Here is a 57,671-nt window from a genome sequence, read left to right as displayed (position 1 = left end):
AGTGCATGCCCCATTGCCACGATCGCGGAGGCGATCGCCCTGTCCTCCTGTTTGTGTGGCAAAGAATCGACGAAACTCTTATCGATTTTCAAAACATCGAGCGGAAACCGCTTGAGGTAGGATAAGGAGGAATAGCCCGTGCCAAAGTCGTCAATGGCGACGCGCATGCCAACGGTCCGCATGCGATTGAGGATGTCGAGCACGTCCTCCTCGCGCTCCATGAACGCGCTTTCAGTCAACTCCAATTCCAGGCTGGTGGGCGGAAATCCGCTCAAGCGAAGTGCCGTCGTGATCATATTTTCGACGTTACTGTGTAAAAATTGTTTGGGCGAGAGATTAACCGCCAGAGTGAGAGGCGGCAGCCCAGCCTCAATCCAGGATTGTCCTTGAAGACAGGTTTGCATCATTACCCAGGCACCGATATCGGTGATCAGGCCACTCGCCTCGGCGATGGGAATGAAGCGCACCGGTGACATTAATCCCTCTAACGGGTCCTGCCAGCGCACCAGCGCCTCCGCGCCGACAATGCGCCCGCTTGCGATGTCAACCTGCGGCTGGTAGAAGACGCGCAATTCGTTGTTCTCGACCGCATGGTGCAGGCGTGATTCAAGGCTGATGCGCTCACGCGCCGCATGCGTGAGATTTTCCGAGAAAAAGCGGAAGCAACCACGCCCTTCGTTCTTGGCTTTATTCAGCGCGCTATCTGCGTGTTGCAGCAATTCGTTGGCGTTTGTGCCGTGCTCCGGGAACAGGCTGAGGCCGACGCTGACGCCGACATGGACTTGAACGTCATCCGACAGAAGCCACGGTTGATCCATCAGTGTGATGATCTCATTTGCAACGTTGGCCACGCCTTCTGGACCATTGATATTTTCGAGCATCAGCACAAATTCATCTCCACCCAGGCGAGCAACAGTATCCATGTCGCGCAATCGACATCGCAGGCGCTCGGCGGCTTGTTGCAGCAATTCGTCGCCGACGGCGTGACCATAGCTGTCGTTCACATCCTTGAACTGATCCAGGTCGACCATTAATAGTGCGAGTTGCTTATCTTCACGATGCGCTATCTTGATGCCATGATCGAGCAGCGACATGAACAGCAAGCGGTTCGGGAACTTGGTGAGCGGGTCGTGATGGACCACGAAATCGAGTTCCGCCTCGGACGCCTTGGACATGGAGATGTCGACGAACACACCCACATAGTTGCAAAGATTGTCGGCGCGATCCTTGATCGCACTGATCGTCAGCAATTCCGGATAAATTTCGCCGCTCTTGCGGCGATTCCATATCTCTCCCCGCCATTGTCCGTCCCGCGCAATGGTTTGCCACATGGCAGCGTAAAATGTCGCGTCGTGGCGCCCTGACTGCAGCAGAGCTGGCGTATTGCCAATTGCATCAGATGATGAATAGCCGCTAATGTCGGTGAATGCCTGGTTGACCAGCGTAATACGGCCGTCCGCATCCGTGATCAATATACCCTCGCGGGTGGTCGCCAGCACTGTGGCTGCTTGCTGCAATTGTTGTTCAACATGCCTGCGCTCCCTCAAGTCGACGCACACGCCCGCGACGTGGCGCGCTTTGCCATCGATATCGCGTTCGATCGCGTAGCGCGTGAGTAGCGGAATGTATTCGCCATCCTTATGCCGGAGCCGCATTTCAATCACTGCCGACGCCGTGTTCTGTTCAAGCGCTGCGAGCAGAGCACGCTTGATTTCTTCGAGATCGTCGGGATGGGCCAGGCGTTGCCAAATGCCGGCATCCGCAGGATGTTCGTCGACTGCATAACCGAGCATGCTCCACCAGCGCGCGGAGAGCGTATGGCGATCTTCGCTGACATTCCATTCCCACCATGCGTCATCAACCACGTCCAGTATGCGCTCGAAGCGTCGTCGCTGCGCGTCCGCGTGCACTCGTTCGCGATCGAGCATGGCGCGCCGATTTCCTAGCTCAAGCCAAATGCCTGCACCACCGAAACATAAAAAGCCGACCAGCATCAACATCACTGAGCGCTGATGAAAGGCGATCCAAAGCAGGCCAGCGGCGATGCATGCAAGCACGGACGGGATGAAAACACGCGCGCCAGACTGTCGATGAGTTAGTGCAAATATGTTCATGACATGTCGATGATTAGTCATCATTGTTGTGTGTCGGCTTCAAAGAACCTTGGGGCTCGTCTTGCTCCGGCTCGCCCTGGACATGGGTGATACTGGGGTCTTGCCTTGCCCGCCCTTCAGCTTGAACAGCGCCAATGGGTACAAGAACTGAGCCAACGAACGCGTATTCATTCATTGGCGGGGCGGGATTTCCGGGAAGATGCCGGCGGCGGATAGCTCTAAGGCCTCCGGATCTTATTTGGAGATTGATATGTAAACTTAGGCAACCATAACAAGCCGGCACAACAAATAATTTGATGCACATCAAGAAAAAACAAATGGGCGGCGTCCTGACGACATAGACGCCAAGGCTTTCCCGCCCCGGCGTCGACGCCGCCCCCGGGCGTGCGCGACCTTGACCGGGATTGCGCGCATGCATGGACGTTTCAAGAAAATGGCCGTAACAAAAGGCCGAAACGCTGCCGATCGAGGAGCTTGAGCGGATCGTGGCGCAACTGGTTTGCCCCGGCACGCTGAAGGCGAACCGAGACACCGCGCTATTGGTGGCCGGGTTTTTCGGGGGCATGCGCCGTAGCGAGCTGGTCGGCATTAAGGCCGAGCACGTCGGCTAGAAGCAGGCGGGAATCGAGACATGCTGCCGCGCTCGAAAACCGACCAGACGGGAGAGCGGATAGTCAAGGCGATCTCATGTAGTGGATGGCCCTTGCTGCCCGGCCACGGCGCTGCGCAGCGGCCGACAACCGCGCCGCCCTGGACGGGTAATGCGGCAGGAACACACACAAGGCGACCGGCGCCGCGCCGATGCGCAGGCGGGCCGCGCCAGGTCCGATCCTCAGGTCGCGCCATCCCGGTTGGGAATCTCCAGCCCTGTCGCCACCGCCGGACGCGCCACGAACTGTTCCAGCGCGCGCGTCACATGCGGGAAATCGGCGATACCGACCAGATCGCCCGCCTCGTAAAACCCGATCAGGTTACGCACCCACGGGAAGATGGCGATGTCAGCGATCGTGTACGTATCGCCCATGATCCAGGTGCGCTGCGCCAGCCGTTCATTGAGCACGCCGAGCAGGCGCTTCGATTCCGCCACATAGCGGTCGCGCGGGCGCTTGTCTTCGTAATCCTTGCCCGCGAATTTATGGAAGAAGCCGAGCTGGCCGAACATCGGTCCGATGCCGCCCATCTGGAACATCACCCACTGGATCGTCTCGTAGCGCCCGGCGGCATCAAGCGGCAGGAACTGGCCGCTCTTTTCGGCCAGATAAAGCAGGATCGCGCCCGACTCGAACAGCGCCAGCGCTTTGCCGTCCGGGCCATTCGGATCGATGATGGCGGGGATCTTGTTGTTCGGGTTGAGCGCCATGAATTCCGGCGTCAGCTGGTCGTTGTGATCGAAGCGCACCAGATGCGGCTCGTAGGCCAGTCCCGTTTCTTCCAGCATGATGGAGACCTTCACGCCGTTCGGCGTCGGCAGCGAATACAGCTGGATGCGCTCGGGGTGCCGGGCAGGCCATTTTTTCGTGATCGGAAAAGTCGACAGGTCGTTCATGGTTTCATCCTTCATAGCATGTCAAAGTGATCTGGCAACATAGCAGAAATTTCATGTTTGCTGTTGGCGCGCCCTGCCCGCGCGCCAGGCGATGGCCAGCGCCGCCGCCAGCAGCACGGCGCCGAGCGCGAACGTCCTGCGCATGCCTGCCGCCACCGCGTCCGGCGGCGCCGTGGCGGCCGCCGAGCCGAACGCGAACACCGCGCCCATCAGCGAGGCGCCGGTGACCAGTCCCAGATTGCGCGCCAGGTTGAGCATGCCCGACACCACGCCGCGCTGGTCGGCGCCGGCATTGGCCATCAGCGCCGTATTGTTCGCCGCCTGGAACAGCGCATACCCGATGGTGATGACGACCAGCGGCGCGACATAGCCGGGTACGCCGCCCGATGCCGGCAGCAGCACCAGCGGCAGCGTCCCCGCCAGCATCAGCACCAGCCCGGCGATGGTCACGCCCGGGGTACCGGCGCGGTCCACGATCCGGCCCGCCGGCACGCCGCACAGCGCCGCCACCAGCGGCCCGGCCGACAGGACCAGGCCAACGGTGGCCGGCGCCAGTGCGAGTGCGCGCGACAGATAGAACGGCCCCACGACCAGGGTCGCCATCATCACCGTCGACACCAGCGTCGTGGTGCCGAGGCGCGCCCCGAACAGCCGGTCGCGCAACAGCGCCAGCGGAATCAGCGGCGACGCGACCCGTGATTCGGCCAGTACGAACAAGCCGGCTCCCACGGCTGCGGCGAGCAGCAGACCCAGGTTGAGTATCCCAAAGCTGCCGCTGCCCGCCGTCATGGCCAGTGCGTACGCGCCCAGCGTCAGCGCCAGCAGCAGCGTGCCCACATGATCGAACACCGCCGGCCGCCGCACGTCCCCGGGCAGCGTGCGATACGCCAGCACCAACGCCGCCATCCCCAGCGGCACACTGACGAAGAATAGTGCGCGCCAGCCGGCCGCCGCGATCAGCACGCCGCCGAGCGACGGCCCGAGCGCGGTGCCGATGGCGGACATCGTTCCCAACAGCCCCATCACGCTTCCGGTGCCCGATGTTGACGCGGTTTCGGTGGCGAAGCTCATGGTCAGCGCCATCATTACCGCCGCGCCCAGACCTTGCAGCGCGCGCGCGGCAATCAGCCATGGCAGCGCGCCCGCCATGCCGCACAGGGCCGAGGCAAGGGTGAACAGGCCGATGCCGGCCAGCAGAAGACGGCGCCGCCCCGCGATGTCGGCGAGTCGTCCGACGCCGACAATGAGCGTGGTAATCGCCAGCAGGTAAGCCAGCACGACCCACTGCACCTGCCCGAAGGTGGCGCCGAACGCCTGCGCGAGCGTTGGCAAGCCCACATTGGCGATGCTGGTACCGAGCGACGACAGCAGCATCGACAGCGACAACGCGGCCAGCGTCCAGCGCCGCTGTGCGCACGGCTGCGGGTTCATTGCAGCAGCCACACCGCTTCCGCCGCCGGAAAACGGCCCTTGAAGCCACCGGCCACCCCGGCCCTGGCCAGCAAGGTCAATCCATACGCGTGGCCGTAGCGCTGGGCGACTTCCTCGTCGCTGATGGAAAACGGCGGCCCAGCCATCAAGGCCTGCTCGTACTGGTAGCAAACGAGCAATTGCGGCGCCCGCCCCGCCAGTTGCGTCACGTGGGTGGCGTACGGCCCGCGCATCGATGCCGGCAATGCGACGAACGCTGCGCGGTCGTACACCGCGTCCACCTGGCCGAGCGTCTCGCTATCCAGGCAAAAGATGTCGCCTATAAAGATATCGATGTCTTGCGCGCGGTAGTGAAGCAGTTCTCCCGCCTGGCGCACGTCGGGCGTCAAACCCAGATCGGCAAACAGCTGGTCGACGGCAATCTGGCTCAATTCGGCGCCCGCCACGCGGTAGCCTTTGGACAGCAGCCAGTGCAGGTCGAGCGATTTTCCGCACAAGGGCACGAACACGCGGCTACCGGCAACCAGTCCCAGCCGGCCCGCATGCGCCACCAGGAGCGGATTGGCCGCGCGCTCATGAAACCCGATCTCGTCAATTGCCCACTTGCGATGCCAAAATTCCCTGTCCATACCACTCCTTGTCTGCTCGTGCCGCCCGTCGGCACCCAAACCCAGTCTAGCCGCACAGCATTCATGGCGGAAGACGCACGGCTTGCACTTTATTGCTGCGTCGAACGCCATACTCCATGAACTACTATAGTCTACGACTATCGTTTCGATATTTATAATTGCGTATACATATCACCGGGATTTCCTTATTGTTTAAACACTCTTACAAAAAAAGGAATCGACATGATGATGACAACCCAACTGCGCACTTCCGGAGTACGTCGCGCAGCAAGTTCGGCGATGGCATTTGCCATCGCCGCGCTGATCTCCCCCTTCACCTCGGCGGCGCCACAACTGACGCGCGATAATGGCGCCCCGCTCGGCGACAACCAGAACTCGCAAACGGCCGGCCAGAACGGCCCCACCCTGCTGCAAGATGTACACCTCCTGCAAAAACTGCAGCGTTTCGACCGCGAACGCATTCCCGAGCGCGTGGTCCACGCGCGCGGCACCGGCGCCCACGGCGTCTTCGTCGCCAGCAGCGATGTATCGGCCTTGACCCGGGCTAAGGTGTTTGCCAAAGGCACTGAAACGCCCGTATTCGTGCGCTTCTCGACGGTAATCCACGGCAATCATTCGCCCGAAACCCTGCGCGATCCACGCGGTTTTGCCACCAAGTTCTACACCGGCGAAGGCAACTGGGATCTGGTCGGCAATAACCTGCCGATCTTCTTCATCCGCGACGCCGTCAAGTTCCCGGACATGGTGCACTCGCTCAAGCCTGCGCCCGAAACCAATGTGCAAGACCCCAACCGTTTCTTCGATTTCTTTTCGCACCAGCCGGAATCGACGCACATGCTGACCCAGGTGTACTCCGATCTCGGCACGCCCAAAGGCTACCGCTTCATGGACGGAAACGGCGTGCACGCTTATAAATTCGTCAACGCCGCTGGCACGGTCAACTATGTCAAATTCCACTGGAAGTCGCTGCAAGGCATCCAGAGCCTGACCGGCCCCGAAGCATCGGCCGTGCAGGGCAAGGATTTCAACCATGCCACCAACGACCTGGTCGACGCCATCAAGCGCAAGCAATTTCCGCGCTGGGAACTGTATGTGCAGGTGCTCAAGCCGGCCGAACTGGGCAAATTCGACTTTGACGCGCTCGACGCGACCAAAATCTGGCCGGGCGTGCCGGAAACCAAGCTCGGCACCATGACCTTGAACCGCAATCCCGCCAATATCTTCCAGGAAACCGAGCAAAGCGCCTTTGCCCCATCGAACCTGGTGCCCGGCATCGAGCCGTCCGAAGACAAGCTGCTGCAAGGCCGCGTGTTCTCGTACGCCGATACCCAGATGTACCGCCTTGGCCCGAACGCCCTGCAATTGCCGATCAACCAGCCGCGCGTGGCGGCAGTCAATCACCACCAGGATGGGGCGATGAATACCGGCAAGCGCACCGGCAATGTCAACTACGAGCCGAGCCGCCAGTCGCCGCTGGCGGTCAACCCCGACTTCAAGCCGAGCCAGCTTCCGCTGTCGGGCAGCACGGTACAGCAGCGCATCGCCAAGCCGCAAAACTTCCGCCAGGCGGGCGAGTTCTACCGTTCCTTGCCTGCGCAGCAGCAGAAAAACCTGGTGGCCAACCTTGCCGGCGACCTTGGCCAGGTCAAGGATGAGGAAGTGCGCTACAGGATGCTGTCGTACTTCTACAAGGCCGATGCCGTCTACGGAACGGCGCTCGCCGCCGCGCTGGGCGACAAGGTTGCGCAAGTCGCGTCGCGCGCCGCGGCCCTGGCCGACTGATGAGAATGCGGCCGCCTGCGGGCGGCCGTCTGGGAGACTGCCATGACATACCTGATGACAATTGCCGCGCTCGCCATGGCGCAACTGGTGCACGCGGCGCCACCCGAGCCGGCGCGCCTGGCCGAACAGCTCAAGGGCTACTACTTCGACGCGGCCCGGCGTGGCGATGTCGCGATGCTCAAGGAATTCACCAGCGCGGCCTACGACCTGGACACGCGCGACGAGAAAGGCTACACGGCGCTGATCCTGGCCGCCTACCACGGCCAGGGGGCGGCGGTGGACCTGCTGATCGGCGCCGGTGCCGACCCGTGCGCGGGCGACAAGCGCGGCAACACGGCTTTAATGGGGGCGATATTCAAAGGCGAGTTGCGCATTGCGCGCCGGCTGGCCGATACCGCGTGCCAGCCGAACCAGCGCAATCATGCCGGCCAGACGGCGGCGATGTACGCGGCGCTGTTTCAGCGCAGCGAAATCCTGCAAGCGCTGGTCGAGCGCGGGGCGGACCTGAAAGCGGCCGATGGCGCCGGCAACACCCCCGCCAGCCTGGCCCGGGGTGAATTCCGCCAGGCGCAGCGCCAACCGTAACGACGTGCTGGTGCCTGCGGCGGCGCCCGCAATCCCGCCTGGCTGCCGCGCGAGCATGGCGCACGACGCACGGCTTGCCCCGGATTAGCGCGTCTGACGCGACACCCGGCGTAAATTGCGCTATCGTGAGCACATGTCCCTGCCCGACCTTAATCTCTTGATCACCCTCGACGTCCTGCTTGCCGAAGGCAGCGTCGCCCGTTCGGCGCGCCGTTTGCGCCTCAGTCCCTCGGCCATGAGCCGCGCGCTGGCCCGCCTGCGCGACAGCACCGGCGACCCGCTGCTGGTACGGGCCGGGCGCGGCCTGGTGCCCACCCCGCGCGCCATCGAACTGCGCGAGCAGGTCAGCCAGCTGGTGCACGACGGCGTTGCCGTGCTGCGCCCCGTCGACAAGCTCGACCTGGCACAGCTGGCGCGCACCTTCACCATCCGCACGCGCGAAGGCTTCGTCGAGAATTTCGGTGCAGAACTCATCACACGCTTGTGCGCCGACGCGCCCGGCGTGCGCCTGCGTTTCGTACCCAAGCCGGACAAGGACAGTACGGGTTTGCGCGACGGCAGCATCGACCTCGAAACGGGTGTCGTGGGCAAGTCCACCGGCCCTGAGGTGCGCACCCAGGCCCTGTTCCGCGACCGCTTCGTGGGCGTGGTGCGCGCCGGCCATGCGCTGGCCGAAGGCGCGCTCACGCCGGAACGCTATGCGGCGGGCGAGCATATCGGCATCGCGCGCGAGGGCGGAGCGAAAGGCCCGGTCGACGACGCCCTGATGCCGCTGGGCCTGGAACGCGCGATCGCGGTCACGGTCGCCGGCTTTTCCCAAGCGCTGGCGCTGGCAAGGGGAAGCGAACTGGTCGCCACGGTTCCGGAACGGCACACCGGCCTGCTACGCGGCGGCATGCATAGCTTCGCCCTGCCCTTTTCCATGCCCGAATTCACCGTGTCGATGCTCTGGCATCCCCGGCTCGACGCCGATCCTGCTCACCGCTGGCTGCGCGGGCATGTGCGGGCGGTGTGCGGCGCGCTACGGTAGTTCGGGGCGACAACACTGCAACTTACCCAAGTTCACAATTTCAACAATGAAGCTCAGAGAACAAATTGAACAGCTTGTGGACGGCAAACCATACCGCCACGCCTTGTTTTACAACTTCCCCGGGGGCTTGCGCTTGCGAATGTCCGAAGGCGGCGACTATTTTGGCCGTGTTCTGACTGCCTTGGGCAAGGCAACGGCGGTATGCGAAGACGTGTTTGCCGGCGCGGATACCATGGTGGTGCACCTTCAACGCTATGCGACGCCGAAGCGCTTCGATCTGCGCTTTGCGCTCAAGCAACTTGACTTGGCCGGCATCACAATTCCACGCGCTCGCGACATCTGGGCGGAACTTGTCCCGCGCGACGAGCCCGACGACGATGACAATTGGTGGCTCCATCTGGTCTTTGAACTGCCCCGATCGCAGTTACAGAACCTCCTTTGGTGCGCGTTTGCGTGCGACGTCCGGGAATTGCGTCCGAATCCGCATTGCCTGGTCTACCTGATCAACCCCGAACTGGGACTCATCGTGCATCCCTACGACGACAGGGGGATGGATGTGATCGGAAAAAATGGGAGTGCGCTCAAGCACCTGTACACCGTCCATCAAACCTTGCTGCTCGAGTATGACCTCGACGCCATGCACCAGACATTCGCTGCCGGCGCCGCCGGTCCGGCGCACTAGCAGTTCGGGTATTTCCAGTTACGCTGTCTGCGGGAGCGATCCGGAAAAAGGGTATGATCCAGACGTAATATTTGTCACAACATGCGTAGACAAAGGCCGACACCATGCACGCTCCCTCGCAGCCACTGCCGCAAACCGGATCCGACGTCCTGGCCGATGCCGTTTCGACGGCCGCCTCCAGGAATGTGGCTCAACGGAAGGCTAATGCAGGCAAGCTCCCAGAGACGGTAGCGCAACGCAAGTTGGCAGCGATGATCGACAATAGTGCGCACATGCTGCAACGGCAAGCGATCGCCGACAGGATCGATACCAGTACGCGCATGCTGCAACGACAGCCCGGAAACGCCCTTCACGATCATCCACGGATGGTGGCGCAGCGAAGGGAAACGGGCGCGCCAACCTCCAACCATACCGGCCTGCCCGACCAGCTCAAATCCGGGATTGAATCTCTTTTCGGCATCAGCATGGATCATGTGAAGGTCCATTTCAATTCATCGCGCCCTGCCCAATTGCATGCGCACGCGTATGCGCAGGGAAGTGATATTCATCTTGGACCGGGCCAGTCGGCGCATTTGCCGCATGAGGCGTGGCATGTCGTACAGCAGGCGCAAGGTCGGGTGCGTCCGACGATGCAAATGAAGGCCGGTGTGGCGGTCAATGACGACGAAGGACTGGAGCGCGAAGCGGATGTGATGGGGGCCAGGGCGATGCAGATGGTGTCAGCGGCGGGCAGCGCGCAGGAGCGCGGTCCCGTTCCCGCTTTTGCCCATGCCGCGGTAGCGCAGCGCGCGATTATCGTGAGCGGAACCGAGATCGCTTTTACCGATGGCGCAATCGCGTTCCATGCATTTCGGGACAAGTTCCCCGCGGCTAGCAGCGAGCACCTGTACCAGGTATTGACCATACTGTGCACGCAACCGCACGAGCAATATCAGAGCCTGGACGAGGTCGCGGCGGATATCGAGAAACTGCTTGCTCTGCAGCCCGCTGCCGCCGATGTCAATATCGAGCACGTGATGGAAGCGGTCGACTCCTTAGGTGAGTTCACAAAAAGGCAAGATCAGTTTCAATCTTCCTTGCAATCCATGGAGGGCTTGCAAAGTGCCGGCTTTGAATTCGAGTTCGCTTCTTTTACGGAGACGTCGGATACGCCCTACTCCGGCCAGGAAATTATTCCTTCTCATCAGGAGATGGGTAAGTCTATCGATTTCGGAAATTATTTCAAATTGCCTTGGAAGCTGGAGTCAGACGCGCTCAATACCCTGGAATTGGTAACACCGCCATTTGTTTTTCCGAAAAACCAGGACGGCAATGCGGCACGGGGCAGTGTGGTCGAAAAAATGGCCGCCGCTTTGCCGGCGCTTGCAACGGCCGCCGAGGAAGGGAAATCCAATTTGCCGAGGCTCGCTGCCGCGATGGCGGCAGTCGGACTCGGTAGAGGGTGGACCATTGAGAGCGCTTACCAGAATTTCGGCGCGATAAAGAAAGTGAAATCCGGATCGGAAGTTTACAGTCAAACCAACGCATCCTTGTATCCTGCCGAAATCGGGCAGCTGTTGGAAATGAAATTTGCCGAATACGATAGTTTGCGCGGTGCATTTGACGGTACCGCTCCGGCCAACCTTGCGCGCAGGATGCGCTACGCGTTTGACTTGAAAGCGGATGCCGAGGCGCCGCTGAAGCAGGCCGTGGCAGTGTTTGCACGCTACGCGTCGAATGTGCTGGCCATTCCCAGTATGATGCACCGGCAAGCTACCCAAGCGCGAAAAGACAACATGCCGACGGATGTGAAGGAAACCTTGGCAGTCTGGGTGAAAACAGATGCCTTGAATGTGTTAAAAGGGATTTTAACGACAGATGAGAGCCGCGAGAGTTTCTCCGCCATCCTCCAGCGATGCCGGCCGGCCGTGGTTGAACTGCTGTCTATCGAAGGAAAGAAAATGCAGGACGTCGCAAAAAGGGAAGGAGAGTCGAAGGCCAGGAAGTTCGAAACGGACAATCCATTGAAATCCTACATGCCGGACCCGGAAATAGTAAAGTCCCTGGATCTGCCGGGGAAAAAAGCTGCTCTGACAAAGGGACAATTGGAGCAAAAGAACGCATACGACGCGTTCAAGCTCAAGCTGGAGCAAGAGCTGGTCGCGATGCAGATCTATGTCACCTGCATGATGACTGAGGCCAGGGCCTTTATCGACAGAGCGCTCGCTGTCGGCACGCATGAATTAAGCATTCCCACGTCAACGACCAAGGAATTCCTGTCCGAGGTATATGGCAGTGGCGAAGGCGTGCGCAAGGGAACCTATCTGGGCGGGATAGCGACGAAGGATGGTCCGATGTATGTCACCGAAACGCGGTAAGCGCACTGGCTGACTGACGAACGAAAAAACCCGCCGGGTGTCACGCGGGCGGGTTGCTGTCGGTTGAAAGGCGGCGGCTTAACGCAGGTTGAGCGCCTCGGCCAGCGACCACTTGAGCGGGGTGCCGCTGGCGTCGGTGATCGTGGTCAGGTCGCCGAAGATGCGGCCTTGCATGCTGTCCGGCAGGCGCACGAAGTTCGCGTTGCCGACGATCGCGTCACCATGCGCGAAGCCCCAGGCGAAGAACTTCAGGGCGGCAATCGTCTTTTCCGGATTGTTGGTGGCCTGTGCCGCCACGATGAAGGTTCCCGACGTGATCGGCCACGTGGTCGGACCGACGCGGTCGGTCAGCATTTCCTCATACTTGGCCTGGGTAACCCATGGGCTGTTCAGGAGCGCAGCTGTAAAGCCATCCGCGCCCGGCGCGACGACCTTGCCGTCGCGGTTTTTCAAGCGGGTGAAAGCCAGCTTGTCCTGCACCACGTACTGATAATCGACGTAGGCAATTGCGCCCGGCGTCTGCTTCACCGCATTGACGGCACCGTTGCTGCCGTTGACCTGGGTCACGCCATTCGCCCACGCAACCGTGAAGTTGCGGCCGTACGCCTGTTTCCACGCCGGGCTGACCTTGCTCAGATAATCGCTGAAATTGTAGGTGGTGCCCGAGCCGTCCTGGCGCGCGATCACGGCAATGGCCAGGTCAGGCAGCGCCACGCCTGGGTTGATGGCGGCCAGCTTGGCATCGTTCCATTTGGTGATCTTGCGCGAGAAGATGTCGGCCAGCAGTTCGCCGGTCAGCTGGACTTCGCCGCGCTTGAGGCCCGGCAGATTCACGACAGGCACCACGCCCGAGACCGCGCTCGGGAAGCAGATCAGCTTGCCGGCCTTGAGGTCCGCCTGGGACGGGGCAATGTCGGTCGCGCCGAATTCGACCGTTTTGGCCTTGGCTTGCTTGACGCCTTCGCTGGATCCGCTCGGCTGGTAAGTGAGCTTGACGTTTTGCGACTTGCCATACACGTCGGCAAGTTTGACGTACAGCGGCTGCGCAGCGGACGAGCCGGCACCGCTGATATCGATCGCATGGGCCGCAAATGCGGAGAGAAGAAGTGTCAAAGTGACAGTGGTTTTTACAGCAGAGAACATAAATCCCCGGGATCTAGAGAAAATCGGAACCGCGCCGGCCGCCAGGCAGCCAGGAAACGAACAACCGACGATAATAGCAGAGCTACAACATTGCAGCAATGCGTGTAAATACGTAGTCAGTCGATAAAATCGGTTAATTTCCGCTATTTGCAGCGATCTTATCGGCGTTGCATAAACTTCATTCTGTATGCATGCATATCTATCTCGACACCTGCGCATTTGCGCATCTGCTGTTACAATCCGGCCATGCGACGCCTGCTGATTATTTTTTTGCTGATGGTTTTCCCGCTCCAGGTGAGCTGGGCGGCGGCGAGCGCCTATTGCGGGCATGAACCCGCCGCCTCCGTCGCGCATCCCGGCCACCATCAGCATGCCGATGACCACCAGGCCGACCCGGACGATTCTCCCTTCGGTTTCGACACAGACTGCGGCGACTGCCATTTCACCAGTGTCGGCATCACCGCCACGCCAAGCGGCGACAATGCGCCGCCACCCACATCGTATGCCGATGCCGCCGACGCGGCATGCCTGGCGACCCTGCGGCCCGCCCGCCCGGAACGGCCCAAATGGCAACGCGCCGCCTGATCCGGCTGCCGCTGTCGCTTTCCTGATATCCGCTTAGCGCGGTTCATCATCGCCGTCAACAATACGCACACCGCTAGCGCGCCTGGCCGGATTCCCTTGTCTATTTAACCAGGAGAATTCGATGTACAAACTCGTCTTGCCGTTGGCAATTGCCGCGGCGTGGCCCTGCCATGCGCAGGCCCGGAACCTGCCAGCGCCTGCATTCACAGTGGCGTCAACGGTGACGCCAAAAACCCAAGCTGTTGCCACGCCGCCCGTGGCCACGCTATTGGCGCCTTCCGGCGCGCCGTCCGTCGCACCTCATCAAGGTGCGCTTACCGACGCGCCGTCCGCAGCAACTCCCCATGGCGCGCTTGCCGACGCACCGTCCGTCGCACCTCATCAGGGCGCGCATGCCGATGCGCCGTATGTCGCAACTCATCGGGATGCGCATGCCGATGCGCCGTCTGTCGCACCTCATCGGGGCGCGCCTGCCAATGCACCGCCCGTCGCAACTCGTCGGGATGCGTATGCCTATGCGCCGTCAGTCGCAACTCATCGGGATGCGCATCCCGATGCACTGTCGCTCGCGACCCATCAGGGCACGCATGCCGGCGCACCGTCCGTCGCAACCCATCAGGGCGCGCTTGCCGACGCGCCCCCCGTTGGCGCTCCGATATCGGCCGCCGCGCCATTGTCCCTGGCTAGCGCGCTGTCCCGCGTCCTGCAAGCGAACACCGACCTGCGCGCAGGTGCCCTCGAAATCGACGCCCAGTCGGGCGCCGTCTTGCAGGCCGGGGTCGCCCCCAACCCGGAACTGGCCACCCTGGTCGAAGATGCACGCGAACCGACCAGAACCACAACGGTGCAACTTAACGTGCCGATCGAACTGGGCGGCAAGCGTGCGGCGCGCGTCAACGCCGCCCAGCTCGGGCACGACGCCGCCGGCGCCGAACTGGCCGTCAAGCGCAATGCCGTGCTCGCCTCGGCACGCGCTGCCTTCCACGACCTGCTCGCCGCCCAGCAACGCCAGCAGATCGCCGCCGAATCGCTCACCCTTGCCAATGGTGCGCTCGCTGCCGCGACCAAGCGCGTCCTGGCTGGCAAGAACTCGCCGGTCGATGAAACGCGTGCCCGCATCGCCGCGTCCAGCGTCAAAGTCGACCTGGCCCAGGCAGCCGGCGAACTGGCCGGCGCAAAAAAACGCCTCGCCGCGCTTTGGGGCGGGACCGGGCGCGATATCGGCCGCGCCGAGGGCTACCTCGACCGTCTGCCCGCGCGCGCTTCCCTGCCCCATCTCATGGAACAACTCAAGGCCGCGCCCGCGTTACGGCTTGCGCACATCGAACTGGCGCGCCGTCAAGCCTTGTCGCAGGTCGAACGGACCGGCCGCGTGCCCGACCTGACCGTCAGCATCGGCGCCAAACGCGACCAGCAAGCGGGCCGCAACCAGGCTGTGTTCGGCCTGGCCATTCCCCTGCCCCTGTTCGACCGCAACCAGGGCAAGCTGCACGAAGCGCTGCAACGCAGCGAAAAAGCCCGCGCCGAACTCGATGGTGCCCGAGCGCGGCTAAGCAACGAGCTGGCGCAGGCGCACGAAGCGCTGAGCGTCGCCCGTGAACAGGCCCAACTGCTGAACGACGACGTCCTGCCCGGTGCGCAAAGCGCCTACGAGGCGGCCCGCACCGGTTTCGAGTACGGAAAGTTCAACCTCATCGATGTGATCGACGCCCAGCGCACCTTGCTGCAAGCCCGCACCCAGCACCTGCGCGCCCTGGCGGACGCCCATCGCGCCGCCGCCGATATCGACAGCATCCTCGGCGCCCCCGGCGCCGCCCAGACAGTGGAGTAATGCATGAAATACCCTTTCGATAAAAAACAAACCATCGTGATGATCGTCGTCCTGCTCATTGGCGCCGTGCTGGCAATGCTGATCGTTGCGCGCAAACCCGCCCAGCCGCAGCACGACGAGCACGAGGAACACGGCGGGCAAGCGGACGCCGCCCAAGTGGACCACGGCGGCAAGCCGCACCAGGAAGACGCCGTGCCCGCACGCGGCCCCCATGGCGGCAAGCTGTTCGTCAGCCAGGGCTACGGCCTGGAGGTCACTATCTTGGACCACAGCGCCGGCCCGCAGTTCCGCCTTTTTACCTACCAGGATGGCAAACCGCTCGATCCCGCGGCCACCAAGGCCACGTTGACCCTGGAGCGCCTGGGACGGACGCCGCAAACCATCCGCTTCGCGCGCGAAGACGACTATCTGCGCGGCGACGCCATCGTCGGCGAGCCGCATTCCTTCAAAGTGGCCGTTGCGGCCCAGTCCGGCGGCAAGACTTACCGCTTCGCCTACGAGCAGGTCGAGGCGCGGGTGACGATGTCGGAAACACAAACGGCGCAGAACGGGATCGATGTCCACACCGCCGGCCCGGCGCGCATCAAGAGCGTGCTCAAACTCAATGGCGAGATCCAGCTGAACGCCGACCGCACGGTGCACGTCGCCCCGCGCCTGGCTGGGATGGTCGAATCGGTCAGCGCAAACGCGGGCCAAACGGTGCGCAAGGGCCAGGTGCTGGCGGTGCTGTCTAGCCAGGCACTGGCGGGCGAACGCAGCGCCTTGCTGGGGGCGCAGCAGCGTTTGGTGCTGGCGCGTAGCGTATTCGAGCGCGAGCGCACGCTGTGGCAACAGAAAATCACGGCGGAACAGGATTACCAGCAAGCCCGCGCCGCCCTGCAGGAAGCCGAGATCGCCACGCAAAGCGCGCGCCAGAAGCTCGACGCGCTCGGGGTCGGCGCCGGCAGCCTGACACAGTTGGCGCGTTATGAAGTACGCGCGCCGATCGATGGCGTAATCACCCAGAAAACCGTGGCCGCCGGCGAATCGGTGAAGGAAGAAGCCAGCCTGTTCGTGGTGGCCGACATGTCGACCGTCTGGGCCGAGCTTTCCGTGAGCGCACGCGACCTTGAAACCATCCGCCAGGGCCAGAACGCGACCGTGCGCGCGGGCGCGGCCGATACGGTGGCTAGCGGCACCATTTCCTACGTCAGCGCCCTGGTCGGCGAGCAGACGCGGGCCGCCAAGGCGCGCGTGGTCTTGCCCAATCCGAAGGGCGTGTGGCGGCCAGGCCTGCCGGTCACGGTGGATGTGGTCGCCGCCGAACTCACCGTGCCGGTCGCGGTGCTGGTCGAAGCGATCCAGACCGTGAACGAGCTGCCCGCCGTGTTCGGCCGCTATGGCGACCATTTCGAAGCACGCCCGCTGGTGCTCGGACGCAGCGATGGCGAGTCGGTCGAGGTCGTCAGCGGCCTGCTGCCCGGTGAAAAATATGCGGCAAAGAACAGCTTCCTGATCAAGGCCGACCTCGGCAAAGCCGGCGCCAGCCACGACCATTAAGGAGCCGCCATGTTCGATACCCTCATTCGTTTCTCGATAGAACGGCGCTGGCTGGTACTGATGCTGGCCGCTTTCGTGGCGGCGCTCGGCATCTACAGTTACCGCCAGTTGCCGATCGACGCCGTACCCGACATCACCAACGTCCAGGTCCAGGTCAATACCGCCCTGCCCGGCTATTCGCCGCTGGAAGCCGAGCAGCGCATCACGTTTCCGATCGAAACGGCGATGGCCGGTTTGCCCCATCTGGAACAGACCCGTTCGCTCTCGCGCTACGGCCTGTCGCAGGTGACCGTGATTTTCAAGGATGGCACCGACATCTATTTTGCGCGCCAGCTGGTCAACGAGCGCTTGCAGCAAGTGCGCGCCAGCCTGCCCGCTGGGGCTTCGCCCGCCATGGGGCCGATGTCGACCGGCCTGGGCGAGATCTATATGTGGACCGTGGAAGCCAAGCCCGGCGCCCTGAAAACCGACGGCACGCCCTACGATTCCACCGACCTGCGCCAGATCCAGGACTGGATCGTCAAGCCGCAATTGCGCAACGTGCCCGGCGTGACTGAAATCAATACCATCGGCGGTTATGCCAGGGAACTGCACATCGCACCGAATCCGGGCCAGATGGTGGCGCACGGGCTGTCGCTGGCCGACATCGTCGAAGCGCTCGAGCGCAACAACAGCAACGTCGGCGCCGGCTACATCGAGCGCGGCGGCGAGCAATACCTGGTGCGCGTGCCGGGCCAGGTTGGCTCGGCCGAGGAGATCGGCGGCATCATCCTGCGCTCCAGCCAGGGCGTGCCGCTGCACATCCGCGATGTGGCCGAGGTGGGCGTAGGCAAGGAGTTGCGCACCGGCGCCGCCTCCGAAAATGGCCAGGAAGTCGTGCTCGGCACCGTGTTCATGCTGATCGGCGAGAACAGCCGGGCGGTGTCGGCCGCGGTCGACAAGAAGCTGGGCGAGATCAACCGTACCCTGCCGGCCGGCGTGCTGGCCCGCACCGTCTACGACCGCACCGACCTGGTCGACAAGGCGATTGCCACCGTGCGCCAGAACTTGCTGGAGGGCGCGGCGCTGGTGATCATCGTGCTGTTCGTCTTCCTCGGCAATATCCGCGCGGCCCTGATCACGGCGCTGGTGATTCCCCTGGCCATGCTGGCCACCTTCAGCGGCATGGTCGCCAACGGCGTCAGCGCCAACCTGATGAGCCTGGGAGCGCTCGACTTCGGCATCATCATCGACGGTGCCGTGGTCATCGTGGAAAACTGCGTGCGGCGCCTGGCCCATGCCCAGGCCGCCGCCGGACGCCCGCTCACGCGCGAGGAACGCTTGCGCGAAGTCTTCGCCGCCGCCGGCGAGGCGCGCCGTCCGCTGCTGTTCGGCCAGCTCATCATCATGGTGGTGTACCTGCCGATCTTCGCCCTCACCGGGGTCGAGGGCAAGATGTTCCATCCGATGGCATTCACGGTCGTGGCCGCGCTGGTGGCGGCGATGGTGCTGTCGGTGACCTTTATTCCGGCCGCCGTGGCGCTGATGATCGGCAACAAGGTCAGCGAGCACGACAGCCGGATCATGGGCTGGGCCAGGCGTGCCTATCTGCCGCTGCTGCGCTTGTCCAGTGCCAACAAGGGGCCGGTGATAGTCATTGCCGGCGTGGCGATCGGCCTGTCCGCGCTGCTGGCCACGCGTCTGGGCAGCGAATTCGTGCCCAGCCTCAATGAAGGCGACATCACCATGCACGCGCTGCGCATTCCGGGCACGAGTTTGTCGCAGGCGGTCCAGATGCAGCTTGCGCTGGAACGCACCATCAAGCAGTTTCCCGAGGTCGATACGGTGTTTTCCAAGATGGGCACGGCGGAAATCGCCAGCGACCCGATGCCGCCGAGCGTGGCCGATACCTTCATCATGCTCAAGCCGCGCTCCGAATGGCCCAAGCCGGCGCGCAGCAAGGAACAGTTGCTCGCCGCGCTGGAACAGGCGGTCGGCAAGGTGCCGGGCAATAACTACGAGTTCACCCAGCCGATCCAGATGCGCTTTAACGAGTTGCTGTCGGGCGTGCGCAGCGACGTGGCGATCAAGGTATTCGGGGACGACACGGAGGTCATGGGCCGCAGCGCCGCCCAGATCGCCGCCGTGCTGGAAACCATCCCCGGTGCGGCCGACGTCAAGGTCGAGCAGACCACAGGCTTGCCGATGCTCACCATTCGCATCGACCGGGCCCGCACCGCGCGCGTTGGCGTCAACGTTGGCGACGTGCAGCAGACCATTGCCACGGCCATAGGCGGGGCCAACGCCGGTTCGCTGTTCGAGGGCGACCGCCGGGTCGACATCGTGGTGCGCCTGCCGGAAGCCTTGCACGCCGACCTGGACGCCATCCGGCGCCTGCCGATCCGGGTGGCTGTGCGTGAAGGCAATCAGCCAGCCGCGTACGTGCCGCTGGGCGACGTGGCGCAGCTGGACATGAGCCCCGGCCCGAACCAGGTCAGCCGAGAAAACGGCAAGCGGCTGGTGGTGGTCACGGCCAATGTGCGCGGGCGCGATATCGGCTCGTTCGTGGCCGATGCCGGGGCGGCGATTGGCCAGCAGGTCAAGATTCCACCCGGGTACTGGATCACCTGGGGCGGGACGTTTGAGCAGTTGCAATCGGCCACCAGCCGGCTGCAACTGGTGGTGCCGGCCACGCTGGCACTGGTGTTCATGCTGCTGTTCGTCATGTTCGGCAATGTGCGCGACGGCTTGCTGGTGTTTACCGGCGTGCCGTTCGCACTGACCGGTGGCATCGTGGCGCTGTGGATGCGCGGCATTCCACTGTCGATTTCGGCGGCGGTCGGCTTCATTGCCTTGTCCGGCGTCGCGGTGCTCAACGGGCTGGTGATGATTTCCTTCATTCGCGGCTTGCGTGCGGAAGGCATGCCGCTGGCGCAAGCGGTGGAAAGCGGCGCCATGACGCGCTTGCGGCCGGTGCTGATGACGGCGCTGGTGGCCTCGCTCGGCTTCGTGCCGATGGCACTGGCGACCGGTACGGGGGCGGAAGTGCAGCGTCCGCTGGCGACCGTGGTCATTGGCGGGGTGTTGTCGTCGACCTTGCTGACCTTGCTGGTGCTGCCGCTGCTGTATCAGTGGGCGCACCGGCGCGACGCGTGATGACTTGAGCAGGCGCTTGCGCGCATCGGGGCTACACCGCCAAGGCGCGGAACGCGAAGATGGTGGAGGACGGCTCCTGCCGCGCCTCTACCGCTGGCGCCATTCTGCCGAGAAGCCGCAGACGGGTATTTCTTACGTTTCATCCACGCCCAGGCCACCAGTTACTGGAGCGCCGACCGCGACTACCAACGTGACAACCAGATGGGCGCGAACGCGATCTAGCTTGCCGATCATCTTTTCGCCGGCAAAAAAGTGGCGATTTGGGCGCATGCCGTGCACCTGGCGCGGGGGGGCAGCGCTCGCCAACGAACCTGCAGGCCGGCGATGTAATGCACCGGCACTGGGGACGCGACTACAAGGTGGCGCAGTTCGCTGGCGGGACGATTTTCGAGTATGTCTCCGGAAAACCGGCGGCGGTGCCGATGCTTGCCGCCGGGAGCCTGGAGCAACGCCTTGTGGAGCAGGCCAAATCGGTCGTCGGTTTAACGCCGCTCGCGCCGGTCGAACTGCCCCAGTTCAGCTACGAATATCTCACCAGCGGTTCGGCATCGTCGGTATCCCGATCGTGCACGAACAGCACGACCCCGTGCATCCTGGCCAAGTGCTCCCGTACAGCGCGGCCTGGGCCGACGCAGGCCAACTGATGCATACCTGGCTTGCCTACTTTCTCATCGCAGTCATCATGCTGCACATCGTCGGGGCGCTGAAGCACGATATCGTCGCCCGCGACGGCACCTTACGCCGCATGCTCGGTGCCCGTATTCCATCGCGATGTCGAAGCCGTTGTCGTCAGTGTCGCTGCCTGACCGTTCTCGGTCGAAACCGAGCGTGTTTGAAGATCGCCAACAATGTCCGACATGCGCCTGCTCGCCCAAGATCTATTGCCGGGTATTCTGGAAGGTCCTCATCCCTCAAGGTGTTGCACTACCAAATGAGATTGCACGATGCCAAATTAGCACAGCGTCGATATTTCTTTATCGGCGCTTTGTAGTGCGGAATTTATCTAGTTGATTGGCAATAACATTTATTGCTATCAACCAGACCCTCAGGGGAAAATGAAACAAAACGCAGCGTAACAGGCAATAGATCATTGAATATTCACAATGAAATGCGCTCACAGGCAAAATTCCTATCCTATAGCAATGGTTTGAATCGCGGCTGTATTGACAAATAGGATTCGATTAGGTTTACCAATTTATTAATTGATTCATTCGTCTTCATACTTGTATCGCCATTTGGCGCCACGTCAGTTCGATGCCATTCATCCTTTCTGTATTTCCCGTTCCCTGTCATGCGTATCGGTCGCGCTGCGTCAGCGACGCAGTTCTGCCACGGGGCATTAGTCCTGCGTTAAAATGGCCGCCTTTTGCGGCAAGCGGCACGATTTGAATGTCCCTGCAGGGCAGCATCGTCGGGCGGGGTTGGGAGGACTGAAAGACATATGGAATGCCGGATGCGTAGCGAAAAATTATGGATAGACCTGACCTATGCACGGTCGCCATTGTTCGTGCGACAGACTGTGGCGCATGCTTTTGGAATTCCTGTTAACCAGGAATTCACTTGGGAACTGCTGCGGGACCTCATTTGCAACCTCGATGCGTCCGTGTTGCCGAAGGAAGTGATATTCGAGGGATGGCCAAGGATGAGTATGACCATCCCCGACGAAGCGGAGCGGCTCAGCGGCTTCCTGCGCGCCCTTCAACTGCGCCATCCCGATATCAACGTGTCGATCGTTATTCTTTAGCGACACCGCTCGCTGTCTCGAAGTTATTATCTTCACTCACCAGTCGTGGAAGAACCCGCATGGATAGTAGAACTACCGAAGCCAACTGTGTGAATATCGAGGGCAGTTGTCGTTCAGCCGATCTGCGTCGTTTTGCAGCCAGCGGTCCTGTCGGGAAACTTTCCCTGACAAAGATGCCCTTGCTGACGGAGCGGATCGCACGCGGATTTCGCTCGTTCCAATCGGTGGACCAATTATGGTTATGGTGCGACATCACGCGCACGGCGATGCGCCATGTGGTGTCGATTCCCGGATTACGGGTCCTCGACGTGCTTCGCATGGTAAAACCCGGCCGCCTGGAAGGATTTTCGGCAGCATCCGCGCTGGAAGAGTTCAGAGCGAACCACTCCCTCTCGGCAGACGACATCATGGAAGTTTGCAGGTGCCCGTCGTTGCGCGAACTCGGTGCCCAGGGAGCTGAACTATCGGCCCAGGCAATCAGCGCGCTTCTGCAACTGCCCAAGCTGGCGTCGCTTGACCTGGAGGGTTCCCGCTTTGACGATGCCATGGCCGCGCAGCTCAGCGCGTCCACGTCGATTACCAGCTTGAGCATCGCCGCAACCGATATCTCGAGCGTCGGCCTCGCGCACCTCTGCAGGATGAAGCAGCTTCGCCAGCTTGATTTGTGGGCAACGTCCATCCCGGAATCCGATCTCGTTCTGCTGGCCGGACTGCCCGAGCTCGAATATGTGTCTGTCGGCGGGTACGATCATCTGCCTTCCATGCAGGCCGCAAGCTTGTTGCCGCTCCTGTCCGCAATCCCGTCGCTGAAACAGCTGTGGCTTGATGGCGTGGATCTGACGCCCTCACAACGGGACCAACTGGCTGCCCGCTACGAGTACCTTCGCATCACCTGAAACGGCACCGGCCACACCAGGGCGCCTGCCGGCCATCGCAACACCGCAAAGGCAATTCCTGCCGCGCTTGCCGGAACCCGCCGGCCGGGAACGCGTCCGCCCCTGGAAGTGTTGCGCCGCAAGATGAATTTGAGCATGATCGATTGCTCAAATGCCAACGATCCATCGCTTTTCGGTTATCATTGCTGTACTGAAAGGTTAAGCCGCATGGCGACGCCTCACCGTCACTCAATGGGATTTAGCATGATCGTAGGAATCGACCTCGGCACCACCAACAGCCTGATCTCCGTCTGGGAGAACGGCGCCGCCCGCCTCATCCCCAACCAGCTGGGCGATGTCCTGACCCCGTCCTGCGTCAGCGTCGACGAAGACGGCACGATCCTGGTTGGACGTGCCGCGCGCGAGCGCCTGCAAACCCATCCGGCCCAAAGCGCCGCCGCCTTCAAGCGTCACATGGGCAGCGACAAGAAAATCACCCTTGGCAAGCGCGCTTTCCGCGCCGAAGAACTGTCGGCCCTGATCCTGCGCGCGCTCAAGGAAGACGCCGAGGCCGCCCTCGGCCAGCCCGTCACCGAAGCCATCATCACCGTCCCGGCCTATTTTTCCGACGCCCAGCGCAAGGCTACCCGCGCCGCCGGCCAGCTCGCCGGGCTCAAGGTCGACCGCCTGCTCAACGAGCCGACCGCAGCCGCCCTCGCCTACGGCATCCACCTGCGCGACAGCGAAAGCAAGTTCCTCGTGTTCGACCTCGGCGGCGGCACCTTCGACGTCTCGGTGCTCGACCTGTTCGAGAACGTGATGGAAGTGCGCGCCTCGGCGGGCGATAACTTCCTCGGCGGCGAGGATTTCGTGAGCGCCCTGGTCGAGCGTTTCTTCGAGCACAATAAACTCAACGAGACCTACCGCGACAACGCCCACTTCATGCAGCGCCTGAGCGCCCAGGTCGAACTGGCCAAGCGCGAGCTGAGCACATCCGCGCGCGCACTGATCCGCGTCACCGAAGGCAGCGAGAATTTTTCGATGGAACTCGACGAGCCCACCTTCGAGACCCTGTGCGCCCCCTTGCTGGCGCGCCTGCGCCACCCGGTCGAACGCGCCCTGCGCGACGCCAACCTGGTCGGCGCCGAGCTCGACAATATCGTGCTGGCCGGCGGCGCCACCCGCATGCCGGTCGTGCGCCGCATGGTGGCGCGCATGTTCGGCCGCTTCCCGGCCTGCGACATCAATCCGGACGAAGTCGTCGCGCTCGGCGCGGCAGTCCAGGCCGGCCTGAAGAGCAAGGATGCCGCCCTCGACGAAGTCGTCATGACCGATGTCTCGCCCTATTCCCTGGGCGTCGAAATCGCGATGCAGTACGATTCGGGCGGCCACTCGCGCGGCCACTTCGACCCGGTGATCGAACGCAACACCGTGGTGCCGGTCAGCCGCGTCAAGACGTATTCGCCGATCCACGAGCAGCAAAGCGCTATCGAAATCAATGTCTACCAGGGCGAAGCGCGCATGGTGGCCGACAACATCAAGCTGGGCACCCTGAGCGTTCCGGTTCTGCCCGGCACGCGCGAGGACAAGTCGGTCGAGGTGCGCTTCACCTACGACGTCAATGGCCTGCTGCAGGTCGAAGCGAGCGCGCGCAAGGGAGCCGAAAGCGCCGTCCTGATTATCGAAGGCAATCCGGGCTTGCTGTCGCCGCAGGAAATCAAGGACCGCCTGGCGTCGCTGTCGCAGCTTAAAATCCACCCGCGCGACCGCATCGAAATGCGCACCCTGCTGGCTCGCGGCGAGCGCCTTTACCAGCAACTGCGCGGCAGCGTACGCGATCAACTGTCGGTCGAGATGACGCGCTTCGAGGGCAATCTGGAAAGCCAGGACAAGCGCCTCATCGACGCTGCGGCCAAGCGCTTCGTGGAGGTCCTCGATTACGTCGAGCACCGGCACGCCGGCAACCCTTTCGGCGACGCCGACCTGTGACGCCCACGGCGCCGCTTCCGGGCGGCGCCCCGGTTTCACCCTTTGCCTGTTTCGGCGCACCCTCCTTTCTTCATCATGCCCCACATACCGCCATTTCTCGCCCGCCTGGGCCTTGACCGGAGCGCCGACGAACGCGCCATCCGGCGCGCCTACGCCCGCCAGCTCAAACAAATCGACCAGGAAACTGAGTCTGACCGCTTCCAGATCCTGCGTTCGGATTACGAATCGGCCCTGGCATGGCTGGCCTGGGGCGGCCATGATGATGATGATGATGATGACGGGAGCGGCATGGACGACGCCCTCGTTCACACCAGAGCCAGCGCCGACGTCATGCACGCCGATGGCGGCGGCCACCCGGCGCCGCAGCCATCGTACGCCCCATCCCAAGCCCCGGTATCGGTCAACATAGCTACCCAGCGGGACGACGCGGGCGTAGCGCCGCCCGCCCGCAATGCAGGCATGGAAACCGATCCCGGGCAGTTGGCCGACGATGTCTTCCAACAATTCCTGGGCGCGCTAACCAGCCTGCGCTCGGGCCGCATGCTGTACGACGACACCCTCTGGGCCGACGAGCTGCAACGCTGCCTGAACGATGACCGCCTGCTCAACATTGCCGCCCGCATGGGATTCGAAGCGCGCGTCGCCTATTTCCTGGCCGGTGCGCGCCAGCTCGGTCATGAAACCCTGTTCTTCGCCGCCATCAGCGTGTTCGGATGGATGTCAGACCGCCATCGCCTCGAAAAGTTCGGTCATCCGGGCGCCATGGTCAACCGCGCCATCGACGAGCGCAATATGTTCCACGCTCAGGAAGAAATCGACCGTACCGGGCAGCAAGAAGCGCTGGCAGGCTTGCGCAAGCCTGCCCTGCCCCGGCTTGGCGAACTGCGGCGCCTGATGCCGCATTTGCAGACAATGCTGGCGCGTTTCCCTGGGTTGATGAGGCTGATCGCCGACGAGGAGGCAATCGGCCGCTGGCACGAAGCGTATGCCGCTTTGACTGCCGAGCGCGGCGCTCCATTAATCGTCAGGGAGAGCGAATCGGCAGTCGCAGGCGAGCCGGAAAAGTCGAGCTCGGGTTTCGGCTGGATCGCGGGCGTGATCATACTGATCTCCGTCGTGTTCAACTCGATGAAGTCGATTCCCCCAGCGCTTCCCCTGGCGACGCCACCCACGCTGGAATCGGTCAATCAGGCGCCCTGGAAGCCGGCCGCTCTGACACCCGGCCAGGAACCGGATTACGCCCCCCTGCTCACGGAGATGAACAAGAACACCAGAAGCGCGCTCCCGCCAGCGCCCCCCCAGGGCGAACGGCTGACGCCCGCCCAGCTCGATGAAATCGGCTCGCGCATCGACTACAAGGTCGACAATGATGCCGCGCCCGGCCTTCGATCGGCCGACTTTGACGTCGTTCTCGATGCCGCCGGCAAGGTCAAGTCGTTGAAACAATTGGACGGATCGGGTGATAAACGCTACGCCCACGCCGTCGGCAAGGCGATCAGGGAATCCAAGCCGTTTCCGGCCACGGTCGAGCGCCACTTCGCGGTGACATACTCGGTCCGCATAACGCGCGTGCTTCGCCCGCCCGAGTTTGTTTCCCCGCCGCCGCCGGTGTTTCCATCAGCCACAGGAGCGTCCGAGAAGACGGACACCAAGCCGCGCCCCGCGCCGCCTGCGCCGCCTGAGGCGCTTGAAGACCCGCCGGGCACGCGGTAAGCAGGCTCGCACACGAAGGGAATGAGCATGCACGCAGTACGAATTGACATGCGCTTCACGGGGCCGCCGCCCGGCGACGTGCCGGCTGCGCACTTGAATCTGTTTCTGGGCGCGCTGAGAAAAAACGGCCAGGTCTGCGGCAGGGAATGGCCGATTGTCATGGATAGCGGCGCTTGCGTCACGACCGTATTGACGCCCGCCGCGGATGCGCTCGACGCGCGCTATCACGGCACCTATGTCAGGCGCTGTATCGCCGACGCGCAGCAGGCAGGCATCACCTTTGGCTGGTCGCTTATCGGGGAAGAATGCGACTCGGCCGAGGCATGCGGCTGCGCAAACCCGGGCGCTTACGTGTTATTTACCACCTGCCTGACACTGGAGTCGCCCGTGCGGTGCATGGACTGCTTCGGGCCGGTGCCGCTGTACCGGTTCACGGCGCCGCCCGATACCGAGTTTCATGACGTGATATCGTGGCAGTCCGATTATCAGTCATGCGACCATCTGCAAATGAATTGCACGGTGCTGGAAAAAGCCGCTACGCGCCAGATGTCGGTGATCGACAGCGCATTGTCGGCAGCCGGCCGCGCATGCTGCGCCGTCTTGTCGGAACGGGCCGGAAAGCCGTTTTATTACTACCTGTACCGCGATAAAGGCCGCGGCGCCGCCCTGGAAGCGCAACGGCGTTGTCCGGCCTGCGATGGCCCCTGGCAATTGCCGGCGAGGCTGCACGGATGCTTTGATTTTCGGTGCGACAACTGCCGGCTGTTGTCGAATGTTGCCTTTAACCTGAGTGCCAGCTATATGATGACAGCCCCGGATCAACTTCGCGCCCCGATTGCCCCATGCCCACCCTGATTCTCACACCGCGCCATACCGACGATTCGCACGTGCTGTGGAAGGCGGCGGCGCGTCTTGGCTGGCAAGTGGAGCGGCTGGCCGCCTGGCGCGTGCCGCCGGCGCTGCAATCGCTGGCCGATCCGGTGCTGTACGCCGAGGCGCTGTTCGGCCCGACCCTCGCCGAGCAGCTCGGCCTGGCCTTGCTCAATCCGGCGCAAGACTGGCTGGTGCGGCTTCCGTTCGACTACCGCAAGCGCGCCATTACCCTTGCCACGCTCGGCGCCGCGCGCCAGCTCACGGAGCCGGCATTCATCAAGCCGCCGAATGACAAGAGTTTTCCGGCGGCCGTCTATCGCGGACCGGAATTGCCGGCCGAATACGACGACGCCATGCCGGTCCTCGTTTCCGGCGTGGTGACCTGGGAATTGGAATTTCGCTGCTTTATCCTGGACCGGACGCTAGCCACCTATTCGATCTATTCGCGCCGGGGCGAATTGCAGCGCGACGCTGATTTTCACAGCACCCCTGAAGAAGATGCGCAACTGGAGGCATTCATGGCCCGCCTGCTGGCCGACCCGGCCGTCGATCTGCCGGCCGCCACCGTGGTCGATGCGGGCATCATCGAGGGCCTCGGCTGGGCCTGCGTGGAGCAGAACGCGGCCTGGGGTGCGGGCATCTACGGCTGCGACGCCGAGCGCGTCCTGACGGTGCTGGAACGGGCCTCGGTCAAGCGTTGACAAGGGTTACGCCAAAAATCAGGTGCACGAAGTGTCGCAACTCAAGGGCGCTCCACGTCCACCTTTGATGCTGCGCAAAGTCGGTGCACTTGGTGGCAAATGCAGGATGGGTGATGCCTATACTTTACTCCGCAGCCAGCCTCATCACTAATGGTGGCGGCGGTGCTGCCGGGACATGCGCCGCATCTCCCGCGAGGACACGTTACCGCCGACATCACAAGAAGCGCCACGCTATGGATACCACTACCGCCGATCTGCGATCCACCCTGGCCGCACGCGCCGTCACGCGCACCGTCAACGTTCCCATGCCGACCCAGGTGTATTTTTGCCCGAACCAGTTCCAGCGCGTCCGGAAAGAGACGGTGGGGCAACCCGGCTGCCGGGCCTGGACCTCCGGATGCGGTCTTCGTGACGACGTCCAGCGCCGATTGATCGTCAACGCCACTCTGGCGGTACAGGCGATCGGGCAGCCGCAAGACCAGCCGAGTCCCTGATATGCGCGATTTACCGGAATCAGGCGTCGGCATGATCTGCCTTCCCGGCCTCGAAGCGTTTATCGAGGCCAATAAGGACCTGATCGACGTCATCGAAATCGAGCCCCAGCCGCTGTGGTTCAAATCGGCGGCGGCCGCTGTGCCGTATGCCATCAATACCGACGTATTGGCGCAATTGCGCGCCGATCCCCATCCCAAGCTGGTGCATGGCCTCGGTTTTCCGATTGGCGGCAGCGTGCCGCCAGAACCCGGGCAGGTAACGCTGTTCGCCGATGTCGTGAAAGCGCTCGACGCATCGTGGGCCAGCGAGCACCTGAGTTTTTCGCGCGCCAGCGGAGCGGATGGCGTATTCAGTACGGGCTTTTTGCTGCCACCGCTGCAAAGCGCGCAAACCGTGGCGCTGGCCGCTGCCAATATCCGGACGCTGAGCGCCAGCTTACCGGTGCCGTTTGCGTTCGAGACCGGTGTCAATTACCTGCAGCCGGTGCCGGGCGAAATGTCCGATGGCGCGTTTTTCGGCGCCATTGCCGAGGAAGCCGACTGCGCGATCCTGCTCGACTTGCATAACCTCTGGTGCAACGAGCGCAATGGCCGCCAGGGCGTGCTGGCGGCGCTCGACGATATGCCGCTCGAACGCGTGTGCGAAGTCCATCTGGCGGGTGGCGATTACCTCGACGGGTATTATCTCGATGCGCATTCGGGGCTGGTGCCGGCGGAGCTGATGCAGCTGGCGCATGCGGTGCTGCCGCGGCTGCCCAATCTCAAGGCGCTGATGTTTGAAATTGTCCCGGCGTACATGCGCGCGATCGCGCATCGCCACCTGACAGCGCAACTGCACGAATTGCACCGGCTGTGGGACGAGCGCAAGACCACGCTGCAAGTGGCATGCGCGACGCCGCGCGGCACGCTCCGCCACGCGGCTGCGGTCGATGACGCCTTGCCGTCACCGCCGCAATGGGAACGCGCGCTGGCCGGTCAAGTGCTGGGAATCGCCACGGACGAGCCTTGCACGGTGCCGCCGGATACCGATGAAGGTATTCGCGTGCTGCGCCAGCTGGTGGCGGCGGTACGCAGCGGCACCATCGTCGATTCGATGGCGCTCAGTTACCGCCTGATATCGCTCACAGTCGGGGAATCGGCGTTTCTCGCGTTATTGCACGCGTTCTGGAAAACCCGGCCGCCGGAACCGTTTGCCACCGAAGAAGCCCTCAATTTCGCCGAGTTCCTGCGCACCCAGGCGCTCCGCATTCCGCATCTGGACGAGGTACTGGCGTTTGAACTGGCCTCGCACCAGGTGCGCATGTACGGACAACCGAAAACCGTGCGCTTTACCTGTTCACCCTTGCCGCTGCTAATGGCATTGCGTAGCGCGCGCATGCCCGATTTTACCGACCGCGGCGAATTTGCATTGACCATCGCCCCGTGACGCTCAGCGCCCCTGGCGCCGCACCAGTTCGATCTCGAACAGCTTGGGCCACAGCTTGCCGGTGACGAACAGGCGCCGCTTCTTGCTGTCGTAAGCGATGCCGTTGAGAACATCGGCCGTGCCGCCAGCCCGGCTTTTCTCGTCCAGCAGCCCGGCCAGGTCGATCCAGCCGACCACCTTGCCGCTGGCCGGGTCGATCCGCGCGATCACGTCGGAACCCCACACGTTGGCGTACAGCTCGCCGTCGACCCATTCCATTTCGTTGAGGCGGTCGATCGGCTTGCCCTCGGCCGTGACCTGGATGCGCCGCACTTCCGCCAGTGTTTTCGGATTGAGCACGCGGATGGCGGCCGTGCCGTCGCTCATGAAAATGTCGCTGCCATTGTTCGCCAGCCCCCAGCCTTCGCCGGGATAGGAAAAGGTCTGCTTCATTTTCAGGGTCGCCTTGTCGAACACGAAACCGACGTGCGAGGTCCAGGTCAGGCCCACGATGGTATTGCCGACGTCGGTAATGCCTTCGCCGAAATAATCCGACGCGATGTCGGTTTTCATCAGCACCTTGCCGGTTTTCAGATCGGTTTTACGGACCGACGACTTTCCGTTCAGGCCAGTGCTTTCGTACAAGATGCCATCGGTGTAGAACAAGCCCTGGGTAAAGGCGTCCGGGTCATGCGGATACGTATTCTTCACCACGAAGCCGTACACGGGGATGGCAGCCTGCGCCGCGCCGGCACAGGCCAGCAGCAAACTCAGGGCCGCAATGGGAAATCTCTTCAAGTAACACCTCAGGTCGAATCGCTGAAACGGAAGGCATATCCTTCCTCATGGCATGAATACTAATACAATTGTAGCGGGACGGCACCGCCAGCGCGGGCGCCGCCATAAAAATGATCAACCAGCAAGGGAGTCCGTATTGAACATCCGTGATGCCGGCGCCGCCGATGCCGCCGCAATCGTCGCCATTTATAACCACTATATTTTGACTACCTGCGTGTCGTTCGAGGAACAGAGCGTCAGCGAGGAGGCAATGGCCGCCCGCATCACCGATCTGCAGCAAGCCGGCCTGCCCTTCCTCGCCATGACCGAGGGCGGCACCGTGATCGGCTATGCCTACGCCAGCAAGTGGCGGGTGCGCCATGCCTACCGCTTCGCGCTCGAATCTTCGATCTACCTGGTGCCGGGACTGGGCGGCAAGGGCCGTGGCAGCGCCCTGTACAAGGCGCTGCTGGCACGCGTGGCGCGCGATGGCTTCCACATGGTCATTGGCGGCGTGGCGCTGCCAAACGAGGCCAGCGTGGCACTGCACGAAAAACTCGGATTCAAGAAAGTCGCGCATTTCAGCGAAGTCGGCTTCAAGTTCGGGAACTGGATCGATGTCGCGTACTGGGAACTGAAACTGTCGGGCGCAGAATAAGCAACTAACAATTTTACAGTAGTCATTTCCCCTTGGAATGCTAACATGCAAAATTGCCTAGTTTGCAACCCAAGGAAAATTGATGGACGTAATTCTGTTTTTGCTACCGTTCGCCTTCTATTTCCACTTCCTGCGCTTTCGCAAGGCGGCCCGGCAGCGGACCGATGAGCTGGAGAAAACCGTGGCGGCACTGGCCGCCGAGGTGATCGCGCTCAAGGAAGACGTGAAGCGCGCCGCATCTGCCGCGCAGGCTGGCGCGTCGGCTACCGCGTCGGCTGCGCCTCGCCCCGCAGCGCCGCCCATCCCCGCGCGGACCGTTCCCGACGAAGCCAAGCTTGCCTATATGCCGGTGGCGCCGCCGGTCAGCGCGCCCGTGCCGCCACCTGTTCGGACGGTGCCGTACGCGCCTGCCGCTCCCCGGCCCGCGCCGGCCGAGCCCGCGCAAGCGATGCGTCGCCCGGAGCCCGCCGAACTGCCTGCCGCGTCGACCCCTGCCTGGATGCTGGCGGCCAAAAAATGGCTGTTTACCGGCAATCTGGTCGCCAAGCTCGGCCTGCTGATTCTGTTTATCGGCGTCAGTTTCCTGCTCAAATATGCGGCCGAGCGCACCACCGTGCCGATCGAACTGCGCCTGGCCGGCATCGTCATGGCCGATATCGCCCTGCTGGTCTGGGGCTGGCGCATCCGCGACAGCCGGCGCGGCATCAGCCTGCCCGTGCAAGGCGCGGCGCTGGGCATCCTGATGCTGGTCACCTTCGGCGCGTTCCGCATGTACCAGCTGATTCCGTCCGGCCTGGCGTTCGGCCTGCTGTTCGCACTGACCTTCTTCACCTGCCTGCTGGCGGTGCTGCAAAATGCCTTCTGGCTGGCCGTGTTCGGCATTTCCGGCGGCTTCCTGGCGCCGATCATGACGTCCACCGGCCAGGGCAGCCACATCGCGCTGTTTTCGTATTACGCACTGTTAAATGCCGGCATCCTGGGCATCGCGCTCAAGCGCTCGTGGCGCACCCTGAACCTGATCGGCTTCGCGTTTACCTTCGTGATCGGCACGGCCTGGGGCGTGCTGCGCTACGCACCGGAAAACTACCTGTCCACCCAGCTGTTCCTGATCGTCTTCGTGCTGTTCTACGTGGCCATCGCCATCGCCTACGCCGCGCGCCAGGCGCCGGCGCTGAAGAACTATGTCGACGCCACCCTGGTGTTCGGCGTGCCGCTGGTCGCCTTCGGCTTGCAGTACGGATTGGTCAAGGATACGCGTTTCGGCGTGGCATTCTCAGCCCTCGGCCTGGGCTTGTTCTACACCACGGCGGCGCTGGCCATGTGGCGGCGCGCCGCGCAGAACTTCAGGCTGCAGGTGGAATCGTTCCTGGCCCTCGGGCTGGTGTTCGGCACCCTGGCCCTGCCGTTCGCGCTCGATGGCCGCTGGACCTCGGCCGCGTGGGCGCTGGAAGGCGCCGGCGTGGTCTGGGTCGGCCTGCGCCAGCGCCAGGCGCTCACCGTCGCCTTCGGCCTGCTGGTGCAAGCCGGTGCGTGGATCTCGTTTATCGCCGCCATCAGCGGCATCGATGGCCAGGCCGAGGCGGCCAAGGCCAATCTGTGGCTGGGCTTCCTGCTGCTGACTGGCACCGCCTTCCTGATGGCCACCAATTTCCGCTCGCGCAAGGACGACCTGCCATCGCCGCTGCCAGCCGGGCTGGGCGGGGCGTTCCTGACGGTGGCCGCACTGTGGATGGTCGCCGGTGCCTGGACCGAAGTCATGCTGCGCACCAGCGGCGGCACGCAGGCCGCACTCATGGCCGCGAGCGCGCTGGCGGCATCGCTCATCCTGGCGTTCATCGCCACGCGCATGCAATGGGCGCTGGCGCGCACCCTGGCGCTGGGCGTGCAACTGACGAGCGGCGCTGTCTTGCTGCTGCTCACGCTGGCCCTCCTGTTCACCTCGTATTCGCTGGAGGCGCCGCTGTTGCGCACGCCATTCCTGGGCGCGCTGATCGTGTTCGGCGGCGCGCTGTTCAGCAGCTGGGCCATGCAACAGCAGTATCCCAAGCTGTCCAGGGCCATGCTGATGTGGTCGGCTGGCTGGTGGTTCGCTCCCGTGCTGGGGTTTTTCTGCATTTGGTTCAACAGCCATTACCAGCTGTTCGGCGGCGCTCGTTCGGACGGCATGTCGCTGCTGTCGGCGTATGGCATGGCCGTGGCCCTGTCGGCGCTGGCATTTGCCGCCGCCGCGCGCCGGCTGGCGTGGCAGGCGCTGCGCTGGCTCAGCGTTGCCGCCTGGATCGGGCTGCTGGGGGCGACCGTCGCCATCCTGACCGAACTGTACGACGGCAACGCCATCGCGCTCGACGCCGGGATTGCCCTGGCCTGCCTGTGGCTGACATCGGAATACCTGCTCAAGCGCTGGCCGCTCAATGGCTGGGCCATCGCCACGCCGTGGCTCCAGGCCCTGCACACTCTGCGCACCGGCGGCCCGTGGCTGATGATCTGGCCGGCCGCCGCGATCGCGGTATCGCGCTGGCTGTACGGGGTCGATAACGCCGACGCGGTCCTGCTGAGCCAGGCGGGCTGGCATACCAGCGGCAGCTGGGCCAACTTCATCCCGGCCTGGCTGATGATGCTGGCCATCGTCTGGGTCAGCGGCCGCGCGCGCACCGGCAAGTGGCCAGCCGCGCCTATTGCCAGCTGGCACCGGGGCGTGCTGGTTCCGCTGGCGAGCGGCTGGTCGCTGCTGCTGGCCGCCGTCTGGAACCTGACCCAGGACGGCGCCATGTCGCCCCTGCCCTATTTGCCAGTGCTCAACCCGCTCGACCTGACCAGCGGCTTCGCCATGCTGCTGGCGGTGGTGTGCTACCGCATGCGCCTGGCCGACCAGCCCGGCGAGAGCGAACAGTTGCTGCTGGCGCGCGTGCCCACGGCGCTGGCCTGGGCCGGCTACGCCTGGTTCAACCTGATGCTGCTGCGCACGGCGGCGCATTATCTGGCCATCCCGTACAACGTCGACACCTTGTTCGCCTCGCAGTTCATCCAGGCCATGCTGTCGCTGGTGTGGAGCGTGTCGGCGCTGCTGCTGATGTGGCGCGCGGCGAAGCAGGCATCGCGCAAGCTGTGGGTGGTCGGCGCGGTGCTGCTCGGCCTGGTGGTCGGCAAGCTGTTCCTGGTCGACCTGTCGGACGTGGGCGGGGTGGCGCGCATTGTCAGTTTTGTCGGCGTCGGCTTGCTGATGGTCGTGATCGGCTATATTGCACCGTTTCCAACGCAACACGATACGCCGCCGGAAGCGAGCGCGGCATGAACCAGGGAGTTGAACCCATGTTGAAGAAACCACTGGCCGGCCTGTGCCTGGCCGCACTGGCGGCGGCTGCCTCGCCGCTGGCGGCGGCCGATGCGCCGGCCAGCGACAAGCCGGACGATTACCGCCACGCCATACCGTTGACCGTCAGCGGCAAGGAATCGGTGGTGCAGCTGCGCCTGCCAAAAGACGTCTACCTGCACGCGCGCACGGCGGATTTGCGCGACCTGCGCCTGTTCGATGCGCAGGGCAACAAGCTGCCGTTCAGCCTGCAGGAACCGGCGGCACGGGCCGAACGCTCGCGGCGCGACCTGCCGGTGCGCCTGTTCGCCGTGCAGACGGCGCGCCCGGCCGGTTCCACCACCGACACCGATATCGACGTGCAGCGCTCCGCCGACGGCACGGTGCTGTCGGTCAGCACGCGCTCGCGCCCGGCCGCGGCGGCGGCGCCCGGCATCGATACCCTGGTGCTCGACCTTGGCGCGCCGGCAAGCCTGGTTGCCATCGATGCCTTGCGCTTCGCCCTGCCAGCCGGAGTCGACAGCTACAGCGCGCGCGTGGTGCTGGAAGCGAGCGACGATCTCAAGCGTTGGGATACGCTCGGCGACACCGATCTTTCCTGGCTGGTCAACGAGCGCGGCGAGAAGCTGGCCAGCGCGCGCATGGAGTTCGAGGCACGCTCATTCCGCTACGCACGCCTGAGCTGGCGCCAGGGCAAGCCGCTGCAGTTTGCCGCCATCACCGCCGAGTCGCCCCTGACCACGGCGGTGGCGCCGGCCGTGGAGCGCCTGGTAATCCAGCCCAAGCCGGGCCGCTTTCCCAACGACCATGTTTACCCCGCCGCGCTGGCGATTCCCGTGCAGCGCATCGGGCTCGACCTGGGCGAGCAGAACCTGGTCATGCCGGCCCAGCTTGGCCACTACGTGGAATTACCCGACCGCCAAGGCGGCCAGACGACGACCTGGCATTTCGAGCCGGTGGCGGCTGCCACCTTTTATCAGCTGATGCAAGGCGGCAAGCGCCGCGCCTCGGGCGATATCAGCATCACGCCCGCGCACCAGGCCGAATGGGTGGTACGCACGGAGACGGCGGGCGCGGCCGCGCCGGCGCTGCGCCTGGCCTGGTCGCCGGCCACGCTGGTGTTCCTGGCCAACGGCAAGCCGCCGTACCGTCTCGCCTTCGGCCGGACCGACGCCAAGCCAGGCGCCAGTGCGCTGGCGCAAGTGGCGCCCGGCTTCACGCCGGCCGAAATCGTCGCGCTTGAAAGCGCCGTGGCCGGGCCGATGCAAGTGGCCAGGGCTGCCCCCGGCGAGGGGCCCGGCGCCGCGAACAAGGCGGCGGCCGCCGCCCGCACCCGCATGTTCGCCCTGTGGGGCGCCCTGCTCGCGGGCGTCGGCGTGCTTTCCTTCATGGCGTGGCGCCTCATTAAACAAATGAAATAAGGAATCGGAAAGCATTGCGTGCCGCAGAGCACGCCGTTGCGCGCTTGCGCCTCGCGCTTGCGCCGCGCGCTTGCGCCTCGCGCTTGCGCCTCGCGCTTGCGCCGCGCGCTTGCGCTGCGACAGTGCCGCGCTCGTCGTTGCCGCCTACGCTGACTGACAGGGAGTTCAACGACTGTCATTCATTTGGAGGAAATCGGCATGGAGATCCGGCCTGGTTCATTTAACTTTCCGTCCACATCCGGCGAGGGACCGCAAACGGCAGAGACGGCCGTGGCGTTTCCGCGCCGGGTCCTGCGCGCCACCGCCGGCATGGCCGGCTACTCGGCGACCTTCGACGACAACGACCATCACCTTGGCCGCATGACCGTCGAACTGGGCAGCACCATCGACCCGGCCGACGCCACCCGCGTGCTGGTCGGCGGAACCTTTGGCCTGCGCGACTGGTCCAACGAATGGGATGACAGTTACAGCGGCAACCTGCAGTTCGTGGTGCTGGCCGAGCTGGAACGGATCACGCCGCCCACGCCGGGCAATCCGCGCGGCGACCTGGTCATTGTCGATGCCGAAATCAGCCAGGTCATCCAGCACTTTCGCAGCAGCGCCCATCTGGACAGTGCGAACGTGTTTCCGGACAACTCGATCCGGCTGGTGGCGGACAAGCCGACCGCCGTGCGCCTGTACGTTGACTACGACGCCAATTCCGGCCTGGCGCCCATCCCCAGCCTGACCGGCACGCTTGACGTGAGCGGCCCGGGCGGCACTGTCACGCTCACGCCGCTGGCCCCGATCGTGCCGCGACGCGACGCCCAGATCGCGCGCGGCCAGGCCGGCCACACGCTCATATTCATCATCCCGCAGGAACGCTCGGTCGGCACGGTGACCCTGCGCGCCCGCGTCGCGTCCGCGTTCGACCCGACCCAGTTCTCGTCCAGGTTCGAGCGTACCCTGGACTTCGAGGCCATTCCGGCGCTGCCGGTGATGGCGGTCGGCATCAATTACACGGGACCGGACATCAACGATGGCGCGACCCCGGCCTCGCTGGCCGCGCCGGTCCTGGCGGACTTCGTCAACACCGTGATGACGACCGAAAAGCTGTTCCCGATTCCGCAAGTGAGCATCACCAGCTTCGTGAGCATGGACTACGATAACGACATCGAGTCCGACATCAACGAAGGCTGCGACAAGTTCGACGACCTGCTCGACGCCGTGGCCGAGATGCGCGGCGATTCGGAAGACATCGTGCTGGGCCTGTACAACACCGGCGTGCGCACCGGCTCGGTGGGCGGCTGCGGCGGTGGCGCCGCCGCCGTGGCGCGCACCGGACGCGGGGCCACCGTCGCCCACGAACTCGGCCATGCGCTGGGCCGCCAGCACGCGCCCTGCGACAACGTAACCCGCTGTGCCAACCCGCTCAACACCGACGCTGCCTATCCGCGCTACAGCGGATACGATTCCGACAGCATCGGCGAGTTCGGCATCGACACCAACGACGGCAGCGTCAAGGACCCTGCCAACGCGCACGACATCATGGGTTATTCGGGCAACAAGTGGATCAGCCCCTACACCTACAAGGCGCTGCTGAGCCGCATTCCGGCCGTCGCCAGCCTGTCGCCGGGCGCGGCCGGCCGGACCGAACAGGACCGGGGCGACTGGATCAAGATCAAGACCCCGCACCTGTTCCTGGTCATGAGCATCACGCGCCAGCGCGCGGTGACCCTGCGGCCGGCGTTTCATTTCCCCGCCTATCCGCAGCCGCTGGGGACGATGCCGACCAGCTTCGAGGTGGAATTGCAGGACGACAAAGGCAACATGCTCAAGCACGCCTGCCTGTTTACCTCGGGGCATGAAGACGCCTGCGCCTGCGCGCGCGATGCGTTTCCGCTACGCATACGGCAAGCGATCGGCTTCGATCCGGCGGCCACGCGGCTGGTGATCTACGACTGCGGCAAAGCGATCTTCGAGCAAGCGATCGGCCGGACGGCGCCGCTGGAACTGGTCGTCGATGGCGCTGCGGACGCGCTGGCGCCATCGCTGAACCTGCGCTGGAACAGCGCCGCCGCCGATGCGCTGTGGTTCCTGGTGCAATGGCGCGACGCCGCCGGCACCTGGCGCGGGCTGGTGCCGCGCACCATGGCGAACGCGCTGACGGTGCCGAAGCAGCTGTTCGGCCGCCAGCAGGCGGTCGGCATCCGCGTGCTGGCCAGCAGCGGGATTGCCACCGCCGAAGTGCGCTGGGAAGGCCAATTGGCGCAGGCGCCCATCCCGCTCGGTGCGCGCCTGGCGATCGGACTGGCCGATGTCGCCTCGACCGCCAGCGGCGCGGTCGCGCTGCCCGCCTTGCTGCGCGCACAAGTGCGTACCGGGCGCGGGGCAGCCCTGCCCGCCTCGCAGGTATTTTGGTACGACCACCGTGGCACCGAAATCGGACGCGGCAGCACGCTCGACCTGCATGCGCTGAGTCCGGGTTTTCACACGATCAGCACGGTGGTGCTCGATGCCGGCCAGGGATCGGGCAGCCAGGACTGGCGCATCGAAGTGCGGCGCGGCGGGCAATATCTGCTGCATACCGGCCAGTCTTCCCCTCACGACGCAAAGGAGTAAGCCATGCAAATCCTCAACGGCACGATCCCCTTCAACCGCCAACGTGGCGAAGGCCCGCATCTTGAAAGTACGGAGGTCATTTTTCCGACCGGGGTCACCCAGGCCACGGCCTTGCTGACGGGCTTCGACGCGGCGTTCTCACCGCGCAACGATCACCATCTGGGCAATCTGGAAGTGCGGCTGGAAACGGAAATCGATCCGCTGGCGCCGCGCCGGGTCATCGTGCACGGTATTTTCGGCCTGCGCGACTGGTCCGGCGACTGGGATGACAACTACGAAGGGGAAGTGTTCTTCAGCGTGGTTGCGGAGTAAGAGGCAAGGCTGGCGCCGGGCTTCCCGCGCCAGTTAAAACAACAGCGACACACCATGCAGCGCCAGGCCCACCAGGCCGCCGACGATGGTACCGTTGATGCGGATATATTGCAGGTCGCGCCCGACATGCAGCTCGAACTTGCGCGCGATGGTTTCCGCATCCCAGCTGCGGATCACGCGCCGCACCAGGGCGATGATCAGCTCGCGTTTGGCCACGATGGTCTCGGCGGCGAAGGTGCGCAGCCAGTCGTTGATGCGCTGCTGGATCGCCGGATTGCGCTCCAGCGCGCGGCTGAAGGCTTGCAAGGCCGCTTGCAGGTGCGCCGATAGTTGCGAATTGTCCGATCCGGCATCGGCCAGCAACCGGTCGCGCAGGTCTTCCCAAACTTGACCCACATAGGTACGGAACAGCGGATGGCTCAGGCTACTGTCCAGCAAGCCGCGCAACTTGGCTTCGTACTCGGGCGAATGGGCCAGATTGTCGATCAATTCTTCGGTAGCGGCCTGGAAACGCACGCGCCATTCGCTGTCTTCACCCTGGATTTCCTCCAGGGTATTTTGCACCGCTTCCATCAGGCGCTCGTAGAATTTCTCGTCGATGGCGCGGGGCAGCCAGCGCGGGCTGTGCTCGTGTACTTTCTGGCGGATATAAGGGCGATGCGAGTCGAGCGCGCCCGCGACGATCCCGAGCAGGCGTTCCAGCAGCACGTGGTGCTGGCGCCCGGCCACCAGCACCGACAAGACCTGGGACAGGATGGGCGCGAGCTTGACGTCTTCCAGCGCGCCGGAGAGGGCTTCGCGCAGGAAGCCGGCGGCATCCTTGTCGTCGATCATGCGCAGCAGCATCGGCACCGCGCTGACAGCCTGGTCGGCCACGGCGCGGCTGTTGGCGGGCTGCGCCAGCCAGTGCGCGGCCGAGCCGGCGAAGTCGATGCGCACCAGTTCGGCGTGCACCACATCGTAGCTCATGAAATTCGTTTCGAGAAAATTGCCCAAATTCTCGCCGATCTTTTCCTTATTCGTGGGAATGATGGCGGTGTGCGGGATGGGCAAGCCCAGCGGATGGCGGAACAAGGCGGTGACGGCGAACCAGTCGGCAATGGCGCCGACCATGGCCGCTTCCGCGAACGCACCCACGAAGGCGAAGAGCGCGTGGCGCGGCTCGAGCAGGCGCGCGATCACGAACAGCACCGCCATCGCCACCAGCAGGCCGGTGGCGATGCGGCGCATGCGCGTCAGCCGGACCTGCTGCTCGCTTTCGTGCACGGAGTGCGGCTGGCTCAGAGATTAATCCTGCCGTGTTCGCCCGGATCGACCTCGGGCGTGGTGCCGGTCAGCACCGCCTTGGCCATCTCGAACAGGCTGACTACCTTGCCGGCGCTGGAATCCCAGTATTCGGCGCTGCCCGACTCCACCCGCACCAGCACGACATGCGGATCGTCCGGGCCGTGCGGGTACCAGGCCTGGACTGCCGGGTTCCACATGGCCTTGATCTTGGCGCGGTCAACAATGCGCTCGGCACGGCCGCTGACCGATACATATACATGGTCGTCCGGCTCGGCGAAGCTGATGTTCACTTCCGGGCGCGACACGATGTCTTCCCACAATTCGGTGTCGGTGGAGGTGTAGAACCACAGGTTGCCGTCATTGTCGGTTTCCTGGTTGGTCATCGGACGGCTGACGAGGCGGCCCTGCTCGTTGACGGTCGTGAACATGGCGAAGCGAATCGCCTTGATCTTGGACCGGAGTTCAGCCACTTGATCGGAGTGGTTATATGCTGACATGGGCTCTTCCTTCACGCTGTTCTGGGTTATTGAGAAACTATATCGTAATCGCAACGGCCGAGTGCTTCTGTGCGCAAGCGAACTTATTGGGCAGCATGGCGCGGCAAGCGGACCGTGCTTCCCACCAGCACATCAGCTCGTAAAACTCCCCATTGGTTCAATTACGCACATTGATGCGTATCAGTTTGCGCCTTGAGCGCGCGCTGATACTGAATAAAGACCAACAAGGAGCCAACGTGAGTATTTCCGGCGACGACCCAGTGACCACCGCACAGGATCCGCATGCCTCGTTCATCGATAGCCTGGGCGATTTCACGCGCCAGCACCGGGCCGGTCACTGGTCGGGCACGTTTGCCCAGTTCATGGAACAGGTGTTGCCACGCATGCCGCAGCAAGTCGCGCGCAGCTCGCACCAGTACATCTGGGACATGATCCGCGCCACTTGCACCGACGATGGCGACGGCCATTTCCGCTGCCGCCTGTTCGGCGACGACCTGTTCGGCATCGACGACGCCATCGACCGGGTGGTGGGTTACTTCAAGGCGGCCGCCGCCGGTTCCGAGGTGGGGCGGCGCCTGCTTCTGCTGCTGGGGCCGCCCTCGGGCGGCAAGTCGACCCTGGTCATCCTGCTCAAGCGCGCTCTGGAAGAGTACAGCCACACCGACGACGGTGCGCTGTACGGCATCGCCGGCTGCCCGGTGCACGAATCGCCCCTGCACCTGGTGCCGCACACCATGCGCGCCAGTTGCCGCAATACCTACGGCATCGACATCGGCGGTGAAGTCTGTCCGCACTGCCGCGCGCGCCTGGAAGACCAGCACGGCGGCGACTTCATGCAGATGCCGGTCGAGCGCTTCTTCGTGTCCGAAGCGGGGCGCAGCGGCATCGGCACCTACGCCCCGCACGACCCCACCACGGCCGATCTGGCCGATTTGGTCGGCTCGGTCGACCTGTCCAAGGTGGCGCAGTACGGCGACGAAGGCGATCCGCGCGCCTGGTCGTGGTCGGGCGCCGTGTACGCGGCCAGCCGCGGCGTGCTGGAAATGATCGAAATCCTCAAGGTCAAGCGCGAGTTCCTGTATCTGCTGCTCACCCTCACGCAGGAAAAGAACGTCAAGGTGTCGCGCTTTCCGCTCATCTACCTCGACGAAACCATCCTGGCGCACACCAACCTGGCCGAATTCCGCAAATTCCTGCAAGAGAGCGAAAACGAAGCGCTGCTCGACCGCATGGTGATCATCCAGGTGCCCTACACGCTCAACTACAAGGAGGAAGCGCGCATTTACAAAAAACTCATTTCTTCGGCGGCGCCGGCATTTCGCGACGTGCACCTCGACCCCCACGTGCTGCACGCGGCCGCCGTGTTCGCCATCCTGAGCCGCATCCAGGATGGCGACGACAAGGAGGTGGAGCTGGTCAGGAAGGTGCGCATCCATGCCAACGAGGAAGTCGACGGGGTGAACCGCGCCGACGTCCGGCGTATCAAGGAAAAGGACAAGGCGCCGGACGAGGGCTTGGCCGGGGTGTCGCCCCGCTTCGTGATCAATGCCTTGTCGAACGCCATCATCCAGTCCAACCGCAAGAGCCTGTCGACCATGGACCTGCTGCTGGCCTTAAAAGATGCCATCGAGAGCGATGCCCGCATCGATCCCAAGAAAAAGCGCAAATGGGTCGATTATCTGGTGCTGACGCGCAAAGATTTTTACAACCGCTGGGTCAAGGAAGACGTGCACAAGGCGCTGTTTGTGTCGTTCGAGCAGGAAGCCCAGGATTTGCTCAACAAATATCTCGATGAGGTCGAAGCCATGCTCGACAACCGCCAGATCAAGGACCCCATCACCAATGAAGAACGGCGGCCGGACGAGCGCTTCTTGCGCGCGGTGGAGGAAAAGATCCATATTTCAGAGTCCGGCAAACAATCGTTCCGGCAGGAAGTCGTGCGCAAGGCCATGGGCGCCTACAAGCGTGGCACCAAGTTCAGCCTGGAAAGCCATCTGCAGCTGAACGACGCGGTCCAACAATACCTGTTCGAACAACGGCGTGACGTATTGCGGCTGGTCAGCTCGGCCAAGCGTCCCGACGACGACATCCGTACCAAGATTTCCGCCGTCGAAAAACGGCTGGTCGATGAGTACGCCTACGATAGCCACAGCGCGCGCGAAGCGCTGAACTACGTCACCACCTTGCTGGCGCAGGAATAAGCGGGCCCGGGAGAAATGGCGTGACGGCGACAATCAACACGGCATGGTATGACCTGTTCTCGCGCGGGGCGCGCGATTGGCTGCGCCACAACGACAAGGTGCGCGAGGCCGTGCAAAATCACCTGCCCGAGCTCATCGCCGGCCCCGACCTGATCACCGGCCCGCAAGAACGCACCGTCAAGGTGCCGGTGCGCCTGCTCGAACATGCCCGTTTCCGCCTCGCCGACGGCCGCAACCAGACCGGCGCCGGCCAGGGCGTGGGCAAGGCGGGCGATGTGCTGCAGCCGGGTTCGCCGGCACACACCGGGGATGGCAGCGCGCCGGGCGAAGGCGGCAAGCAGGATGGCGAAGTGAAGCTGTTGCTCGAATTATCGGTCGACGAGGTCATGGACTGGGTGTGGGAAGAATTGAAACTACCCGACCTCAAGCCCAGGAACAGCACGCGCATCGATGATGTGGAATTGGTGCGCGAGGGCTGGGACAAACGCGGCGCCCGCTCGCGCCTGGACCGGCGCCGCACCGTCAAGGAAGCGATCAAGCGACGCGCCGTGCAGGCCAATCCGGTGCCCTTCACCAACGACGACCTGCGCTTCCGGCAACTGGTGGCGCGCTTGCGCCCGAGCACCAGCGCAACCATCCTGTTCGTCCTTGATGTATCGGCCAGCATGAGCGAACACGAACGCAAGCTCGCCAAATCCTTCTTTTTCTTCGCGCTGCAAGGCATCCGCCGCCAGTACGCCCGGGTCGAGACGCGTTTCATCGCCCATACCACCCACGCGTGGGAATTCACCGAAAGCGAGTTCTTCCAGGTCTCCGGCATGGGCGGCACGATCGCATCGAGCGCGTTTCGGCTGGTGCTGGACCTGATTCGTACCGAGCTCCACCCTTCCCAGAATAATCTCTATATGTTCTACGCCTCCGATGGCGAAAATTTTTCCGAAGACCGCGCGGCGGCCAGCACCGCCCTGACCGAACTGGGCAAGGTGTTGAACTACACCGGCTATATCGAAATTTTTCCCGGAGCGGTGCGCGCGCTGGAAACCGATATGCGGCGGCTGTGCAAGGAGCTGGAACGGCGCGGCGTTGCCATCGGCAGCACCGTACTGAGCAATCCCGACGATGTGTGGAGCGCCCTGCGCAAGTTCTTTACCAGCGAAGGCGAGCACGCGGCCAAGGAGGCAGCGCCATGAGCCAGGCTAGCGCCATCCTTGCGGACTACAGCGCGCGCCTGGAAGCGCTCGCCATCGAACTCGGCCTGGATTTCCATCCCGTGAACTTCGATCTGGTGCCCGCCAATTTCATGGTTGAGATCGCTGTGTATGGCTTGCCTGTCCGCATGCGGCACTGGTCCTTTGGCGTGCGCTACATTCACCAGCTGGTGCGCCAGCACATGGGCCATTCGAAGATCTTCGAAGTCATGTTCCCAGGCGACCCGTGCCATGCGTTCATGCTTGAGCAAAACTCCCTGGCCGAAAACACGCTGGTGACCGCGCATGTGCTGGGACACGCGGATTTTGCCAAGAACAATCAGCTATTTTCGCGCTTCATGGCCATGGCTGGCGGCCAGATCCTCGAACAAAGCGCGGCCCGGGCGCGCCGCCTCGAACGTGCGCTCAGCGCGCATGGACAAGGCCGGGTCGAAGCCGTGCTCGATGCCGCGCTCGCGCTCGAAACCCATATCGACGTCGATCAAGCGCTGCACCGGCCCCGCTATCCCGAATTTGTCGCGCCGCGCACCGGTCCCCCGGTCAACCACTTCCACGACCGCTTCGCGCGCCTGCCCGGCGAGCATGCCGAACCGCCGCGCAACGATCCGCCGCAACGCACGGCGCTGCCGCCGCAGCCCGAGGTTGACCTGCTGTGGTTCATCGCCCAGTATGCCCCCGACCTGGAGGACTGGGAACGCGACATTTTTCTCGCAGTGCGCGAAGAAGCCTACTATTTCCATCCGATCCATGCCTGCCAGATCATGAATGAAGGCTGGGCTTCATACTGGCACGCCCGGCTGCTGCGCGAAGCGACCTTCCTGCCACACGATCTGTACGTGTCGGCGATCAAATCGCATTCAGATGTGGTGCGTCCGTTCGCCAGCGGCCAGCAGCTCGCCCTGTCGCTCAATCCCTACCACCTCGGTTTTTCACTGTGGGAACACATCATCGACAAGCACGGATTGGAACAGGCGCGCCGGATTTGCCGCGAGGAAGACGACTTCGGCTTCGTGCGCAACTACCTGGACAGGGAACTTGCCGACAAGCTCGACCTGTTTGTCTATGAAACGCGCCAGGATGGCGATACCAGGATAGCCAGCCGCGACATCCACCAGATCCGCGAAGCGATCCTCGCGCCGAAATTCAACTATGGCGCGCCATGCATCGTGGTCAGCCAGGTCGGGGCCGACGGCGCCCTGGCGCTGCACCACGATTACCTGCGCGATGGGCGTGGCCTTGAACTCCCGCAGGCAGAGAAAGTGATGCAATACGTAGCGAGGGTATGGCGCCGCCCGGTAACATTACACACCGTCGACTTCCGCGGCGTGATACGTGTGCTGCCGGCGCGCAAACTTTGACGACGGTGATCAGGTCACGGCAGACGCCCCGGGTGCTTGGACAAACACTGGGGCCAGTGCCGATCCGCGTGTCCGCACCAAGGCCAGCATCGGCTGGCGTTCCGAACGCCACGGCTAGTGTTGGCGAGTGTGTACGATCGCCGAGGGCCGCGCCAGTCCGTGTGTCCGAACGCTAAGGCCAGCGCGGTTCCGTGTGTCCGCATCAAGGCCAGCATCGGCCTGCGTGCCGAACGCCACGGCTAGCGCCGGTCCGTGTGTCCGAACGCCAAGGCCAGTGCCTGACCGTATGTCCGAACGCCAAGGCCAGTGCCTGACCGTGTGTCCGAACGCCAAGGCCAGTGCCTGACCGTGTGTCCGAACGCCAAGGCCAATGCCTGACCGTGTGTCCGAACGCCAAGGCCAATGCCCGACCGGGCCAGCGCGGCTCCATATGTCCGCAAACCAGGCTTGCAGCTAGGGTGTGTCTGATTGAATCCAAGGGAAAAGCGCACTTTGTTCCGTCGTTCCTGCGCGGGAACGACGAATTAACGGTATCGAAATGGAATCTGTTCGCGCCGGTTAGTCAGACGCACCCTAAGTGATCGATGCCGGCGGCAGGCCGGCCGGCGAGAAAGTCCAGTTACGTTTGCGGCGCACCCGTATGCGCGACATACCATTCCAGCGCTTCGTGCAAGCCGTCTTCCAGCCGGTGCGTCGGCTGGTAGCCGAGCAGGCGCGCAGCCTTCGAGATATCGGCTTGCGAATGGCGCACGTCGCCCTCCCTGAAAGCACCATATGCCGGCCGGTAGTCCTGCATGTGCGGGAAGCGTTCGGCCAACAGCGCGCGCATCATCGCGAACAGTTCATTCAGGCTGGTGCGCGCGTTGACCGCCACGTTATAGACCTGGTTCACGGCCGCTGGATCGTCCACCATGCCGGCCAGCAGGTTCGCCTGCACCACATTGTCGACGAAGCAAAAATCCCGGCTGCTATCGCCATCGCCGTTGATGCGCAGCGGGCGGTTATGGATCATCGCATCGAACCACTGGGGAATGACGGCCGCGTACTCGCCCCGTGGGTCCTGGCGCGGGCCGAACACATTGAAGTAGCGCAGCCCGATCGCATCGGTTGCGTAGCAGCGCGCGAACATCTCGGCATACACTTCATTGACGTGCTTGGTTAGCGCATAGGGCGACAGCGGTCGGCCGATATGGTCTTCCACCTTGGGCAAGCCCGGATGATCGCCATAGGTCGCACTCGACGCCGCGTACACGACGCGCCGCACGCCGGTGTCGCGGGCGGCCACCAGCATGTTCAAGAAACCGATCAGGTTGACGTCGCTGGTGAGAATCGGATCGGCGATCGAGCGCCCAACCGAACCGAGCGCCGCTTGATGCAGCACGACATCGACACCCTTGCAGGCGCGCCGGCAACTGTCAAGGCAGCGGATATCGCCCTCGATGAAATCGAACCCGGCCCACGCCGCCGCCGGCACCATGGCACGCACCTGGGCGAGGTTGGCGCGATAGCCGGTCATCAGGTTGTCCAGTCCGGTGACGCGCTGGCCCAGCTGCAGCAAGGTTTCCAGCAGATTCGACCCGACGAAGCCGGCTACGCCGGTGATCAGCCAGTGATGCTGCGTTTCGCGCAAGCTGGTCAGGACCTGTTGATATCGGCTATTTACGGGGGTGCTAAGCATCAACGTCTCCAGACTGGGCAGGTCGCGCCATCATGGCGCGCCTGAAGCGTACTGCGGCATCGCATCGGCCCGGGCCGACATCGCGCCAATGATCGGAAAATCGGCCAACTTCACCGGCCACAGCGGTAACAGCGTCAACAGCGACAACGACACTGGCACAAACGGGTCGAGCAATGCCACGCCCGCCGCTACACAACGGCGTCCAAGGAAATTCTACGGAGCGCCGTCTGTCAAATTTTGATTTACAGCAATTTCATGCTGATCAGACCGCCATTTGCATAAACGAAAAAGATTGATCCCGCACAAAGACTTGCCGTACCGACTCCTTACCCTAAGAGGGATGCCAGTGCCCTGGCCCGTCAGGAGAATGCCATGTCCCGCTCTTTATCCTGGTGGCCGCGCCCGGTGGCCGCCATTGCCATCGCCGTTGCCTTGCTGTTCGCCGCCGTGCTCGGTGGCTGCAAAGAGACCAACCCTGCCGCCATGCTGAAGCAGGCAAAGGAGCTTCGCGCCAAGGGGGATGCGCGGGCGGCGGTAATTGTGCTCAAGAATGTGCTGCAAGAAAATAGCGCCGACCGCCAGGCGCGCCTGCTGCTGGGCGAGGTCTACCTGGAGCAAGGCGACGCTCCCTCGGCCGAAAAAGAGTTGCGGCGCGCGCGCGACCTGGGCGCGACGCTGCCCGAACTGCCCCTGCTCATCGGCCAGGCGCTATTAATGCAGGGGCAGTATGAACGCTTGCTGGCGGACATCGGTCCGGCGGCTCCGCCAGCCCAGCGACCGGCCGTCCTGGCCTTGCGTGCCCACGCCCTGCTGGGGTCCGGCGATATCGCCCAGGCCACGGCGCTGTTTGCACAAGCGCTGTCACTACATCCCGACTTGCCCGACGCCCTGCTCGGCATGGCCCGCATGGCCGTGGCCGCCAACCGGCACGCCGACGCGGCCCGGCTGATGCAGCGCGCGCTGGCCGTCGAACCCGACAATCCCGATTGCCTTCGGTTTAACGCCGACTTGCTGCGCGCCACCGGCAAGCCCGATCAGGCGTTGGCCGCGCACCAGCGCATCCTCGCGAAGCGTCCGTACAACGTACAAGCCCGGCTCGACATGGCCAATCTGCACCTCGATGCCGGCCGCCTCAGTGCCGCGCGCGAGGCCATCGCCGGGGCGCGCAAGCTGGCCGGCGCGTCGCTGGCGGTCATCTACGCGGAAGCCATGGTCGACTTCCGCGAGCAAAAACTGGCGGCATCGCGCGAAGCCGTGCAGCAGGTACTGCGTGTTGCGCCCGACCACTACCCGGCCATTCTGCTGGCTGGTGCGGTCCAGTCGGCGCTGGGCGCGACCGGCCAGGCCGAAGAGCATCTGCAAAAGTTTCTTGCTGCGTATCCGGGCCATGTATACGCCACCAAGCTGATGGGTTCGCTGCAGGTACGTGCGAATGCACCCCAGGCCGCGCTCGACTTGCTCACCCCGCTGATTGGCGCGCATCCGGACGATTTTGAACTGCTGACCTTGGCCGGCGAAGCCAAGCTGCGCGCGCGCCAGTACGGCGCCGCCACCACATTCTTCGAGCAGGCCAGCGCCATGCAACCCCAGGCCGCCGGCTTGCGTACCTCGCTCGCGCTCAGCCGCTTGGGCAACGGCGATACCAGCCGCGCCGTCGCCGAACTGGAACGTGCCGCCACACTCGACGCCAGTGCTCCCCGCGTCGGCATCTTGCTGGTCATGACCCATCTGCGGGCGAAGGACCCGGACAATGCCCTTGCCGTAGTGCAGGAAATGGAGCGGCGCGACGACAATCCGCTGGTCCAGAACCTGAAAGGCGGCATCTATCTGGCGCGCCGCGACGCCAGCCAGGCGCGCGCCAGCTTTAACCGCGCCCTGGCGCTCGAACCGCTGTATCTTCCCGCGCTGGCCAACCTCGCCCAACTCGACCTGGACGAGCGCAAACCGGCCGATGCCCGCAAACGCTACGAAACGGCGCTGGCCAAGGCACCGCGCAACCGCGCGCTGCTCGAAGCGCTGGCCGCACTGGCGCAACGCGAGGGCAGAATTGCCGAGGCCGTCACCTGGCTCGAACGCGCCCGTCAGGCCGAACCCGACGCCCTGCCACTGGCGCTGCGCCTGGCCGATCTGTATGCACGGGCGGGCGACAAAGCCAAAGCGCTGCAACTGGCGCGCACGCTGGAAACGGCCAATCCCGCCAGTCCGGAGGCGACCGCCATGCTGGCGCAGGTTTACGTGCTCAACCAGGACCTGGGCGCGGCACTCGACGCCTATGCACGCCTTGCGGCACTGGCCCCGGCCTCGCCCACGCCACTGGTCCGAATGGCAAGCCTGCAACTGGAACGGGGCGACGACGACGCCGCCCTCGCCTCCCTGCGCCAATCGCTCGCCATCGACCCGACGCTATTCGATGCACAGATGACCATGCTCAACATCCTCATCAGGCAACGGAAATTTACCGAAGCCCGCACGCTGGCGCGCGATGTGCAGCAGCGCAAACCGGACTCCGCCAACGGATACAAGCTCGAAGGCGACCTGCTCGCCGCCCAGGGCCAGCACGCCGCCGCGCTCGCAGCCTGGGAACGCGCCTTCGAGCGCAAGGCCGATGGCGCGCTGCTGATCCAGATTCACGGCGCCCTGAACAAACTCGGCCGCCCCGCCGACGCCGACGCCCGCATGGCCCGCTGGTTCCGCGACCAGCCAGCCGATGTACCGGCGCGCCTGTACTATGCCAGCAGCAAGCTGGTCGCAAGCGACTACAAGGCGGCCATCGGCCATCTGGAAGCCGTGCTCAAGGTCGAGCCGGACAACATCATCGCGCTCAACGACCTTGCCTGGGCCTGCCAGCAGAGCGGCGATAGCCGCGCGCAAGCCTACGCCGAACGGGCCCACGCGCTGGCGCCGGGCAATCCCGCCGTGCTCGATACGCTGGGCTGGATCCACGCCGAGCGCGGCAATCTCGCCAGCGCGCTACCCCTGCTGCGAAAAGCCAGCGGCCTCGCGCCCGCAGCCGGCAATATTCACTTCCACCTCGGCACCGCGCTCGCGCGCTCGGGCGACAAACGGGCTGCGCGGCGCGAGCTGGAACGCTTGCTGGCGCAACCGCAGCGTTCGGCGCATCACGAACAGGCGGCTGCCTTGCTGCGCACGCTGTAAGTGTGGACCGTGCGCGGCAACGCCTGGCAACCGTTCGATGGCATCAGGACGGCCCCCAGCCGGGCGCCATACGCTGCGCCACGCGACCGTGGCGATCGAAGACGCCCGGAGCGGGCAACTGTTCCGGCCGGGCTTGTCTCTGCACCCGCAACGCCAGCGCGCAGCAATCAACTCCTTTCCAGCCCGCCTCGCCGCCAAGCCGACAGTTTATGTTTTCTGTTACGCGTTTCCACCTGGCGTCATGTGCTGACACAGCCGATTCGCCAACTCCGCGCCGCAAAACCGCAATGTGCCGCCGCTACTCATCGTTCGAATACGCGCCGCCGTCGGCAGCTTGAATCGCCGCCGTCGGCAGCTTGAATCATTCCCTGTGCGAGGGCACGCACGCCGTTCAGCCCGCGCCACCCGCCACCAACCCCTTCGCGCGGCCGGGCTCGTAGCGTCCGGGCGCAATCATCCCTGCCGGATCAAGCGCCGCCTTGATCCGTGCCACCGTTTTCCAGTACACATCGCCAGCCGGATCAAGCGCTGCCATCGACTGGTTGCCGACCCGATAAGGAATGTAGCCAGCCTCCATCACGCTGTCGAACACCGCCTGGTAACACTCCCTGGCGCGCGCCACCTCGGCCGCATCCTCCTTGTCATAGGCAATCGTCAGCACGGCGCCGAGTGCCCGTTCATTGATCATGCTGAACGTGACGAACAAATCAAACCCGTGCGCGGCAAACAGCGGCTCGACCAGCGCATGCAAGTCCAGCACATCCTGCCCGCGCATCGGCAGTACCGGCGAGATCCAGAACATGCCGCAGTTATCCTGCGCCGGATCGGCCTTGTGCGGAAAGCTGCCCGGCAGCGCCGCGCGCCGACGCCAGTACGCGCCCGCGAGGAAGCGCCCATTCGGCTTGCCACGGTTCATGGCGAACAGCGCCTCGCCCAGGCCAAGCTGCGCGCGCAAACGCAAACCGGCCCGCGACGCACCCAGCACGCTGGCCAGCAGGCCGCCCCAGCGCAGCTTGCGTTCGCTCAAGAATGCCGTCCGTGCGCGCGTGCCGCGCAATGCCGCCCGGATGGCCGCACGCGCAGCCGCCACCTGCGCGGCGCTCCCATGCAGCGCCCCCGACACCGTCCATGCGCCAATCGCCGCCGCCTCGCGCAAGGTGCTACGTAGCCCCGGCGGCAGGCATGACTGGCCTGGCGCCTCTGTCCGGGGAAACACCCGGCCGCCGGAAATGACGCGCATGTCGTTGCCGATATGAACAATGCTGCGCAAGGTACCGTTCATGCGCAGGGGACGCAGTGCGTCGACCACAGGGCCGATCTCTTCATGTTCAGACACCGTGCACAGAAAATGGTTCACGCAATCGGCGGCGGGCTGCAGCCAGATACCGATGCGCGTGACGATGCCGAAATTCGACTGCGTGAACATCCCGTCCAGGAACGGTCCCACGCCGTAGGGAAACAAATGGGTCGCGCGCGCCTGTGGATAGTGGCCGAAGCCGGTCGCCAGCACCTCGCCGCTGGCCAGCACGACTTGCATGCCGGACACGTGCTGCAGCCGGTTGCCGTAAGGCGAGTGTCCGAAGCCGCGTTCCAAAATATTGCCCATGAAGCTGGTGTCGGGTCCGGCGCCGGTGCAATCGATCCACCAGTCCAGCTGTTCGCTGCTCAAATAATCCGACAACTGCTGCTGGGTCACGCCCGGCTCGATGACGGCGTAGCCAAGCTCGGCATCGACCTCGACGATGCGGTTCATCCTGCCCAGGTCGACGATGAGCTGGGCGTCGCCGACCGCGCAGGCGTCGCCATAGCCCCAGTTGCGCCCGGTGCTGAGCGGATACAGCGGCAAGCCGCGCTCCCCGGCCAGCCGCACCAGCGCCACCACCTCGGCCTGCGAACCCGGGTGCACCACCGCCAGCGGCGTGCTGGCGCGCGCGGCCGTGCTGCACCTGTAACGCCGCAGCGCGGCAGGATCGTCGCTGGCATGGCTGGCGCCGACAATGGCGCGCAGCGCCGCCAGCACGCCGCGCCGCCACCCCGGGTCGGGCGCTTCGTGTCGGAATTTTTGCTCCTCAATAATACGCATCGCGCCCTCCGCCGGCCTGGTACCCGCCGTTCAGGCGCGCCGTGATGCCCGCCTCGTCATGCTCCGGGAAAAAATACGGATAGAAAGAGCGTTCCTCGCCATGCTGCTCCATCAGGCCGCCCCATTTGCGGATCTGTTCGCCCATCTCCGTCAAGGGCAGGCGAAGCAGCACGGCCGGCGCGCCGACCCGGTGGCACGGACGTTCACCGCCAAAGTCGCTGAAGCCCAGCATGCGCTTGTAAAACATGACGTGGCGCGGATTGACCTCGATCACGTAGTCGCTGAAACCTTGCAGCCTGTGCGAATACAGATACGAGATGTGGATCAGCGAGGCGAACACGCGCTTGTTCACGCCCTTGTCGATCGCCAGGCGCGACGGCTCGCACAGGCGCCGTCCCTGGCTGCGCAGCAAGTCGAGCTTGTCGCGAAAATTGTCATCGGCCGGCAGGCCGAATTCGCTGTCCAGGCACAAGCTCATGGTCCCGACCAGCATCCCGCCCGTCTCGGCGTACAGCGTTACCTTGTTGGGGTCGTGGTGCAGGCTGGGCTCGACGGCATAGCCGCGCCAGCCGTACATTTTGCGGATCAGCAGGCTGGCCGCTTCGCGCCGTCCCGCTAAATTGGCCAGGCGGATATGAAATGCCTGCATCGCCTGGCCCGGCTCGGGCTCGGTCGCCGTGGCGACCCCTCCGCCCGGCTCGCGTAAGCCCGCCGGCATCTCGAACGTTGCAATCGGTAGCTCGTCTTGAAACATGGTTCTCTTTCCTTCCGCGTGATCGCGCAGTCCGCCTGCCGGCCCGCGCGCAAAGTTTGTACAGGTCAGACAGGGCCATCCATACGGAAGTTCACGCTGTTGCGCACACCATTGTTCTGGGACAAACTCGCCTCGTCGGGATTTTTGGCATGCCCGCCACGCACCCACGCAGCTGCCGAGATGAAATTCGCAAGCCCGTGATTTCATGAAGAAAAACGCGCTGGCACGCTTGCTGCATACAGCGTGGACACGGCGGCGCCGCAAGCTGTCGACGCTACCCCACTTCATCCCCACCGGAGAGTTAACTATGAAACCAGTCCCGACATCACTGTTGAAAAACGCGGCGATTGCCGGCCTTTGCCTGGCCGCCATGAACGGTGCGCGCGCCGATGCATTTGCCCAGGCCGTCCTCGTGGTCGACAATTTCCGTCTGCTTCATTCCAGCGGTGCCGCCTTCAAGTCGACCGATTTCACCATGCTCGACGGCACCAACTCGGCCCACGCCACCGCTTCCCTCAACAACATGGTGTCGGCCGCCATGCCGCAAAACCGCGCCATCCTCAGCGGCACCACGCCGGACGTGGCGCACCAGTTCGTCGGCTTGCCCAACGCACCGCGTGCCGAAAACAACTTCACCGCCTTTTCCGGTCCGCCACCGGTGCCGGGCACCTTCGGCTACGCCGACCAGAACATGACCGGCAATGCCATGACCATCGGTATCAAGCAGGCCGGGGTGCGCGCCGAAACGCGCGCCGATGCCTCTCTGGGCACCGATGGCGAGGCCGCCGGCGATTCCGACGTCGGCACCTCGAGCGCCTTCAACTTCACCCTCGGCGTGGGCGAGACCATGACCGTCGCCTTCGACGGCACGCCCTTTACCCAGGCATATGCCAGCAGCGGCGCCGGCATGGACACCAATGCCATCGCACGCCTGTCGTGGAGCATGAACATCATGAACATCACCACCGGGCAACTGGTGTTCGCCTATCAGCCTGGCGAACTGAACAGCATGGGCAATGTCAGCCGCACCGACAGCTTCCCCGGCATGTCGACCTATAACCCGGGCACGATGAGCTTCTCGGCGGTCACGCCCTGGCTCAACCAGTTCGATACCTACCAGCTGACCATCAACCAGACCACCCTCGCCAATGCCTTGCAAAATACCGTGGCGGTGCCGGAACCGGGCAGCCTGGCGATCTTCGGTTTGGGCCTGCTCGGCATGTCGCTGCTGGCACGCCGCCGCAAATAGGCCGGGGCTGGGCAAGATGCAAACAAGAAGAAGATGGCTTGCTGGTCCGAAGCCATTGCAGGGTCTGCAACCGCTGCTGCGCCGTCCGCGCCGGCCGGGGATGCGGGCGCCGGACGCCCGGCGGGGACCCTGATGCACGGCTCATTGGCAGCCTGCATTTTTCCGGTCAGGAGCGCGCCTGACCGGGCTGTTTTTTTGGCTCCAGCGTGGCGCGCGCCCCCGCTGTTGCTGCGCTTGACGCGAATCAACGCGTCCGTGATCAGCGGAATCTTACTGTTTCCTCAGACATATAATCGAAGGCGTAGTGAAGCTGGCAGTCGCCCTTCCCATCGCTGCCCGACTTACGGAGACCCACACGATATGGAGGACTTCATCAGCCAGCTGCTGCTGCATGCAAGGGGCATCTGGAAATATCGCTGGCTCGCCGTCGGCCTCATGTGGGTGGTGGCGAGCGTCGGCTGGGTGGTGGTGGCGCGCCTGCCGAACAATTACCAGAGTTCGGCGCGCGTGTTCGTCGATACCCAGAGCATCCTCAAGCCGCTGATGGCGGGCATGACCAGCATCCCCAATGTGCAACAGCAAGTGTCGATCATGAGCCGCACCCTGCTTAGCCGCCCGAACCTGGAGCGTGTGCTGCGCATGGTCGACCTCGACGTCGACGCCACCACCCCGCGCCAGCGCGAAAGCCAGGTCGAGGAGCTGGCCGCGCGCCTGAAGATCACCGGCACCAGCACCAACGATATCTATTCGATCACCTATGCCGGCGACAAGCCGAAGCAGGTGCACGACGTGGTGCAATCGCTGCTGACCATCTTCCTCGAAGGCAGCTTCAAGGGCAAGAAGGGCGATTCGCAGCAAGCCATCCGTTTCATCGACGAGCAGATCAGGAATTACGAGCAGCGCCTGGTGGCTGCCGAAAACACGGTCAAGGAATTCAAGCTGCGCAACAGCGCCCTGCTGCCGCGCCAGGGCGTCGATTACAGCGCCCAGATGGCCATCTCCAGCGATGCCCTGAGCACCGCCCGCATCGACCTGCTGGAGGCCGAACAGGCGCGCCTGGCGATCCAGGCGCGCATCAACGGCGATCCGCAGCCGGCCGGCACGTCCGCGCGCGCGCGCAGCATCGTCAATCCCGACATCGATGCGCGCATGGCCGCCATCAACAAGAATCTCGACACCCTGCGCCTGCAATACACCGACCTGCACCCCGACGTGATCGGCGCGCGCCGCCTGCTGGCCCAGCTCGAAGCGCGCAAGATCGAGGAAAGCAAGCAGGCCGAGCGCGACGGCGACCCGGGCCGCTTCTACAGCCCCATGCTGCAGCAGCTCAAGGTGGCCCTGACCGAAGCGGACGCCAAAGTGGCCGCCATGCGCGTGCGCGTGCACGAATACAGCGTGCGCCACGACCGCCTGCAGGAACAGAGCAACGCGGTGCCCGAAGTCGAATCGCAGCTGGCCCAGCTCAACCGCGACTATGACATCAACAAGGATAACTATGAAAAGCTGATCGCGCGGCGCGAGTCGGCCAAGCTGTCGGGCGACCTGAGTTCCTCGACCGAAATGATGACCTTCCGCATCATCGATCCGCCCACCATGCCGGTCGCCCCGAGCGGTCCCAACCGCCGCCTGTTTTACAGCGGCGTGCTGGCCATGGCGCTCGCCGCCGGGCTGGGCGTGGCGCTCCTGATCAGCCAAGTCCGTCCGACCTTCGTCAGCCCCAGCGCGCTGCGCGAAATCACCGGGCTGAACGTGATCGGCACGGTCTCGATGAGCTGGACCGATGCCGAACGGCGCAAGCTGCGGCGCGGCCAGTACCTGCTCGGCCTGGCCTTCAGCGCCTTGCTGGGCGTGTACGGCGCGGTCATGGCGTCCGGATTTTTCACGGCGTAAGCCAGGGAGTACAACGTGGACAGTTCCCTCACCGCGGGCGCCGCGCCCGCCGATGGCTACCCGGCCGAGCCGGCGCGCGAGGTCGACATCAACCTGGCGCGTCTGCACCAGATGGGCATGGTCACCCACGATGGCGGGCGCACCAGCGTGGCCGAGGATTTCCGCATCATCAAGCGGCCCTTGCTGCGCAACGCGCGCGCGGCGGTCTCGGGCGGCGTGCGGCATGGCAACCTGATCGTCGTCACCAGCGCCCTGCCGGGCGAAGGCAAGACTTACTGCGCGATCAACCTGGCGATGAGCATCGCCATGGAAAAAGACCACACGGTGCTGCTGATCGACGCCGACGTGGCGCGCCCCTCGGTGCTGCGGGTGCTGGGCCTGGCGCCCGGACTGGGCTTGATGGATATCTTGCTGGGAAATGAACTGAGCCTGGCGGAAGTGATCCTCAAGACCAACATCCCGACCCTGAGCCTGCTGCCGGCGGGGCGCAACAACAAGCACGCCACCGAATTGCTGGCCAGCCACGCGATGAGCCAGCTGCTATCGGAAATCGCCAGCCGCTACCCGGACCGGATCGTCATCTTCGATTCTCCGCCGCTGCTGCTGACCACCGAGGCAGGGGTGCTGGCGTCGCAGATGGGCCAGGTAGTCATGGTGGTCGAGTCCGAGACCACCACCCAGCGCCAGGTCAAGGAAGCGCTGGCGCGGCTCGACAACTGCGCCCGCGTCGACCTGATCTGCAACAAGGCGCGCGCCTTCCCCGGCGAGCACTACCACGGCTATTACGACTAGCGGGCCCTGGCAAGCACGGGGCGGGCTGCGCGGCACCCGGACCCGCCCCGTGCCGCGCAGCCCGCCCGGATTCTCCCCGTTCGCCCGATTAACGTTTGCGGAGTCGACCATGACAACATCCCTCGAACCACCCCGTCTGGTGGTGCACCTGATCCACCAGCTCGACATCGGCGGCCTCGAAAACGGCTTGATCAACCTGATCAGGCACATGCCGCCGGAGCGCTACCGGCACGCCATCGTCTGCCTCAAGGATTAT

Annotated in this window: 44 protein-coding genes (1 of these 44 running past the window's edge); 31 read left to right on the top strand and 13 right to left on the bottom strand. The window is 63.9% G+C overall.

The genetic code is table 11. The features are described 5' to 3' along the window. The 4 genes from PO883_RS22245 to tmpT all read right to left on the bottom strand — a co-directional run. A protein-coding gene (locus tag PO883_RS22245; protein WP_289311690.1) for a bifunctional diguanylate cyclase/phosphodiesterase crosses the window boundary here: on the bottom strand, window positions 1–2,114 show its 5' portion. 169 nt of this gene lie to the left of the window's left edge; only the first 2,114 of its 2,283 coding nucleotides appear in the window; its start codon is at window positions 2,112–2,114; its stop codon lies off the left edge, out of view. A gap of 832 nt (window positions 2,115–2,946) precedes the next feature. After that, window positions 2,947–3,660, bottom strand: a complete 714-nt coding sequence (locus PO883_RS22240; RefSeq protein WP_289311689.1) for a glutathione S-transferase N-terminal domain-containing protein — start codon at window positions 3,658–3,660, stop codon at window positions 2,947–2,949. 51 nt (window positions 3,661–3,711) lie between these two features. Next, on the bottom strand, window positions 3,712–5,091 hold the full coding sequence (locus PO883_RS22235; RefSeq protein ID WP_289311688.1) for an MFS transporter: 1,380 nt from the start codon (window positions 5,089–5,091) through the stop codon (window positions 3,712–3,714). Then, a complete protein-coding gene (gene tmpT, locus PO883_RS22230) occupies window positions 5,088–5,720 on the bottom strand; it encodes a thiopurine S-methyltransferase (RefSeq protein ID WP_289311687.1) in 633 nt (210 codons plus the stop codon). Before tmpT ends, PO883_RS22235 begins: the two co-directional genes overlap by 4 nt. 279 nt (window positions 5,721–5,999) lie before the next feature. Here tmpT and PO883_RS22225 point away from each other — a divergent pair, with 279 nt between their 5' ends. The 5 genes from PO883_RS22225 to PO883_RS22205 all read left to right on the top strand — a co-directional run bounded on the left by PO883_RS22225 (window position 6,000) and on the right by PO883_RS22205 (window position 12,156). Then, a complete protein-coding gene (locus PO883_RS22225; RefSeq protein WP_289311704.1) occupies window positions 6,000–7,502 on the top strand; it encodes a catalase in 1,503 nt (500 codons plus the stop codon). Window positions 7,503–7,544: 42 nt separating this feature from the next. After that, the gene (locus PO883_RS22220) at window positions 7,545–8,087 is read left to right on the top strand and encodes an ankyrin repeat domain-containing protein (RefSeq protein ID WP_167092974.1); all 543 of its coding nucleotides are present in this window, start codon (window positions 7,545–7,547) and stop codon (window positions 8,085–8,087) included. A 133-nt stretch (window positions 8,088–8,220) separates the two neighbouring features. Then, entirely contained in the window at window positions 8,221–9,117 is an 897-nt protein-coding gene (locus PO883_RS22215; protein WP_289311686.1) for a LysR family transcriptional regulator, read from the top strand. Between the two features lie 46 nt (window positions 9,118–9,163). Next, window positions 9,164–9,799: a DUF3885 domain-containing protein gene (locus PO883_RS22210; RefSeq protein WP_289311685.1), complete on the top strand. Its 636-nt coding sequence runs from the start codon at window positions 9,164–9,166 to the stop codon at window positions 9,797–9,799. A 104-nt stretch (window positions 9,800–9,903) separates the two neighbouring features. Then, window positions 9,904–12,156 carry a DUF4157 domain-containing protein gene (locus tag PO883_RS22205; RefSeq protein ID WP_289311684.1) on the top strand — a complete coding sequence of 751 codons (2,253 nt, stop codon included), beginning with the start codon at window positions 9,904–9,906 and terminating at the stop codon, window positions 12,154–12,156. A 78-nt stretch (window positions 12,157–12,234) separates the two neighbouring features. Here PO883_RS22205 and pstS read toward each other — a convergent pair whose 3' ends face one another. Further along, window positions 12,235–13,269 (bottom strand): phosphate ABC transporter substrate-binding protein PstS, encoded by a 1,035-nt coding sequence (gene pstS, locus PO883_RS22200; protein ID WP_289311683.1) that lies wholly within the window; start codon window positions 13,267–13,269, stop codon window positions 12,235–12,237. 276 nt (window positions 13,270–13,545) lie between these two features. On the opposite strand from pstS, the gene PO883_RS22195 reads away from it, so the two are divergent. The 4 genes from PO883_RS22195 (at window position 13,546) to PO883_RS22180 (ending at window position 20,389) form a co-directional block, all read left to right on the top strand. Continuing rightward, window positions 13,546–13,884, top strand: coding sequence for a cobalt-zinc-cadmium resistance protein (locus PO883_RS22195; RefSeq protein ID WP_289311682.1), 339 nt, complete (start codon window positions 13,546–13,548; stop codon window positions 13,882–13,884). A gap of 673 nt (window positions 13,885–14,557) precedes the next feature. Further along, window positions 14,558–15,715 (top strand): TolC family protein, encoded by a 1,158-nt coding sequence (locus PO883_RS22190; RefSeq protein WP_289311681.1) that lies wholly within the window; start codon window positions 14,558–14,560, stop codon window positions 15,713–15,715. A 3-nt stretch (window positions 15,716–15,718) separates the two neighbouring features. Then, complete coding sequence (locus PO883_RS22185) at window positions 15,719–17,254, top strand: efflux RND transporter periplasmic adaptor subunit (RefSeq protein ID WP_289311680.1); 1,536 nt, start codon at window positions 15,719–15,721, stop codon at window positions 17,252–17,254. A 9-nt stretch (window positions 17,255–17,263) separates the two neighbouring features. Then, a complete protein-coding gene (locus PO883_RS22180) occupies window positions 17,264–20,389 on the top strand; it encodes an efflux RND transporter permease subunit (protein ID WP_289311679.1) in 3,126 nt (1,041 codons plus the stop codon). A 132-nt stretch (window positions 20,390–20,521) separates the two neighbouring features. On the opposite strand, the gene PO883_RS22175 is transcribed toward PO883_RS22180, so the two are convergent. After that, window positions 20,522–20,659, bottom strand: a complete 138-nt coding sequence (locus PO883_RS22175; RefSeq protein WP_289311678.1) for a hypothetical protein — start codon at window positions 20,657–20,659, stop codon at window positions 20,522–20,524. 59 nt (window positions 20,660–20,718) lie between these two features. Between PO883_RS22175 and PO883_RS22170 the strand changes: the two genes are divergently transcribed. The 10 genes from PO883_RS22170 (at window position 20,719) to PO883_RS22125 (ending at window position 30,204) form a co-directional block, all read left to right on the top strand. Next, complete coding sequence (locus PO883_RS22170) at window positions 20,719–21,033, top strand: hypothetical protein (protein WP_289311677.1); 315 nt, start codon at window positions 20,719–20,721, stop codon at window positions 21,031–21,033. Beyond that, a complete protein-coding gene (locus PO883_RS22165; RefSeq protein WP_289311676.1) occupies window positions 21,033–21,380 on the top strand; it encodes a cytochrome b/b6 domain-containing protein in 348 nt (115 codons plus the stop codon). Before PO883_RS22170 ends, PO883_RS22165 begins: the two co-directional genes overlap by 1 nt. 462 nt (window positions 21,381–21,842) lie before the next feature. After that, the gene (locus PO883_RS22160; protein ID WP_289311675.1) at window positions 21,843–22,133 is read left to right on the top strand and encodes a hypothetical protein; all 291 of its coding nucleotides are present in this window, start codon (window positions 21,843–21,845) and stop codon (window positions 22,131–22,133) included. A 59-nt stretch (window positions 22,134–22,192) separates the two neighbouring features. Further along, window positions 22,193–23,029, top strand: a complete 837-nt coding sequence (locus PO883_RS22155) for a hypothetical protein (protein WP_289311674.1) — start codon at window positions 22,193–22,195, stop codon at window positions 23,027–23,029. 243 nt (window positions 23,030–23,272) lie between these two features. After that, a complete protein-coding gene (locus PO883_RS22150; RefSeq protein WP_289311673.1) occupies window positions 23,273–24,997 on the top strand; it encodes a molecular chaperone HscC in 1,725 nt (574 codons plus the stop codon). 288 nt (window positions 24,998–25,285) lie between these two features. Then, window positions 25,286–26,710, top strand: coding sequence for a TonB C-terminal domain-containing protein (locus tag PO883_RS22145; RefSeq protein WP_289311672.1), 1,425 nt, complete (start codon window positions 25,286–25,288; stop codon window positions 26,708–26,710). Between the two features lie 21 nt (window positions 26,711–26,731). Next, window positions 26,732–27,565 (top strand): DUF2310 family Zn-ribbon-containing protein, encoded by an 834-nt coding sequence (locus PO883_RS22140; RefSeq protein WP_289311671.1) that lies wholly within the window; start codon window positions 26,732–26,734, stop codon window positions 27,563–27,565. Further along, on the top strand, window positions 27,553–28,284 hold the full coding sequence (locus PO883_RS22135) for an ATP-grasp domain-containing protein (RefSeq protein ID WP_289311670.1): 732 nt from the start codon (window positions 27,553–27,555) through the stop codon (window positions 28,282–28,284). The genes PO883_RS22140 and PO883_RS22135 overlap by 13 nt, the downstream gene beginning before the upstream one ends. Before the next feature lie 233 nt (window positions 28,285–28,517). Further along, on the top strand, window positions 28,518–28,778 hold the full coding sequence (locus PO883_RS22130) for a hypothetical protein (protein WP_289311669.1): 261 nt from the start codon (window positions 28,518–28,520) through the stop codon (window positions 28,776–28,778). A gap of 31 nt (window positions 28,779–28,809) precedes the next feature. Continuing rightward, the gene (locus PO883_RS22125; RefSeq protein WP_289311668.1) at window positions 28,810–30,204 is read left to right on the top strand and encodes a DUF692 family multinuclear iron-containing protein; all 1,395 of its coding nucleotides are present in this window, start codon (window positions 28,810–28,812) and stop codon (window positions 30,202–30,204) included. Between the two features lie 3 nt (window positions 30,205–30,207). Here PO883_RS22125 and PO883_RS22120 read toward each other — a convergent pair whose 3' ends face one another. After that, complete coding sequence (locus PO883_RS22120) at window positions 30,208–30,981, bottom strand: glutaminyl-peptide cyclotransferase (protein WP_289311667.1); 774 nt, start codon at window positions 30,979–30,981, stop codon at window positions 30,208–30,210. 136 nt (window positions 30,982–31,117) lie between these two features. Between PO883_RS22120 and PO883_RS22115 the strand changes: the two genes are divergently transcribed. From PO883_RS22115 to PO883_RS22095, 5 genes are all read left to right on the top strand, one after another. Then, complete coding sequence (locus PO883_RS22115; RefSeq protein WP_289311666.1) at window positions 31,118–31,618, top strand: arsinothricin resistance N-acetyltransferase ArsN1 family B; 501 nt, start codon at window positions 31,118–31,120, stop codon at window positions 31,616–31,618. An 82-nt stretch (window positions 31,619–31,700) separates the two neighbouring features. Next, a complete protein-coding gene (locus PO883_RS22110; RefSeq protein WP_289311665.1) occupies window positions 31,701–34,910 on the top strand; it encodes a DUF2339 domain-containing protein in 3,210 nt (1,069 codons plus the stop codon). A gap of 17 nt (window positions 34,911–34,927) precedes the next feature. After that, complete coding sequence (locus tag PO883_RS22105; protein ID WP_289311664.1) at window positions 34,928–36,349, top strand: DUF3999 family protein; 1,422 nt, start codon at window positions 34,928–34,930, stop codon at window positions 36,347–36,349. Window positions 36,350–36,619: 270 nt separating this feature from the next. Beyond that, complete coding sequence (locus PO883_RS22100) at window positions 36,620–38,950, top strand: hypothetical protein (RefSeq protein WP_289311663.1); 2,331 nt, start codon at window positions 36,620–36,622, stop codon at window positions 38,948–38,950. A gap of 3 nt (window positions 38,951–38,953) precedes the next feature. Next, window positions 38,954–39,262 (top strand): hypothetical protein, encoded by a 309-nt coding sequence (locus tag PO883_RS22095; RefSeq protein ID WP_289311662.1) that lies wholly within the window; start codon window positions 38,954–38,956, stop codon window positions 39,260–39,262. Between the two features lie 33 nt (window positions 39,263–39,295). Here the strand turns inward: PO883_RS22095 and PO883_RS22090 are convergent, their stop codons facing one another. Next, entirely contained in the window at window positions 39,296–40,528 is a 1,233-nt protein-coding gene (locus tag PO883_RS22090) for a DUF445 domain-containing protein (protein WP_289311661.1), read from the bottom strand. 14 nt (window positions 40,529–40,542) lie between these two features. After that, window positions 40,543–41,046 (bottom strand): pyridoxamine 5'-phosphate oxidase family protein, encoded by a 504-nt coding sequence (locus PO883_RS22085; RefSeq protein ID WP_289311660.1) that lies wholly within the window; start codon window positions 41,044–41,046, stop codon window positions 40,543–40,545. A gap of 236 nt (window positions 41,047–41,282) precedes the next feature. Between PO883_RS22085 and PO883_RS22080 the strand changes: the two genes are divergently transcribed. From PO883_RS22080 to PO883_RS22070, 3 genes are read left to right on the top strand one after another with little or no spacing between them, the layout of a single operon-like run. Next, entirely contained in the window at window positions 41,283–43,247 is a 1,965-nt protein-coding gene (locus PO883_RS22080; protein ID WP_289311659.1) for a serine protein kinase, read from the top strand. 20 nt (window positions 43,248–43,267) lie between these two features. Then, window positions 43,268–44,437, top strand: coding sequence for a DUF444 family protein (locus tag PO883_RS22075; protein WP_289311658.1), 1,170 nt, complete (start codon window positions 43,268–43,270; stop codon window positions 44,435–44,437). Beyond that, window positions 44,434–45,813, top strand: a complete 1,380-nt coding sequence (locus tag PO883_RS22070; protein ID WP_289311657.1) for a SpoVR family protein — start codon at window positions 44,434–44,436, stop codon at window positions 45,811–45,813. Before PO883_RS22075 ends, PO883_RS22070 begins: the two co-directional genes overlap by 4 nt. Before the next feature lie 619 nt (window positions 45,814–46,432). On the opposite strand, the gene PO883_RS22065 is transcribed toward PO883_RS22070, so the two are convergent. Together PO883_RS22065 and PO883_RS22060 are read right to left on the bottom strand one after the other, a co-directional pair. After that, on the bottom strand, window positions 46,433–47,491 hold the full coding sequence (locus PO883_RS22065; protein ID WP_289311656.1) for an SDR family oxidoreductase: 1,059 nt from the start codon (window positions 47,489–47,491) through the stop codon (window positions 46,433–46,435). A gap of 30 nt (window positions 47,492–47,521) precedes the next feature. After that, entirely contained in the window at window positions 47,522–47,671 is a 150-nt protein-coding gene (locus PO883_RS22060; protein ID WP_289311655.1) for a hypothetical protein, read from the bottom strand. 192 nt (window positions 47,672–47,863) lie between these two features. Here PO883_RS22060 and prsT point away from each other — a divergent pair, with 192 nt between their 5' ends. After that, window positions 47,864–50,647 (top strand): XrtA/PEP-CTERM system TPR-repeat protein PrsT, encoded by a 2,784-nt coding sequence (gene prsT / locus PO883_RS22055; protein WP_289311654.1) that lies wholly within the window; start codon window positions 47,864–47,866, stop codon window positions 50,645–50,647. A 391-nt stretch (window positions 50,648–51,038) separates the two neighbouring features. Here the strand turns inward: prsT and PO883_RS22050 are convergent, their stop codons facing one another. Both PO883_RS22050 and PO883_RS22045 read right to left on the bottom strand, forming a co-directional pair. Continuing rightward, window positions 51,039–52,730: an FAD-binding oxidoreductase gene (locus tag PO883_RS22050; protein WP_289311653.1), complete on the bottom strand. Its 1,692-nt coding sequence runs from the start codon at window positions 52,728–52,730 to the stop codon at window positions 51,039–51,041. Beyond that, entirely contained in the window at window positions 52,717–53,484 is a 768-nt protein-coding gene (locus PO883_RS22045) for a long-chain N-acyl amino acid synthase (RefSeq protein WP_289311652.1), read from the bottom strand. The genes PO883_RS22050 and PO883_RS22045 overlap by 14 nt, the downstream gene beginning before the upstream one ends. Before the next feature lie 307 nt (window positions 53,485–53,791). Between PO883_RS22045 and PO883_RS22040 the strand changes: the two genes are divergently transcribed. The 3 genes from PO883_RS22040 to PO883_RS22030 all read left to right on the top strand — a co-directional run bounded on the left by PO883_RS22040 (window position 53,792) and on the right by PO883_RS22030 (window position 57,415). Next, window positions 53,792–54,733, top strand: a complete 942-nt coding sequence (locus PO883_RS22040; RefSeq protein WP_289311651.1) for an EDSAP-1 family PEP-CTERM protein — start codon at window positions 53,792–53,794, stop codon at window positions 54,731–54,733. A gap of 360 nt (window positions 54,734–55,093) precedes the next feature. Then, window positions 55,094–56,623, top strand: coding sequence for an XrtA system polysaccharide chain length determinant (locus PO883_RS22035; protein WP_289311650.1), 1,530 nt, complete (start codon window positions 55,094–55,096; stop codon window positions 56,621–56,623). A gap of 15 nt (window positions 56,624–56,638) precedes the next feature. Next, the gene (locus PO883_RS22030; protein WP_289311649.1) at window positions 56,639–57,415 is read left to right on the top strand and encodes an XrtA-associated tyrosine autokinase; all 777 of its coding nucleotides are present in this window, start codon (window positions 56,639–56,641) and stop codon (window positions 57,413–57,415) included. Window positions 57,416–57,671: the final 256 nt, after the last annotated feature.

Origin of the sequence: Massilia sp. DJPM01 (genome assembly GCF_030348125.1) — a bacterium.
Taxonomy (GTDB): domain Bacteria; phylum Pseudomonadota; class Gammaproteobacteria; order Burkholderiales; family Burkholderiaceae_D; genus Telluria_A; species Telluria_A frigida.
The sequence above is the reverse complement of the archived record's forward strand: the minus strand, read 5'-3'. Positions and strand labels throughout refer to the sequence as shown.

What these genes read in the sequence shown, in the direction of transcription:
- PO883_RS22240 (WP_289311689.1), bottom strand. Translation starts at nt 3,660, where the DNA reads ATGAACGACCTGTCGACTTTTCCGATCACGAAAAAATGGCCTGCCCGG.
- PO883_RS22235 (WP_289311688.1), bottom strand. Translation starts at nt 5,091, where the DNA reads ATGAACCCGCAGCCGTGCGCACAGCGGCGCTGGACGCTGGCCGCGTTG.
- tmpT (WP_289311687.1), bottom strand. Translation starts at nt 5,720, where the DNA reads ATGGACAGGGAATTTTGGCATCGCAAGTGGGCAATTGACGAGATCGGG.
- PO883_RS22225 (WP_289311704.1), top strand. Translation starts at nt 6,000, where the DNA reads ATGGCATTTGCCATCGCCGCGCTGATCTCCCCCTTCACCTCGGCGGCG.
- PO883_RS22220 (WP_167092974.1), top strand. Translation starts at nt 7,545, where the DNA reads ATGACATACCTGATGACAATTGCCGCGCTCGCCATGGCGCAACTGGTG.
- PO883_RS22215 (WP_289311686.1), top strand. Translation starts at nt 8,221, where the DNA reads ATGTCCCTGCCCGACCTTAATCTCTTGATCACCCTCGACGTCCTGCTT.
- PO883_RS22210 (WP_289311685.1), top strand. Translation starts at nt 9,164, where the DNA reads ATGAAGCTCAGAGAACAAATTGAACAGCTTGTGGACGGCAAACCATAC.
- PO883_RS22205 (WP_289311684.1), top strand. Translation starts at nt 9,904, where the DNA reads ATGCACGCTCCCTCGCAGCCACTGCCGCAAACCGGATCCGACGTCCTG.
- PO883_RS22195 (WP_289311682.1), top strand. Translation starts at nt 13,546, where the DNA reads ATGCGACGCCTGCTGATTATTTTTTTGCTGATGGTTTTCCCGCTCCAG.
- PO883_RS22185 (WP_289311680.1), top strand. Translation starts at nt 15,719, where the DNA reads ATGAAATACCCTTTCGATAAAAAACAAACCATCGTGATGATCGTCGTC.
- PO883_RS22180 (WP_289311679.1), top strand. Translation starts at nt 17,264, where the DNA reads ATGTTCGATACCCTCATTCGTTTCTCGATAGAACGGCGCTGGCTGGTA.
- PO883_RS22175 (WP_289311678.1), bottom strand. Translation starts at nt 20,659, where the DNA reads ATGCGCCCAAATCGCCACTTTTTTGCCGGCGAAAAGATGATCGGCAAG.
- PO883_RS22170 (WP_289311677.1), top strand. Translation starts at nt 20,719, where the DNA reads ATGCACCGGCACTGGGGACGCGACTACAAGGTGGCGCAGTTCGCTGGC.
- PO883_RS22165 (WP_289311676.1), top strand. Translation starts at nt 21,033, where the DNA reads ATGCATACCTGGCTTGCCTACTTTCTCATCGCAGTCATCATGCTGCAC.
- PO883_RS22160 (WP_289311675.1), top strand. Translation starts at nt 21,843, where the DNA reads ATGCGTAGCGAAAAATTATGGATAGACCTGACCTATGCACGGTCGCCA.
- PO883_RS22155 (WP_289311674.1), top strand. Translation starts at nt 22,193, where the DNA reads ATGGATAGTAGAACTACCGAAGCCAACTGTGTGAATATCGAGGGCAGT.
- PO883_RS22150 (WP_289311673.1), top strand. Translation starts at nt 23,273, where the DNA reads ATGATCGTAGGAATCGACCTCGGCACCACCAACAGCCTGATCTCCGTC.
- PO883_RS22145 (WP_289311672.1), top strand. Translation starts at nt 25,286, where the DNA reads ATGGACGACGCCCTCGTTCACACCAGAGCCAGCGCCGACGTCATGCAC.
- PO883_RS22140 (WP_289311671.1), top strand. Translation starts at nt 26,732, where the DNA reads ATGAGCATGCACGCAGTACGAATTGACATGCGCTTCACGGGGCCGCCG.
- PO883_RS22135 (WP_289311670.1), top strand. Translation starts at nt 27,553, where the DNA reads ATGCCCACCCTGATTCTCACACCGCGCCATACCGACGATTCGCACGTG.
- PO883_RS22130 (WP_289311669.1), top strand. Translation starts at nt 28,518, where the DNA reads ATGGATACCACTACCGCCGATCTGCGATCCACCCTGGCCGCACGCGCC.
- PO883_RS22125 (WP_289311668.1), top strand. Translation starts at nt 28,810, where the DNA reads ATGATCTGCCTTCCCGGCCTCGAAGCGTTTATCGAGGCCAATAAGGAC.
- PO883_RS22110 (WP_289311665.1), top strand. Translation starts at nt 31,701, where the DNA reads ATGGACGTAATTCTGTTTTTGCTACCGTTCGCCTTCTATTTCCACTTC.
- PO883_RS22105 (WP_289311664.1), top strand. Translation starts at nt 34,928, where the DNA reads ATGTTGAAGAAACCACTGGCCGGCCTGTGCCTGGCCGCACTGGCGGCG.
- PO883_RS22095 (WP_289311662.1), top strand. Translation starts at nt 38,954, where the DNA reads ATGCAAATCCTCAACGGCACGATCCCCTTCAACCGCCAACGTGGCGAA.
- PO883_RS22085 (WP_289311660.1), bottom strand. Translation starts at nt 41,046, where the DNA reads ATGTCAGCATATAACCACTCCGATCAAGTGGCTGAACTCCGGTCCAAG.
- PO883_RS22070 (WP_289311657.1), top strand. Translation starts at nt 44,434, where the DNA reads ATGAGCCAGGCTAGCGCCATCCTTGCGGACTACAGCGCGCGCCTGGAA.
- PO883_RS22065 (WP_289311656.1), bottom strand. Translation starts at nt 47,491, where the DNA reads ATGCTTAGCACCCCCGTAAATAGCCGATATCAACAGGTCCTGACCAGC.
- prsT (WP_289311654.1), top strand. Translation starts at nt 47,864, where the DNA reads ATGTCCCGCTCTTTATCCTGGTGGCCGCGCCCGGTGGCCGCCATTGCC.
- PO883_RS22050 (WP_289311653.1), bottom strand. Translation starts at nt 52,730, where the DNA reads ATGCGTATTATTGAGGAGCAAAAATTCCGACACGAAGCGCCCGACCCG.
- PO883_RS22045 (WP_289311652.1), bottom strand. Translation starts at nt 53,484, where the DNA reads ATGTTTCAAGACGAGCTACCGATTGCAACGTTCGAGATGCCGGCGGGC.
- PO883_RS22040 (WP_289311651.1), top strand. Translation starts at nt 53,792, where the DNA reads ATGAAACCAGTCCCGACATCACTGTTGAAAAACGCGGCGATTGCCGGC.
- PO883_RS22035 (WP_289311650.1), top strand. Translation starts at nt 55,094, where the DNA reads ATGGAGGACTTCATCAGCCAGCTGCTGCTGCATGCAAGGGGCATCTGG.